The sequence below is a fragment of the Nocardia sp. NPDC051833 genome (assembly GCF_040681225.1).
Taxonomy (GTDB): Bacteria; Actinomycetota; Actinomycetes; order Mycobacteriales; family Mycobacteriaceae; genus Nocardia.
Map to the genome: position 1 here is coordinate 2,808,860 of NZ_JBFAYK010000001.1, position 57,671 is coordinate 2,866,530.

The following is a 57,671-nucleotide window of genomic DNA, read 5'->3' on the forward strand; positions in this document are numbered from 1 at the left end:
GCATCCACGACCAGCCCAACCTCGGCGGGTCCGGCGGGTACAGCCGGGTCATGTACGAGGCGCTCAAGACCGACGCCGAGTTCATCGTCTACATGGACGACGACATCGAGATCGAACCCGACTCGATCCTGCGCGCGCTGGCGTTCTCCCGGTTCGCCAAGTCGCCGCTGCTGGTCGGCGGGCAGATGCTGAACCTGCAGGAGCGTTCGCACCTGCACAGCATGGGCGAGGTCGTCGATCGCGGGATCTTCATGTGGTCCTCGGCGCCGAACGTCGAGTACGACCACGACTTCTCGAAGTACCCGCTCAAGGACCGCGACAACTCCAAGCTGCTGCACCGGCGCATCGACGTCGACTTCAACGGCTGGTGGACCTGCGTGATCCCGCGGCAGGTGGCCGAGCAGATCGGTCAGCCGCTGCCGCTGTTCCTGAAATGGGACGACGTCGAGTACGGCCTGCGCGCCCGCGTGGCCGGCTACCCGACCATCACCCTGCCGGGTGCGGCCGTGTGGCACATGGCCTGGTCCGACAAGGACGACGCGATCGACTGGCAGGCGTACTTCCACCTGCGCAACCGCCTGGTCGTCGCCTCGCTGCACCTGCCGGGTGACGGCAAGCCGATGATCGTGAACACGGTCAAGGCCACGCTCAAGCACCTGCTGTGCCTGGAGTACTCGACGGTCGCCATCCAGAACGAGGCGATCCGCGACTTCCTGGCCGGTCCGGAGGGTCTGTTCGACCTGCTGCCGAGCGCGCTGGGCAAGATCCACGCGATGCGCAAGGACTACCCGGACGCCGTGGTGCTGCCGTCCTCGACCGAACTGCCGCTGGCCAACCGGCACGGCGTCGGCGCGGTCGGCGAGCCGGGCAACCCGATCGCCAAGGTCGCGCGCCTGGCCAAGGGCGTGGTGCACAACTTCCGCAAGGCCGACCCGGCCGCGCACGACACCCCGCAGCTGAACGTGCCGACGCTGGACGCGCGCTGGTTCCTGCTGTCCCAGGTCGACGGCGTCACCGTGACGACCGCCGACGGCCGTGGCGTCGTCTACCGCAAGCGCGACCCGCGCAAGGCCGCCGAGCTCCTCAAGGAAGCGATGCGCCTGCGCAAGGAGCTCACCGCCCGCTTCCCGGAGATGCAGCAGCGCTACCGGGCCGCGCACGCCGAGCTGACCAGCACGGCGGCGTGGGAGAAGACCTTCGGCCTCAGCCAGAACGGAACCGAGAAGAAGTGAACGCGATCAACCCGGAACTGCCCGAGCTGGAGCTGGCCGAGGAAGGCTGCGGCGGTGAGTGCGCCTGCGCGTGCGGCGACGACGAGTACATCGAGGTGCCGCTCGAGGTCGGCATCATCAACACCGTGCAGACGACCATCGGCACCAACCCGGCCGTCGTCTCGGCCGCGCGCGGCATGTCGCACTTCGGTGAGCACGCGCTGGGCTGGGTCGGCATCGCCGCGGCGGGCTGGCTGGTCGACAAGCCGCGCCGTCGGCAGTGGGCCGGTGTCGCGGTCGGCGCCGTCGGCGCGCACGCCGCGTCGATCGTGATCAAGCGGATCGTCCGGCGCCCGCGCCCGGACAGTCCTGCGGTGCAGGTCAACGTGTCGACGCCGAGCAAGCTGAGCTTCCCGTCCTCGCACGCCACGTCCACCACGGCGGCTGCGGTGTTGCTCGGCCGGTTGACCGGGCTACCCTTGCCAGCGGTGCTCGTGCCTCCGATGCTCCTTTCCCGGGTCGTCCTCGGGGTGCATTACCCTTCCGACGTGCTCGCCGGTTCCGCATTGGGGGCCGCGTCGGCAGCCGCCGTGCTAGCCGCCGAAAAGAGACTCCGACAGTGACCGCAACCGAAAGAACCTTGGCTGAGATGAGCGAAGAACCGTCCGCCGCCGTCCTCGACGAGGGCGTGGTGAAGGGCCCGCCGAAGACTCTGGTCGGCGGTGTCATCAAGGCCATGCGCCCACGTCAGTGGGTGAAGAACGTGCTCGTGCTCGCCGCGCCGCTGGCCGTCGGGCCCGAGGCGATCAGCGACGCCGGCGTGCTCGTGCACGTCGCGATCGCGTTCGTGGTGTTCTGCATGGCGGCCTCGGGTATCTACCTGGTCAACGACTCGCTCGATGTCGAGGCCGACCGGGCGCATCCGACCAAGCGGTTCCGCCCGATCGCGGCGGGCGTCGTCCCGGTCAACCTGGCGTACGCGCTGGCCGTGGTGCTGCTGATCGGCTCGATCGCCGGTTCGTTCCTGGCGTCCTGGCACCTGGCCGTGGTGATGGCCATCTACATCGCCATCCAGCTGGCCTACTGCCTCGGCCTCAAGCACCAGGCCGTGCTCGACATCTGCATCGTGTCCTCGGGCTTCCTGCTGCGCGCCGTCGCCGGTGGCGCGGCCGCCGGCATCGCCCTGTCGCAGTGGTTCCTGCTGATCATGGCGTTCGGTTCGCTGTTCATGGCGGCGGGCAAGCGCTACGCGGAACTGCAGATCGCGCTGGAGACCGGCGCGAAGATCCGCAAGTCGCTGCAGTACTACACGCCGACCTACCTGCGCTTCATCTGGACGCTCGCGGCCACCGCCGTCGTGGTGTTCTACGGCCTCTGGGCGTTCCAGCAGGACTCGGCTCGGGACACCCAGTGGTACTCGATCTCCATGATCCCGTTTACCATCGCAATCCTGCGTTACGCGGTCGACGTCGACGGTGGCGAGGCCGGTGAACCCGAAGAGATCGCGCTGGGGGACCGCATCCTGCAGTTCCTCGCTATTGCCTGGATCGGAGCGGTAGGTGTCGCTGTCTATCTCACCTGACGAGATCGTGGTAGCGGAGCAGGAAACAACCGAATACGAGCGGCTACGCGACGACGAGCAGTCGGCGCGTCCGACCGCCCGTTTCGCGACCCTGTCCCGCGCCACCTTCGTCGGTGGGGTGGTACTCACCGTCGTCGTGTTCGCGGTGGGTGCCTGGCAGCGGCGCTGGATCGCCGACGACGGCCTCATCGTGCTGCGGACGGTGCGCAACCTGCTCGCGGGCAACGGCCCCGTCTTCAACATGGACGAGCGGGTCGAGGCCAACACCAGTACCGCGTGGACCTACCTGGTCTGGTTCTTCAGCTGGCTCACCCAGGCGCGGCTCGAGTACGTGGTGCTCGGCGTCGCGCTGACGGTCTCGCTGCTGGCGATCGTGTTCGCCATGCTCGGCACCGCCCGGCTGTGGGGCGGGACCAGCGGTCAGCTGCTCATCCCGGCGGGCGTGCTCGTCTACATCGCGCTGCCGCCCGCCCGTGACTACGCCACCTCCGGGCTGGAGAGCGGCCTGGTGATCTGCTGGGTCGGGCTGCTGTGGTGGCTGCTGATCCGCTGGAGCCAGGCCGCGGTGGTGCGCGTGCCGAGCTTGCTCGGACTCGTCTTCCTGGCCGGTCTAGCGCCGCTGATCCGGCCGGAGGCCACGCTGATCGGCGTGCTCGCCCTCGGCATGATCTTCCTCGCCCCGATGCCGCGGTTCCGGTACGGCCCGATCGCGCTGCGCGCGCTGATCGTGTTCGTCGCCGGGATCGTGCCGGTGGCCTACCAGATCTGGCGGATGGGCTACTACGGCCTGCCCTACCCGAACACCGCGGTCGCCAAGGACGCGGGCGGGGCCAAGTGGGGCCAGGGCATGAAGTACCTGTGGGACCTGGTCGGCCCGTACTACCTGTGGATTCCGCTGCTCGTGCTGCTGATCGCCGGTGTGGTCACCGCGGTGGCGCGCGGGGTCGCGGTGCGGCCGCGGTGGTCGGTGGCGGCGATCCGGACCTGGCTGCGGTCGCCGAGCGCGGTCGTCACCATGGTGCTGGGCAGCGGCCTGCTGCTGACGGTCTACGCGATCCGCGTCGGCGGTGACTTCATGCACGGCCGGATGCTGCTGACCCAGCTGTTCCTGCTGCTGCTGCCGGTGGCGGTCGTGCCGATCCGGTTGCCGGTCGGCGGGCTGCGGGCGTTCACCCCCCGTGACTGGTCGACCGTGGTCGTGCTGGCCGCGCTGCTGGGCACCGCGGGCTGGTCGCTGTACGCGGCGAGCACCACCGCGATCAAGACCGGCACCAAGATCAGTTCCTCCGGCATCGTCGACGAGCGCGTCTACTACGTGCTCAACACCGGCAAGGATCATCCGATCCTGGCCGAGGACTACCTCGACTACCCGCGCATGCGGGCGATGGTCAACGACATCGCGGCCAACCCCAACGGCGGCCTGCTGCTGAACTCGCCGTCGTACACGTTCTGGTACCTGGACCCGCCGCCGCAGCCGATCCCCGAGGGCGGCGCCGGGCACACGGTCTACTTCCTGAACCTGGGCATGACCAGCATGAACGTGCCGCTGAGCGTGCGCGTCATCGATCCGATGGGCCTGGCCTACCCGCTGGCCGCGCATTCGGACCGGCTCGCCGACGGCCGCATCGGGCACGACAAGAGCCTGTACCCGGACTGGGTGGTCGTCGACTCGGGCATGGTGGACATCCACCCGTGGATGCCCTGGTACATGGACGAGGAGTGGGTCACCCAGGCGCGCACGGCGATGTCGTGCCCGGAAACGCAGGCGCTGATGATCTCCACCCGCGATCCGCTCACCTTCGACCGGTTCAGGCACAACCTGCGTCATGCGCTGAGTTTCGCGAAGTACCGGATCGACCGGGTGCCCAAGTACGAGATCCAGCGCTGCGGATTGGTTGATCCATTCCCCGAGCCGCCGCGCTGAAACGGTCTACATGCGTCACACTGGGCCCACGGGTTATCCGTCGGCTCAGTGGTTACACCCCTGGCCTGGGGTTTCCCAGTGGCGTTCGCCGCTTAATCACTTTTCGGTAACGCCAGGCTATCGATGTCACGATATGGTCTTCGAGGAACGGCCCGTCGGCGCACTGGTGTGCCGGTAGTAAGTCGGCGGTCATTTGCAACCGCGGTTCCGCGCGAACCGCACGAGGAAAGGCCCAAAACAGAATGCGTGGCGGACGTCTCAGAGCCCGGGGAGCCGGCTGGCTCAAGCGGTCGATGCTTCTCTCCCTGGCTGTTGTCCTACCGCTCGGTGCGGCGGTGGCCGGCCCGACCGGCACCGCTTCGGCGGCGTTCGATCCCAGTGGCTTCGACTTCTGGGTCGACTCCGAGATGGGCCCGATCAAGAACCGGATCTTCCGCGCGGCCGACGGCAACACCGGTCGCGTCGTGTACGCGCTCGACGGCATGCGGGCCCGCGACGACCTCAGCGGCTGGGAGATCGACACCAATGTCGCCCGGGCGCTGACCGCGGCCAACATCAATGTCGTCATGCCGGTCGGCGGCCAGTCCAGCTTCTATGCCGACTGGAACGCCCCGAGCAACTTCTTCGGTCTCGACACCGGCTCGGGCGGCAGCTCGACCGGTTCGGCGGCCACCGGGTCCGCGATGACGGGCTCGTCGATCGCGCCTGCCCAGGTCGCGGGCAAGAAGAACACCTACAAGTGGGAAAGCTACCTGACCGGCAACCTGCGCAACGCGCTGTCGGCCCGGCTCGGCTTCAACCCCAACAACAACGGTGTGTTCGGTCTGTCGATGGGTGGCTCGGCCGCGCTGACGCTGGCCGCCTACCACCCGGACCAGTTCAGCTTCGCCGGTTCGTTCTCCGGCTACCTGAACATCTCGGCGCCGGGTATGCGTGAGGCGATGCGGGTGGCGATGGTCTCCGCCGGTGGCTTCAACATCGACGCCATGGCGCCGCCGTGGGGCCCGCAGTGGCTGCGGATGGACCCGTTCGTCTTCGCGCCGCGGCTGGTGGCCAACGGCACCCGCGTGTGGGTGTCGGCGGCCAGCGGTATCCCGGGCGCCGGTGACGTGTCCAACCCGATGGAGATCGTCCAGGGTGTGCCGCTGGAGCTGCTCGCGATGGTGAACAGCCGCGCCTTCCAGGTGCGCATGGCCACCCTCGGCGGCGGCAACGCGAACTTCGACTTCCCGCTCACCGGCGTGCACAACTGGCGCAACTGGGAGACCGAGGTCAACCGCATGATCCCGGATCTGTCGGCCAACATCGGCTAGCTCGATCCGCTCGAAGACGAACCGCCCGGTGCCTTACGCACCGGGCGGTTTTCTTCGTTTCCGTCACGATCCGACTGATAGCCGGTGACGAATTACGTGCGGCAGGTCACCGTGAGTTGTGCTCTGGGTCACTTTCCAGCAACATGTAAGCATTCGTCATTGATTCATACACAGTGAGCATGCGTCGAGGTTGATTCGTCCGTTTTGCCCTGGATTGATCGCTTTCGACGCCCGATGAGGGATCCGACGGTATAGCTCGGGGTTTGCGCTGTCGGTTCAGCCGAGAAAGGTCTAGTCGAATGCGAACACTGCGCTGGAAGCGTCGGCCCGTGAAGACCGCAGCCCCCGGATCGTGGGCTCGGCGCTGGGCCGCCGGCGTATCCATGGCACTGCTGGTGCCGATCGGAACGGTCATCGCGGGCGGCGCCGCCCCCGCGTCCGCCGGATTCAACCCCGCCGCCTTCGACTTCTGGGTCGACTCCGGGATGGGCCCGATCAAGACGCGCATTCTCCCGGCGCGAAACGGCAATACCAATCGCGTCGCCTACGTCCTCGACGGCATGCGCGCGCCGGAGAACCTCAACGGCTGGGAGATCGAAACGGATATCCCGAATGCGCTCGCCGCGGCGGATATCAACGTGGTGATGCCGGTCGGCGGTATGTCGAGCTTCTATGCCGACTGGAACTCGCCCAGCGAATTCTTCGGTATTGCCGGTAACGGCGCGCCGAACGCGGGCTCCGGCGCGGCCAACGCGCTCTCCGGCGGGCCCGGCAAGAGCTACCGGTACCAGTGGGAATCGTTCCTCACCAACGATCTGCCGAACGCCCTCGCCGGCCGGCTCGGCTTCAGCCGCCACCGCAACGGGGTGTTCGGGCTGTCGATGGGTGGCTCGGCCGCGCTGACGCTGGCCGCCTACCACCCGGATCAGTTCTCCTTCGCCGGCGCGTTCTCCGGCTACCTGAACATCTCGGCACCCGGCATGCGCGAGGCAATCCGCATCGCCATGCTGGACGCGGGCGGCTACAACGTCGACTCGATGGCGCCGCCGTGGGGCCCGCAGTGGCTGCGGATGGACCCGTTCGTCTTCGCCCCGAATCTGGTCGGCAACAACACCCGGCTCTGGGTCGCCGCGGCCTCGGGCCTGCCGACCGGTACCGACGGCCCGAACATGAACACCGTCAACGGCATGGCGCTGGAGGCGCTGGCGCTGGCCAACACGCGCGCCTTCGAGGTCAGGATGGCGACGCTCGGCGCCCGCAATGTCGTCTACTCGTACCCGGCGTTCGGCATCCACGCCTGGAACAACTGGAACGACGAGGCGCTGCGGATGATCCCGGATATGTCGAACAACATCGGCTGACGCCTGTCGCCCGAGACAACCAGAACGCCCGGTGCATTCGTGCACCGGGCGTTTGTTTTCCGAGTGGAATCGTGGCCGAACCGGATGTTCACGGGTGCTGACCTGCTCGGCTCGACAGACCGGCTCTCCGGTTTAATACCGGCGAGTTCCGTTGCCCTTGCAAGTAATTCGTGGGTCGAATATCCTCCAGCGAGCGAAAGTGTGACCAGATCGTTGTTTCACCTGTCTGATCGGCCGGACTGTCGGGATCCGGGCCGATGTCGGAGACGGGTCTGGCATGCCACAACAGCAGAAAGAGAGCGGAATTCACATGCGTTTCGGCAAGGCCGCCGCGCCGAAGGGTGACCAGCCGGGCACGTCCCGGGGAGTTGCACCTCGCGGTTGGCGTAATCGAATTCTAGCTGTCGGCGCCGCAGCCCTCGTGCTGCCGATCGCCGCAGGGGCGGCCCCGATGGCGTTCGCCGCCCCCGCGTCCGTGCCGGCGCTGCGCGCGCCCGCCGGTGGCTACGAAGAGCTGATGGTGCCGTCGAAGATGGGCCCGGTGAAGGTCCAGGTGCAGTGGGCGCGCAACGGTGGCAACGCCGCGCTCTACCTGCTCGACGGCCTGCGCGCCCGCGACGACCGCAACGCCTGGTCCTTCGAGACCAACGCGATGCAGCAGTTCGCAGGCGACAACGTCACCCTGGTGATGCCGGTCGGTGGCCAGTCCAGCTGGTACGCCGACTGGACCGCGGCCTCGAACACCAACGGCCAGAAGACCACCTACAAGTGGGAGACCTTCCTGACCGAGGAGCTGCCGGCCTTCCTCGAGGGCTACGGCGTCTCCCGCAAGAACAACGCGGTGCTCGGCCTGTCGATGAGTGGCCCGGCCGCCCTGCGTCTCGCCGCCCTGCACCGCGACCAGTTCAAGCACGCGTCCTCGCTCTCGGGCCCGCTGAACTGGGGTGCCCCCGGCATGCGTGAGGCCATCCGCGTGATGATGCTCGACGCCGGCCGCTTCAACGTCGACTCCATGGCCGCTCCGTGGAGCCCGGCGTGGCTGCGGATGGACCCGATGGTCTTCGCGCCCGAGCTGCGTGGCCTGCCGATGTTCATCTCCTCGGCCAACGGCCTGCCCGGCCAGCACGATCGTCCGGCCGGCCTCGGCGGCATGTACAACACCGCCAACGCCATGGGCATCGAGGCCATCTCGTTCGTCAGCACGCTGGCGTTCCAGAGCCGCCTGAAGTCGCTCGGCATCGCCGCCACCTTCGACTTCCCGGCCAACGGCACCCACTCCTGGAAGTACTGGGAGGACCAGCTGTGGAAGGCGCGTCCGCAGATCCTGGGCGCGCTGGGCGCCTGATAGTTTCCGCCCAGCAACGCTGAGAAGACCGGTTCACCCGCAGGGTGAGCCGGTCTTTTTGCTGTGCGGGGCGCTCGCGTGTCCTCCCGGGTTATCGGCCGGTACTGCGGTACAACGAACGATGAGGCAGTCCCAGGGCGGGGATGAGGAGGGTCGCGCGTGTTGAAACATCGTGTCCGAGCGCCGATGCGGCGGATCCTCGGTATGGCCGCCATGACCGCGGCCCTGCTCGCGCCGACGGTCGCGGTGCCCGCCCACGCGCAGGCGCAGACCGGCGTCGCCGGGGTGCAGCGGGTGGAATGGCTCTCTGATCGCCGGGTGGCGATGTGGGTGTACTCGCCCGCCATGAACACGCCGATCCAGGTGCAGATGCTGCTGGCGCGCGACTGGAATGTCCGTCCCGACGCGAAGTTCCCGATGATGCTGATGCTGGACGGCCTGCGCGCCCAGGACGACGAGAACGGCTGGACCAAGGACGCCGACGCCGAGGGCTTCTACGCCGACAAGAACGTCAACGTGGTGCTGCCGGTCGGCGGCCAGTCCAGCTGGTACTCCGATTGGCTCGCGCCCGACAACGGCCACACCTACAAGTGGGAGACCTTCCTGACCAAGGAGCTCCCGCCGATCCTCGAACGCGATTGGCGCACCACGGAAGTGCGTGGCGTGCAGGGCCTTTCGATGGGCGGCACGGCCGCGATGAACCTGGCGGGCCGCAATCCCGGCCTGATGAAGTACGTGGCCTCGTACTCGGGCCTGCTGACCACGACGACGCTCGGCATGCCGCAGGCGATCACCTTCGCCAACAAGGACGCCGGTGGCTTCGACGCGGTGTCGATGTGGGGCCCGCCCGGTGGGCCGGAGTGGGCGGCGCACGATCCGTATCTGCTGGCCGACAAACTCAAAGGCGTCAGCATGTACGTCTCCAGCGGCAGCGGCCTTGCGGGCAATCACGATCAGCTGGGCGAGGTGCCGCTGCTGAGCGAGAACTGGGCCGGGACCGGCCTGGAGATCCTGGCGCGGCTGTCGACCGAGAACTTCGTCGCCAAGCTGGAGAAGCTGGCGATCCCGGTGCAGGCGAACTACCGTCCCGCGGGCACGCACACGTGGCCGTACTGGGATTTCGAGATGCGGCAGTCCTGGCCGCAGGCCGCCGCCGCGCTCGGCACCGATCCCGGCGGCACCACCTGCGGCACCGGCGGCGCGATCGGCCCGGCCGCCCAGGCCGCGGCCTGGCTGGGCAACTGCCTGACGGCGGAATACCCGGTGGCGGCGGGCATGGTGCAGGACTTCCAGAACGGGAAGGTGTTCCACTCCGCGGCGACCGGCGCGCACGCGGTCGGTGGCCGGATCGGCGGCACCTACGCCGGGGTCGGCGGGCCGACATCGCCGCTGGGCCTGCCGACCGGGGACGAACAGGGCCTGCCCGACGGCCGTGGCCGCATGCAGACCTTCGAGGGCGGCTCGATCTACTGGACGCCGCAGACCGGCGCGCAGGTGATGCGCGGCGCGTTCCTGGAGGAGTGGGGCAAGCAGGGCTACGAGCGCGGTCCGGCCGGGTATCCCGTCGCGGCCGAGGCGCGCACGCCCAGCCGCGACGGCTCGGTGCAGGCCTTCGAGCACGGCCCGATGTTCTACAGCCCGGCCACCGGCGCGCACCGGGTGCAGGGCTTCATCCTGGACAAGTACGCGGCGCTGGGCTTCGAGACCAGCCCGCTGGGCTTCCCGACGGCCGAGGAGGCGCCGCTGAAGGATCTCGGCCGGTACAGCCGGTTCGAGGGCGGCAACATCTACTGGAGTCCGCTCTCGGGCGCGTGGTCGGTGCGCAACGGCGCGGTCGCCGACGCCTGGGGTGCGCAGGGGTTCGAGAACGGCAGGCTGGGGTATCCGGTCAGCGACGAATTCACCGTCCCCGGCGGGATCCAGCAGAATTTTCAGACCGGGTTCATCGTGGTGCGGGACGGCAAATCCGAAGTTCACGGGGTGTGAGCCCGGACTGAGAACTCTCTGAGCTTCGCCGCGCGGTACCCGGCCGCCCCGGATGTCCGGCTAGCCTGGTCTGCGACCGCTTCCCTGACGAACGATCGAGGAAAGACATCTTCATGCATCGGATTCCTGGCAAGCTTGCCGGATCGGTCGCGGCCCTGGCTGCCGTCGCCCTGCTGTCCGCCTGTGGTGGCAACGATTCGACCGCGTCGCAGACGCCCACTCTCTCCTCGAGCGCGAGCGCCGCCGCCTCGGCCACGTCCCAGGCACCCGCGGCCGGTGACCACGGCGACCACGCGACCACGTCGAGCGCCGCGCCGGAGACCACCACCGCGCCCGAGCAGCCCCAGGCCGCGCCGGAGACCACGCCCGCGTCCACGCCCGCCTCCGACAAGGACAAGGCGTTCCTGGCCGAGCTGAGCAAGAACGGGATCACCCCGGCCAGCCCGGATATCGCCCTGACCGCGGCGGGCTACATCTGCTCCAGCCGCGCCACCGGTGCCTCCGATGCCGATATCGCCCCGTACGTCGCGGCGATCGCCGGTACCGACACCGCGTTCGACCAGTCCAAGATGGACGTCAACAAGGCAGCCCAGATCTACATCGCCGCCGCGACCTCCACCTACTGCTAGTGAACCCCCGACCGACGCGACGCACCCGCAGGCTCTGGCCCGCGGGGTGCCTGACCGTGCTGGCGCTGTTCGTCCTGGCGATCATCGTCATCGTGCTGCTCTGGTATCTGCTCGCAGGCCGGTTGCGGGAGCCCGGGCCGACGCCGCCCGGACCGCCGCCACCGACGTCGCAGTCGGCGGACTGTCCCGATGTGATGCTGCTCTCGATCCCCGGCACCTGGGAGTCGGCGAGCAACGACGATCCGTACAACCCGCAGGCCAACCCGATCTCGCTGATGCTCAGCGTGTCGGGGCCGCTGCGGGCGCAGTTCCCGGACAACCGGCTCGAGGTCTACACGGTGCCCTACGTGGCCCAGTTCTCGAACCCGATCGCGTTCCCGCCGGACGGCCAGGCCTCCTACAACAACAGCCGCACCGAGGGCACCGCGCGGGCGACCGACATCCTGGCCCAGCGGCACAAGCAGTGCCCGCTGACCACCTACGTCATCGCCGGTTTCTCGCAGGGTGCCGTCATCGCCGGTGACGTGGCCGCGCAGATCGGCATGGGCAACGGCCCGGTCCCGGCCGACAAGGTGCTCGGCGTGACGGTGATCGCCGACGGCCGCCGCACCGCCGACACCGGCCCCGGCCAGCCCACCGAGATCGGTGACCCGCCGCCGACCGGCCAGGGCGCCGAGGTGGCGCTCAAGGGGATCAACGTGCCCGGCATCAGCATGACCGGCCCGCGGCCCGGTGGTTTCGGCTCGCTGGCCCCGAAGGTGAACTCGATCTGCGCGCCCGGCGACATGATCTGCGACGCCCCGCGCGAGGCCCTCAACCCGGCCAACGCGCTGGGCAGCCTCGGCGCGCTGATCCGCTCGGCGGGCAATCCGGTGCACGCGCTCTACGCCACCAACACCGTGGACGGACAGGGCACCACCGCCACCCAGTGGACGGTGAACTGGGCGGCCGGACTCATCGAGAACGCGCCGCACCCACCGCATTCCTGAGCGGTGACTGGCGGAGTTGTCACAGTCACAGCGGGTGTGTGATTGCCATGGATCATGCCTCGCTGTGACATCCGCACTCCCATTCGCCCTCACGCTGTAAAGTGCGCTGATGATCGCGCCGTCTTCTCTGCTACCGCGGAGTAGCCGGTGGCCCGAATACACCGCCTAGCACGCCCAGCGTGCAACAGCCAGGAGCGATGAGTTCATGACCGAAGCTGCCGCACCCGTCGGTGAGTTGACCGCGCTGGGTACGCCGCTGCGTCCGTTCCGCTTCGCGGCGGCCGGCGAGGGCAACAAGCAGGAGGGCGGCGCACGCAAGTTCGTCCAGACTGCGCAGCAGGCCGAGGAGATGGGGTACGACACCTTCGTCGTCCCCGATCACCTGGGCGACCAGATCGGTCCGATCGCCGCGCTCGGCGCGCTCACCCAGGCGACCGACAAGATCCGGCTCGGCACCTCGGTGCTGGCCAACGGCTTCCGGCACCCGGTCGTGCTGGCCAAGGATCTGGCCACCATCGACGTGCTGTCCAAGGGCAGGCTCGAGGTCGGCGTCGGCGCGGGCTGGATCAAGGAAGAGTTCGAGAACGCGGGCATCCCGTACGAGCGTCCCGGCGTCCGGCTGGAGAAGCTCGACGAGTCGCTGACCATCCTGGACACGCTGCTGCGCGGCCAGGAGTGCAACTTCGAGGGCAAGCACTACCAGGTGCGTGGCATCAAGGGCACCCCCCGACCGCGGCAGGGCCCTCGTCCCCCGCTGTGCACCGGCGGCGGTGGCCCGAAGATGCTGGCGCTGGCGGCCAAGCACGCCGACATCGTCTCGATCGTCCCGCAGACCACCAAGAACGGTAAGGGCCTGCTGTCCGGCATCACGCTGGAGAAGACGATCGAGAAGGTCAACATCGTCAAGGAGGCTGCCGGCGACCGGTTCGCCGACATCGAACTGAACTGGGCGATCACCGCGATCGTCATCACCGACGACCGGGAGAAGACCGCGGAGATGGCGCTGCGCGCGATCGAACGCGGCCTGCACCCCGATCTCGAGGTCGACGTGGAGCTCACCGCCGAGCAGATCCTCAGTTCGCCCTACATCGCCATCGGCACCTTCGAGGAGATCGCCGAACAGGTCAAGCGTGTGCGCGAACTCACGTCGATGTCGTATGTGGGCATCTTCCCCACCCAGATGGACGCTTTCGCGCCTGTCATTCCGCTGCTGCGGGAGGACTGAGCGGGGGTTCTCTGTAACATGACTCTGGTTTGAGAACATCTAGCCGATAGCGGTCACCGCGCAGACCGCTCGAAAATCCGCAGGTTGTCAGGATCCACGCACGGCGTGTTCCGGGGGCCGGTGGCGATAGCGAGTCGGGGCCTCACGGGTCTCAACGCCGTAATGCGTTGGGAAAATTCACCGGTGTCCGGGCCTCGGAGGAGAAGAAGGAATGGAAGAGACTTTCGACGACTACCTGGACGAGACCGGGAACCTTGTGATTCCCGAGGGTCGGACCCTGGTCGATCACGTCGAGAAGCACACCCGTAACGATGCGAACACGCTCGCGTACCGCTACATCGACTACTCGCGGGAACGCGACGGCGAGGTGCACGAGCTGACCTGGCAGGAGTTCGGAGTTCGGCTGCGCGCGGTGGCCGCTCGCCTGCAGCAGGTGACCAACCCGGGTGACCGGGTCGCGATCCTCGCGCCGCAGGGCCTGGACTACGTGATCTCCTTCTTCGCGGCGATCTACGCGGGCACCATCTCGGTGCCGCTGTTCGACCCGGACGAGCCGGGCCACACCGACCGGCTGCACGCCGTGCTCGGTGACTGTGAGCCCTCGGCGATCCTCACCGCGACCTCCTCGGCCGCCGGTGTCCGTCAGTTCTTCCGCTCGCTGCCCGCCGCGCAGCGCCCGCGGATCATCGCGGTCGACGCGATCCCGGACACCCTCGGTGATTCCTGGGTCCGCCCCGACACCGCGATCGACGACATCGCCTACCTGCAGTACACCTCGGGTTCGACCCGGGTGCCCGCCGGTGTGGAGATCACGCACCGCGCGGTCGGCACCAACCTGCTGCAGATGATCAACTCGCTGAACATGAACGAGAACTCGCGCGGTGTCACCTGGCTGCCGCTGTTCCACGACATGGGCCTGCTGACGGTGATCCTGCCCGCGGTCGGCGGCAAGTTCATCACCATCATGTCGCCGAGCGCGTTCGTGCGCCGCCCCTCGCGCTGGATCAACGAGCTGGCCGCCGTCTCCGACGGCGCGGGCACGTTCGCGGCCGCCCCGAACTTCGCGTTCGAGCACGCCGCGGCCCGTGGTGTGCCGAAGGCGGGCGAGTCGCTCGACCTGTCGAACGTCATCGGCCTGATCAACGGTTCCGAGCCGGTGACGGTCTCGTCGATGAAGAAGTTCAACGAGGCGTTCGCCCCGTTCGGCCTGCCCAAGACCGCCATCAAGCCCTGCTACGGCATGGCGGAGGCGACGCTGTTCGTCTCGGCGACCAAGGCCGAGGACGAGGCCAAGTACATCTACGTCGATCGCGACGAGCTCAACCGGGGCCGGATGGTCCGGGTCGACCCGTCGGCCGAGAACGCCATCGCGCAGGTCTCCTGCGGTTACGTCGGTCTGTCGCAGTGGGCCGCGATCGTCGATCCCGAGTCGGTGGAAAGCGCCGACGGCGGCCGTGAGCTGGCCGACGGGCAGGTCGGCGAGATCTGGCTGCACGGCAACAACATGGGCATCGGCTACTGGGGACGCCCGGACGAGTCGACCAAGACCTTCCGCAACCGGGTCACCGACCGGCAGCCGGGCGGGCACGCCGAGGGCACCGACGCCGACGCGAACTGGATGCGCACCGGCGACTTCGGCGTCTACTTCGAGGGTGAGCTCTACATCACCGGTCGCGTCAAGGACCTGGTGATCGTCGACGGCCGCAACCACTACCCGCAGGATCTGGAGTACTCCGCGCAGGAGGCGTCCAAGGCACTGCGCCCCGGTTTCGTCGCCGCCTTCGCGGTGCCCGCCAACCAGCTGCCCGCCGAGGTCTTCGCGGCCGACAGCCACTCCGGCCTGAAGTTCGACGCCGACGACGCGTCCGAGCAGCTGGTCATCGTGGCCGAACGCGGTCCCGGCGCGGGCAAGGCCGACCCGGCCCCGATCGCCGACGCGGTGCGCGCTGCGGTCTCGCTGCGGCACGGTGTGACCGCTCGTGACATCCTGCTCGTACCCGCGGGTTCCATCCCGCGTACCTCCAGCGGAAAGATCGCCCGGCGGGCCTGCAAGGCCGCCTACCTCGAGGGAACGCTGCGCGGTGGTTACACCCAGCAGGCTTTCCCCGATGCACCGGAAGAGTAATCGGCCGACCGGATCGGATCGACGCCCGGCGTGAGCGCACGTCGGGCGTCATTCCACGGCGCGCCCTGTACGCAGACAGGTAGCTTGAGGAATTGATGGCTGACAACGAGGGCACGCCCACCCAGAACCCCGAAGTCCCCGCGCAGAGCACCCCGGCGGGTGATCACTCGGTCGCCGAGGTGCGCGACTGGCTGCGGAAATGGGTCGCCGACGCGACCGGGCAGTCGATCGACGCGATCACCGTCGACCGGCCGATGGAGGAGTTCGGGCTGGCCTCGCGCGATGCCCTCGCCCTCGGTGGCGACATCGAGGACTACACCGGTGTCTCGCTCGCCCCGACGGTGATCTACCAGCATCCGACGATCGCGTCGCTGGCCGAGATCATCGTCAACGGCGAGCCGGAGCTGCCCGCCGACGAGGCGGACGACTACGCCGCCGCCTACCAGCCCGGCGAGACGCACGACATCGCCGTGGTCGGCCTGTCGACCCGGCTGCCCGGCGCGGGCAGCACCCCGGAGTCGACCTGGGAGTTCATCATCGGTCGCGGTGACGCGATCCGGGAGCTGCCGGAGGGCCGCTGGTCGGAGTTCCTCGGCGATGCCGGGGTGGCGCAGACCGTCGCGGAGTCCAACACCCTCGGCGGCTACCTGGACCAGGACGTGGTCAAGGGCTTCGACGCCGAGTTCTTCGCCATGTCGCCGGTCGAGGTGGAGCGCGTCGACCCGCAGCAGCGCCTGATGATGGAGCTCACCTGGGAGGCGCTCGAGCACGCGCGCATCCCGGCCAGCGAGCTCAAGGGCGAGAAGGTCGGCGTCTTCGTCGGCTCGTCGAGCAGCGACTTCCAGCTGATCGCCTCGCTCGGCCTCGGCGACCGTGACCCGAACCTGCCGATCTCGGCGGAGGCCTACGCCCTGCTCGGCGCGTCGACCGGCATCATCGCCAACCGCGTCTCCTACTTCTTCGACTTCCGTGGCCCGTCGGTCACCGTCGACACCGCCTGCTCCTCGACCATCGTCGCGGTCCACCAGGCCGTGCGCGCGCTGCGCGACGGCGAGGCCGACGTGGCGCTGGCCGGTGGCGTGAACATGATCCTGGCCCCCGTCATCACGCTCGGTTTCGAGAAGAACGGCGCGGTCGCCAAGGACGGTCACATCAAGGCGTTCTCCAACGACGCCGACGGCATGGTCCGCTCCGAGGGCGCGGGCCTGGTCGTGCTCAAGCGCCTGGTCGACGCCGAGCGCGACGGTGACAGCATCCTCGGCGTGATCAAGGGTTCCGCGGTGAACTCCGACGGCCGCTCCAACGGCCTGTTCGCGCCCAACCCGGAGGCCCAGGCCGACGTCCTGCGCGCCGCCTACCGCGACGCGGGCATCGCCCCGTCCACCGTCGACTACATCGAGGCGCACGGCACCGGCACCCCGATCGGTGACCCGATCGAGGCCGAGGCGCTGGCCCGCATCGTCGGCCGCGGCCGCGACGCCGACAAGCCCGCCCTGCTCGGCTCCGCCAAGACCAACTTCGGCCACCTCGAGTCCGGAGCGGGCGCGGCCAGCCTGGCCAAGGTGCTGATGTCGTTCCAGCACAACGTGATTCCACCGAACATCAACTACGCGGGCCCGAGCCCGTACATCCCGTTCGCGCAGGCCAACCTCAAGGTCGTCGACGAGCCGACCGAGTACCCGCGCTACAGCGGCGTCGCGACCGTCGGTATCTCCGGCTTCGGCTTCGGTGGCACCAACGCGCACGTCGTGCTCCAGGAGTACGTGCCGTCGCCGCCGGTCGTCGAGGACGTGACGGCCGAGCAGGTCGCCGCCGAGCAGGTCGAGGGCGAGGAGACCACCGATGTGGTCGCCGAGGCCACCGCGATCACATCGGCCGCCGCCGAGCCGGAGCAGCCGGTCGCCGTGGAGTGGGACGGCGAGCGCGCCGAACCGCTGCCGGTGATCCTGGCCGTGTCGGCCTACCTGCCCTCGCGCCGCAAGCGCGCCGCGGCCGAGCTGGCCGACTGGCTGGAGGGGCCGGGCAAGGACGTCCCGCTGACCGACGTCGCCCGCGCGCTGGCCAAGCGCAGCCACCAGCGTTCGCGCGGTGTGGTGCTGGCCAAGACGCACGAGGAGGCCGTCGCCGGCCTGCGCGCCATCGCCGAGGGCAAGCCCGGCGCCGGTGTCTTCACCGCCGATTCCCCGGCGGCCGCCCCGCCGGTCTGGGTGATGTGTGGCTTCGGCGCGCAGCACCGCAAGATGTCCAAGCAGCTCTACACCGAGAACTCGATCTTCCGAAAGACGGTCGACGAGGTCGACGAGCTGGTCCAGGACGAAGCGGGTTACTCGATCCGCGAGATGTTCCTCGACGACGAGCAGGACTACGACGTCGGCACCTGCCAGGTCGGCATCTTCACCACCCAGCTGGGTCTGGCCGCGGTGCTGCGCGCGCACGGCGCCGAACCCGCCGCGGTGGTCGGTCATTCGATGGGTGAGGTCGCGGGCGCGTACATCGCGGGCGGCCTGACCCTGGAAGACGCGGTGCGCGTGATCTGCGCCCGTTCGCGCCTGATGGGCGAGGGCGAGCAGATGATCACCGAGGACGACGTGCGCAATATGGCGCTGGTCGAACTCAGCGCCCACGATGTCGCCGAGCTGCTGCCGCGCTTCCCCGACGTGGAGTGCGCGGTGTACGCCGCGCCGACCAACACCGTCATCGGCGGACCGCGCGAGCAGGTCGAGCAGATCGTCGCCGAGGTGGAGGGCATGGGCAAGTTCGCCCGCATCCTGCCCACCCGCGGCGCCGGCCACACCTCGCAGATGGACCCGCTGCTGGGCGAGCTGGCCGCCGAGCTGGCCGGCATCGAGCCGACCTCGCTGAAGACCGGCCTGTACTCGACCGTGCACGAGGGCCTGTTCTTCAAGCCCGGTTCCGAGCCGATCCACGACGAGCCCTACTGGGTGAAGAACATGCGCCACGCGGTGTACTTCACCAACGCGATCAAGGCCGCCGTCGACTCCGGGCACACCACGTTCCTGGAGCTGGCGCCCAACTCCGTCGCGCTGATGCAGGTGCTCGGCACCACCTTCGCCGCCGGTGTGCACGACGCGCAGCTCATCCCGACGCTCAAGCGCAAGGAGGACGAGTCCGCCGGTGTCATCGGCGCGCTCGCCCAGCTCTACGTGCACGGTCACGCGGTGAACCTGAGTTCGCTGCTGCCCGAAGGCGATTACGCCGACGTGCCGCGGACGGCGTTCGTGCGCAAGGAGTACTGGCCCGCGGTCGCGATGTCCTCGGGTGGCGGCAACACCAGGGTGCCCGGCGCGCATGTCGCCATGCCCGACGGCCGCCACGCCTGGGAGGTGCAGGCCGCCTCGGTCACCGACCTGGCCGCGCTGGTGAAAGCCGCTGCCGCGCAGGTGCTTTCCGATGTCGCCGTGTCGGTCTCGCACCCGCACGCCGCGCTGCCGACCACCGGCACCCTGACCACCACCCTCACCCCGCACCTCGGTGGCGCGTCGGTGCAGGTGCACGCCAAGTGCGCCACCGGTTTCGCGCTGCTGTTCGACGCGGTCGTCACCTCCGGTGCCGCGCTGCCCGAACCCGTTGTCGCCGAGACCGTTCCGGCGGCCGTCGCCGCGCCGACCGCGGCCGAGGTGGCCGTGGCGACCAGCGACCGCTGGGACCCCAACGGCACCGAGACCGTCGAGCAGCGGCTGTGCGTGATCGTCGCCGAGTCCATGGGCTACGCCGTCGAGGACCTCCCGATGGAGATCCCGCTGATGGAGCTGGGCCTGGACTCGCTGATGGCGATGCGCATCAAGAACCGCGTCGAGTACGAGTTCGACATCCCGCAGCTGCAGGTCTCGGCCGTGCGCGACGCCAGCCTCAACGAGGTCTCCAAGGTGCTGCGCTACGCGATCGAGCACCGCGACGAGGTCGCGGCGATGGCGGAGAAGCAGGCCGCGGCCAAGGCCGCTGGTGAGGACGTCGAGATCGGCGTGGACGCGAACTTCGTCGAGGCCGCGCGCGCGGCGATCGCGGCGGGCGGGGATCCGCTGGCCGCGGCGAAGGCCGCCGGTGCGGAGCTGCCGTCGGAAGGTGGTGTCGCCGAAGCTGTTCCGGCCGAGGCCGCGCCGGTCGCCGAGGTGGCGCCGGTCGCCGTCGAGGTGGCGCCGGTCGCCGAGCCGATCGTGGCGGATGTCGACTACTCGTCCCCGGCCGGGGACGAGGACAACGTTCCGCCACGTGACGCTGCCGAGCGGCTCGCCTACGCGACCTGGGCCGTGGTCACCGGTACCTCGCCGGGCGGCATCTTCAACACCCTCCCGATCCTGGAGGAGGAGGTCGCCGAGAAGATGGCGGCCCGCCTCACGGAGCGGGTCGGCGCGGAGGTCACCGTCGACGACGTGCTCGACTGCGAGACCATCGAGCAGCTCTCCGAGATCGTGCGCAACCTGCAGGACAGCGGCGCCGACGTGGACGGCTTCATCCGTCCGCTGCGAGCCCGCGTCGAGGGTTCCACCGCCACCCCGGTGTTCGTGTTCCACCCCGCGGGCGGCAACACCCTGGTCTACGAGCCGCTGCTCAAGCGCCTGCCCGCCGACACCCCGATGTACGGCATCGAGCGGGTCGACGGCTCGATCGAAGAGCGCGCCCGCCAGTACCTGCCCGAGCTGCGCAAGCTCCAGGCCGACGGTCCGTACGTGCTGTACGGCTGGTCGCTGGGCGCGGTGCTGGCGATGCAGGTGGGTCAGCTGCTGCGCGAGGAAGGCGCCGACGTGCGCTACGTCGGCCTGATCGATCTCGCGATGACCGTCGAGGACGAGGACAACAGCCCCGAGGAGCGCGTGCGCCGGCTCGAGCGCTACCAGGCCTTCGCCAAGAAGACCTACAACGTCCCGGCCGAACTCGACCGTGAGCAGATCGAGGAGCTGGCGGCGGCGTCCGACGCCGAGCAGTTCTCGATGATCAGCGACCTGATCAAGCTGTCGGGCGCGAAGATCCCCGGCGGTGTGCTCGAACACCAGCGCACCTCCTGGATCGAGAACCGCGCGCTGCAGCAGGTGCGCCCCCGCAAGTACGACGGTGACGTGGTGCTCTACCTGGCCGATCGCTACCACGACGGTGCCATCGAGCTCGAGCCCCGCTTCGCCGATCGCAAGCCCAACGGTGGCTGGGACGAGTACGTCTCGAACCTGGAGATCGTCCACATCCCGGGCGACCACCTCCAGATCGTCGACGAACCGCGAATCGGCCAGATCGGCGCCGACCTCGCCGCCAAACTGGCGAAGATCGCCAAGGGAGAGAAGTGAGCACTACCGCGGAAAAGCTTGTCGATCTACAACAGCGCCTCGAGCTCGCCAAGGAGCCCGCGGGTGCGAAGGGGATCGAGAAGCGAGCGCGGAAGGGCATTCCCAGCGCCAGGGATCGCATCAACATGCTGATGGACCCGGGCACCTTCGTCGAGATCGGTGCCCTGGTCCGCAAGCCCGGTGACCCGACCGCGCTCTACGGTGACGGTGTCGTCGTCGGGCACGGTCTGGTCGAGGGCAGGCCGGTGGCGGTGTTCTCGCACGATCAGACCGTCTACGGCGGTTCGGTCGGTGAGGCGTTCGGCCGCAAGCTGTGCGGCATCATGCAGTACGCGTCCAAGGTCGGCATTCCGCTGGTCGGCATCAACGATTCCGGCGGCGCGCGCGTGCAGGAGGCGATCAGTTCGCTGGCCTGGTACGCCTGGATGGCGACCAATCTGGAGCCGCTCTCCGGCATGGTGCCGCTGGTCTCGCTGATCCTCGGCAACTGCGCCGGTGGCGCGGTGTACGAGCCGATCTGCACCGATGTGGTGGTGGCGACCGAGTCGGCGCACATGTTCGTCACCGGTCCGAAGATCATCAAAGAGGTCACCGGCGAGGACGTCAGCCTCGAGGAGCTCGGCGGCGCGCGCACGCAGGCCGAGTACGGCAACATCCACCATGTCGCCAAGGACGAGGACGCGGCGTTCGCCTGGGTCCGCGAGTACCTGGGCTACCTGCCGAGCAGCTGCCAGGAGCTGCCGCCGGTGGTGAATCCCGGTCTGGAGCCGGAGATCACCGACACCGACCGCGAGCTGAACACGCTCATGCCGGACTCGGACAACGCCGGCTACGACATGCACGACATCCTGCTGCGCATCTTCGACGACGGTGAGTTCAAGGAGATCAGCGCCGAGACCGGCCAGAACATCATCACCGGGTTCTCCCGCGTCGACGGCAACACCGTCGGGGTCGTCGCCAACCAGCCGCTGGCCTCGGCCGGCGCGCTGGACGCCCGCGCCTCCGACAAGGCCTCGCATTTCGTGCGCCTGTGCGACGCGTTCGAGATCCCGCTGATCTTCGTCGTCGACACCCCCGGCTTCCTGCCCGGTGTCGAGCAGGAGAAGGTCGGCGTGATCAAGCGCGGCGGCCGCTTCCTGTTCTCCTACGTGGAGGCCTCGGTCCCCAAGATCACCCTGGTGGTCCGCAAGTCCTACGGCGGCGGCTACGCGGTGATGGGCTCCAAGCAGCTCGGCGCCGACATCAACCTGGCCTGGCCGACCGCCCGCCTCGCGGTCATGGGCGCCGAGGGCGCCGTCAGCCTGCTCGGCGCGGCCCAGATCGCCGCCGCCCCCGAGGATCAGCGCGCCGCCATCCGCCAGAACCTGATCGACTTCTACAACGCCAATATCGCCACCCCCTGGGTAGCCGCCGAACGCGGTTTCATCGACGCGGTCATCGAACCGGCCACCACCCGCCTGGAGATCCGCCGGGCGCTGAAGTTGCTCCAGGACAAGAAGATCCAGCGCAACCCGCGTAAGCACCACGTCCTGCCGCTGTAGCAGGCACGCCGACACCCGAACGGGCCGCCCCGGAGTCTTCTCCCGGGCGGCCCGTTCGTGTGTGCGGGGTGTGTCCGGGCTCCGCCGGGGCGACAAGAACCGGCCTGCTAGAGTCCGCTCCGAAGAGTTTTCCCGACGGTGCGTCGGGAAAACTGCGATAGCGAGAGTTGGGCTTCGATGGTGAGTGGTTTTCCGGGCGTCGACGGGTTCCTCGGTACCCGGGCGTCGCTGGCGATGGACATGATGGTGCTGGTCATGGCGTTGGTCGTGGTGGTGCTGGCGTGGAGTGTGTACGCGGTCAGGAGCCGGCGGAAGTTCCGCTGGCACAAGATGGCCCAGATCCTGCTCGGGTCGGGACTGCTGGTCGCGGTGGTGCTGTTCGAGATCGACGTCCGGTTCAACGGGTGGCAGGATCGCGCGGCCGGGGTCGTCGGCGGGAGCGCGTCGGCGGCGGTGTGGACGGCGCTGATCGTGCACCTGGCGTGCGCGGTGTTCTCGGTGGCGCTGTGGCCGGTGGTGATCGTGCGGGCCGTGCGCGCCTTCGGGTCGCCGCCGGAGCCCGGCGCGCACAGCGCCTCGCATCGTCGCTGGGCGCCGATCGCCGCGATCGGGATGACGCTCACCGCCGTCACCAGCTGGGTGTTCTACGTCCTGGCTTTCGCCGTGTGATCAGCGAGTCGGCAGCGCGGACAGGTATGGCCCGACCAATTCGGTTGCCGCCGTGGCGGTCCGCTCGAGGTCCGCGCCGCTTTCGAGCAGGCGGGAGGCGGCGTGCACGATGCCGTCGATGAGGGCCGCGACGGTGGCGGGGTCGTCGGTGCCGAGGGCGCGCAGCGCGGTGATCAGCGGCGCGCGCAATCCCTCGTGCAGTTCCCGGCTGTAGGCGGCGATGTCGTCGTCGATGATCGCGGCGAGGACCCGGGCCAGGGCGTGCTCGCCACCGGCGACCAGGTCGAGGTTGGCCCGCACGTAGGCCAGGACCGCGGCGGCCGGATCGGGGGCGGCGGCCATCGCCGCCGAGACCCGGTGGGCCCACTGGGGGAAGGTGTCGGCCAGCAGCTCGGCCAGCAGCTGGTCGCGGGAAGCGAAGTATTGATACACGCTGGGGCGCGCGAGTCCGGCGCGCGCGGCCACCTCGGTGAGCGTCGGCGGCCGGGACGGATCGGCCATCAGGATGGCGCGCGCGGCGTCGAGCAGGGCACGGCGTTGCAGCTCGCGGTGCTCGGCGAGTGTGGCGGCTTGAATCCTCGGCACCGGGCCTCCTCGGAATCGGCCTGGATCGGGCCGCCGGTGCTGTTCCGGCGGCCCGACGGGCGCGATAATCAGGCGACGATGGCCTTCTCGATGACGACGTCGGCCTTCGGGACATCCTGGTGCGGGCCGGCGTTGCCGGTTTCCACGGCGGCGATCTTGTCGACGACCTCGGTGCCCTCGGCGACCTTGCCGAAGACGGCGTAGCCCCAACCCTGGCCCTGGGGGGCGGTGTGGTTGAGGAAGGCGTTGTCGGAGACGTTGATGAAGAACTGGGCGGTGGCCGAGTGCGGGTCGTTGGTGCGGGCCATCGCGACGGTGTACTTGTCGTTCTTCAGGCCGTTGGTGGCCTCGTTCTGGATCGGCGCCTGGGTGGGCTTCTGCTTCAGGCCGGGCTCGAAGCCGCCGCCCTGCACCATGAAACCGGGGATGACGCGGTGGAACACGGTGCCGTTGTAGTGGCCGGCGTTCACATAGTTCACGAAGTTGGCGACCGTGTTCGGCGCGGCCTGGTCGTCCAACTCGAGCACGATCTGTCCGTAGTTGGTTTCGAGATTCACCTTGGTCATGCCGTCGAGTCTAGGGAGCGGGGGGGTCGGGAGAAGACCGGGGTCCGCACGGGCGCGGACCGCTGCCGAAAAATCGCGGCCGGGTGCCCGTGGGCGGCACCCGGCGCGAATATTGCCTACGATGTGTGTGGAACCCGCGTGCGAGTGCGAGACGCACGCGGGTTCTTTTATCGCATACCCAGGCAATTCATCGAATTCGAGGTGACCGCGCGGTCATTCGAATTCACCCGGAATTGTCAGGGGCCGACCGTGATCGGCACCGCCGGGGTGGTGGTGTTGGTGACCTTGTAGACGCCGGTCACCGTGCCCGTTGTCGCGCTGGTCGGGCAGCCGAAACCACCGGTCACCTTGATGGGCGCCGGGGAATTCGTGGCCTGGACCGTGGACGGGGTGCCGTTGGTCCAGGTGCCGGCCAGCGAGGCCGGGGCGGTGGGCGCGACGACCACCTTGCAGGAGGCCAGACCGCTGGTCTGGATCACCATGCCGCCGGTCGGGATGTTGATGGTCCCCGAGATCGGCGAGCCGTTCTGGCCCGTGATCGACCAGCTGCCGCTCGTCGTCACCGTCGCGCTGACGCCCCACATGCTGGTCGAGCAGCCGGTGAAGCTGGGCGCGCTGATCGGCACGGTGACCGGCCCGCTCGGGTTGGTGTTGCCCGGCGCGGCGGGCACCGCGCCGGTCGCGGTGGAGGTGTTGCAGGTGATCGTGACGCCACCCGCGACGGCCTTGACCACACCCTGGTTGGTGGCCTGGACCGCGGCGCCCGCCGGGCTGACGGTCGTCGAGGCCTGCGCCGCGGCGGGGCCGATGCCCAGCGAGGCCGCGGCGATCGCACACCCGGCTGTCGCCACTGCGGTGCGTGCGAAGAAGTTGCTGTGGAACATGCGTACTCCTTGGTGAAATCGACATCTCCGGGATGTGAAGATGTCGTGTTCAAGAGTACGAAGGCCGTAATTCTGTAGCGCGTTATTCGCGCCTATCATTTCATTCGGGAACCTTCGCGTTTCGGCCTCCGGGAAATCGCTCCGGCTTTAAAATGCGGGACTGTAACCGTCTGTAACAGTTACCGCTTTTCGTACTTATATGCACTCTGCACACTGGTAGCATCGAAAAACTCCTGTGCCGCACCCGCTCGTCGGTCGATCGTCCCGCCCGGACCTGGATCGATAGCGGATTCGCATAATGCCGAAACCTCCGGCCGCGCGGCGTGATCCCGGCGCTCGATGAAGTCGGCGCACGTCGCACGCTTAATGAAACGCTTGAACTTCACACCATAGCGTGCTCCATGTCCGACGGCATGGCGTGCGACCCCTCACAACCACCCTGGTGCGGATACCATGGCGAACCGTGCCAGACGCCGCAACAGCTGTTCTCACCAAGCCACCCGCCGAACCGGTGGCGTCCGCGAAGGACTACACAATCGCGCGATGGATCGCGCTCGTCGCCGGAATCCTCGGCGCCCTCTTCGCGGTGGCGACGCCATTCCTGCCGGTCACCCAGACGACCGCGCAGCTGAATTGGCCGCAGAACGGCAAGCTCGGCAATATCCAGGCACCGCTGATGTCGCAGGTGCCGATCGACCTGAACGCCACCATCCCGTGCTCGGCGGTCGCGACGCTGCCGGCGCAGGGCGGCATGCTGCTGGCCACCGCGCCGCCGCAGGGCGACCGGGCCGCGCTCGAGGCGCTGTTCGTCCGCGTCTCCGACACCTCCGTCGACGTGGTCGACCGCAACGCGGTGGTCGCCTCGGCGGACCGCGCGGCGATGGACCAGTGCTCCGCGATCGTGATCAGCTCCGACCAGAACCGCACGACGGCGGTCTTCGAGGGCATGACCAAGGAGATCGAGCGGCCGATCCCCGGTCAGCCCGGTGCGGTCGAGACCGTCCAGGTGCCGGTGCAGGGCCAGCTCGCCGGTGACCTGCGGCCGCAGATCGTCGGCGTGTTCTCCGATCTGAAGGGCGCTGTCCCGCAGGGCCTGTCGCTGACCTCGACGATCGACTCGCGCTTCTCCTCCAGCCCGTCGGTGCTCAAGCTGATCGCGATCATCGCCGCTGTGCTGTGCACCCTGCTGGCGCTGGGCGCGCTGGCCCGGCTCGACGGCAGCGACGGGCGCGGGCACCGCCGGTTCCTGCCGAAGAACTGGCTGAAGCCGACCTGGGCCGACGGCGCGGTCATCGGCACGCTGCTGGTCTGGCATTTCGTGGGCGCCAACACCTCCGACGACGGCTACATCCTGTCGATGGTCCGGGTGGCTCCCGACGCGGGCTACATGGCCAACTACTTCCGCTGGTACGGCGTGCCCGAGGCGCCGTTCGGCTGGTACTACTACGTCATCCAGGTCTTCGCCGAGATCTCCACGGCGAGCCCGTGGGTGCGCCTGCCCGCGCTGCTGTGCGGCATCCTGTGCTGGATGGTCATCAGCCGCGAGGTGGTGCCCCGCCTCGGCAACGCGGTGAAGCGCTCGCAGGTGGCGCTGTGGACCGGCGGCCTGGTGTTCCTGGCGTTCTGGCTGCCGTTCGACAACGGCCTGCGCTCGGAGCCGATCGTCGCCCTCGGCGCGCTGCTCACCTGGGTCTCCATCGAGCGCGCCATCGCCACCGGCAGGCTGCTGCCCGCCGGGATCGCGGTGCTGATCGCGGCCTTCACCCTGGCCGCCGCCCCGACCGGCCTGATGTGTGTGGCCGCGCTGCTGGCGGGCATCCGGCCGCTGGTGCGGATCATCGTGCGCAGGCACCGCGAGTTCGGCACGCTGCCGCTGCTGGCCCCGATCGCCTCGGCGGGGGTGCTGGTGCTGGTCGTGGTCTACGGCGATCAGACCTTCGCCGGTATCCAGGAAGCCAACCGGGTGCGCCAGGCCACCGGCCCGAACCTGGCCTGGTACGAGGACTACCTGCGCTACTACTACATGTTCGTCGAGACCGTCGACGGCTCGCTGGCCCGGCGCTTCGCCTTCCTGGTGATGCTGCTGTGCCTGTTCACCACGCTGCTGGTGCTGCTGCGCCGCCGCCAGGTGCCCGGCATCGCGTCCGGTCCGACCTGGCGGCTGATGGGGATCGTCTTCGGCACGATCTTCTTCATGATGTTCAACCCGACGAAGTGGACCCACCACTTCGGCGCCTACGCGGGCATCGCGGGTTCGCTGGCGGCGGTGACGGCGGTGGCCGTCTCGCAGAGCGCGCTGCGCTCACGCAAGAACCGGGCGATCTTCCTGGCCGGGTTGCTGTTCGTGCTCGCGCTGTCGTTCTCGGGCATCAACGGCTACTGGTACGTGTCCAGCTACGGCGTGCCGTGGTTCGACAAGACCATCTCGCTGCGCGGGATCAACTCCAACACGGTGATGCTGATCCTGTTCGGCGTGGCGCTGGCGCTGGTCGGCTGGTACGCGCTGCGCGAGGACTACGTGAAACCGCAGCCCTCGGCGAAGACCGTGCGGGGCAGGCGGATCCGCAAGTTCGCCGCCATCCCGCTCACCGTCGTGGTCGGCCTGATGGTGCTGTTCGAGGTGCTCTCGCTGGTCAAGGGCGCCACCCAGCAGTACCCGGGGTACTCGCTGGCCCGCTCCAACATCGACGCGCTCGGCGGCAACGCCTGCGGCCTGGCCAACGACGTGCTCGTCGAAGCCGACCCGAACGGCGGCAGGCTCGACCCGATCGTCGATCCGGCCACGCCGCTCACCGACCCGAATGATCCGCTGGCCGGAACCGGCTCGGTCGGCTTCACCCCCAACGGCGTGCCGGGCGATCTGTCCGCCGACGCGGTCGAGGTGAAGCCGGGTACCGGCAACACCAGCAACCAGTCGGTGGGCGCGGCGTTCGCCGAGGGTGAGAGCGCGGGCACCGGCGGTGGCGAGGGCGCGCTCGGCGTCAACGGGTCGACCGTGGCCCTGCCGTTCGGGCTCGACCCGGCGACGACCCCGATCCTCGGCTCCTACCAGGAGGGCGTGCAGCAGCCCGCGCGCCTGGAGTCGTCCTGGTACGGGCTGCCCGCCCGCTCCGACGACTCGCCGCTGGTCGTGATCTCCGCGGCCGGTCGCATCGCCTCCAAGGACGACACCGGCGCCGACAAGTACGGCCAGTCGCTGCTCGTCGAGTACGGCACCCGGAACCCGGACGGCAGCGTCGCCACGCTGGGCAGCTACCTGCCGCGCGATATCGGCCCGTTCCCGTCCTGGCGCAACCTGCGCGTCCCGCTGGCCGACCTGCCCGCCGAGGCGAACGCGGTCCGCATCCTGGCCAACGACCCGATCCTGATCGGCGACCAGTGGCTGGCGTTCACCCCGCCGCGGGTGCCGAAGCTGCAGAAGCTGGACTCGTTCATCGGCCGCACCCAGCCGGTGCTGCTGGACTGGGCCGTCGGCCTGCAGTTCCCGTGCCAGCGGCCGTTCGCGCACCGCAACGGCGTCGCCGAGGTGCCGAACTACCGCATCCTGCCGGACCGCCCGCTGGCGATCTCCTCGACCGACACCTGGCAGGCCCAGGAATTCGGCGGTCCGCTCGGCTTCTCGCAGATGCTGGCGAGCCGGGTCACCATCCCGACCTACCTGAAGGACGATTGGGCGCGGGACTGGGGCTCGCTGGAGCGCTACGACCAGTACCTCAAGGCCGAGCCCGCGAAGCTGACGACGGGCACCGAGACCCGCGACGGGCTGTGGACGCCGGGCCCGCTGCGCGTGTTCTGACCGACGCCGGAAAGTAGGAAGGCGCGGACCCACCTCGGTGGGTCCGCGCCTTCTGTCGTTGGCGGGGTAGCAGGAGTCAGACGTTGAGCATGCGACGGTTGAGGTCGCGACGTAATACCTCTTGCGAAGGCAATCTATCCAGCACCCGCATCACAGCCGGTCGTAGTTCCTTTTTCTCGTCGTCGCTGAGCAGCTCGACGAGATCTCGCAGATCCATGTCATCGAAGGCTCCTGTCATACCCATCAGGGTACGTGCTCAAACCAGCAGGCGGAGGCCATTCGGCAGGCATTTACAGGCGTTTCACGTACATGAAACGCTAACGGCCGCTACGCTTTTCGCGCCGTACACGCGTATACGCCCGGTCACTGCCCTTCCGCTGGCAGAGTCACACGCGCTGGTGCGCGGGCGCGGCCCTGAGGCCCCGCCGGCCCTACTGCGCCCGGATCGCCGGCTCCTTCGCCCGCCCCGACTGGTTCACGACCGTCACCGTGATATCGGCGGGCGGCGCGGGCTGGTAGGGGGTGAAGCGCTCCAGTGCGCCCCAGTCCCGGCCGAGGTCGTGATCGAGATAGGTGGGGACAGTCTCTGCCTTCAGCAGCAATCCTGTCCACCCGAGCGGGCCGCCGCCGATGTCGTCCTGCCAGGCGTTGGACGCGTCGGAGCCGACCCGGTCGGGCAGGATCCGCCACTGCGGCGCCTCGGCGACGCCGTCGTGGTGGTCGAACGGGCGCTGGCAGGGGAAGGCCAGGCCGACGTGCCAGTCCAGCAGCACCGGGTCGGTCTCGCCGACGACCGACTGCAGCGTGGCCAGCTTCGGCAGCCGCGGCGGCGTCACGGCCAGCCACTGCTTCTGGGTGATGTCGTTGTCGGCGGCGACCAGGCGCACCGCGTTCACGCCCGCGGGCAGCTGATCCAGCGGCACGCGCAGGTTGCGCCAGGACGGCGCGGGGCCGATGTCCATCGGCGCGACCGAGCCGGTTACGTCGACGGTGCCGTCGGCGGCGTGCGTGCCGTATTCCAGGCGCAGGTCCTGGCCGTAGTGCACGACGCCGTCGGTGTCGACGTAGCGGATGCGCCCGGCCGCGGTGACGATGAGCGCCTGGTAGGCCGGGTCGTCGCGGACGGCGTCGAGATCGAGGCGGTACCACTGCGAGGTCAGCTTGGCCTGCTGCTGCACACCGTCCTGGTAGGAGCCCAGGACGGGCGTGCGCGCGGGATCGAGGCCGAACGGCAGGGCGACGGTGCTGCCGTTGATGCCGGATTCGGTGCTCGTCCCGCCGCCGGTGCCTGCGCCGGTGGTGTTGGTGGTCTTGTTCGCGGAGTCCTTGTCGACCGAGTTGGCCCCACCGACCACGGTCTCGTCGGCGTCGGCGGTGAGGTCGGCGGCGACGCCGTTGGGGGTGAAGCCGGTGGATTCGGCGCTCAGTCCGTCGGCGGGGGCGCCGGTGTAGGGGGTGAGCAGCGAATCGGCGGTGTTCGTCTCCACCAGCACGTCGTTGGCGAGCCCGCAGGTGTCACCGGTCAGCGACTCGATGTTCGACTTGGCGATCGAGAACGCGGGGTACTGGGTGATCGCGCCCTTGGCCATCGAGGCCACCTCGAACAGCACCAGCAGCGCGGCCGCGATGGTCAGCGGCATGGTGGCGAAGCGGTCGAACCGGTTCGGCGCCGACGGCGTGCGGTACGGATCGCGCAGGTGGAAGTACAGCGCGACCAGCAGCGCCAGCACGGCCAGCCCGAGGAACAGCGTCGAGATGCCCTTGCCGGCCACCAGCGGCGCCTTGTCCCAGAACGGCACGCCGTAGCTGGACACGTACCACCACCCGTTGGACCCGGTGAACGTCATCGCGAGCAGGAACAGCACCGCTGCGGTGAACAGCGCGCGGTTGCGTGGCGCGCGGATGCCGTTGGCGCCCACCGCGACCGCGGCCAGCGCGGCCAGCGACCCGGCCAGCCCGGCGTACACGCCGAAGTGGTGGGTCCACTTGGTCGGCGTCCACATCATCAGCAGCAGCGCGCCGAAGACGATGCCGAGGATGCGCACCGACGGCCCGCGCGAGGTGCCGGGGATGCGGCCCTTGCGCAGCACCTGCAGGACGCACACGAGCAGGCACAGCAGCATCACCAGCACGCCGAACCGCCGTGCCAGCGAGCCGTCGGGGGAGAGCATGAACAGCGAGTCCCAGCGGGTGCGCTCGTCGAACCAGGCGACATTGGGGCCGACCAGGGTGCGGACCCGGGTGGCCTCCATGACGGTGGCCATGGTCTGGTCGGCGAAGACCACGATGAGGACCAGGGTGCCCGCCGCCAGGCCGGGCGCGAGCAGCGCGGCGTAGCCGAAGAACTTGGTGCCCTTGGCGCGCTTGATGATGACCTGCATGACCGGCCTGGTCCCCGCGATCAGCGCGGCGATGCAGATCAATCCGGTCGGACCGGCGGCCAGCGAGAAGGCGGCGACCAGGATAGCCAGCGCCGCGGGCAGCAGCCGGGCGGTGGCGATGGCGCGCTCGATCAGGCACCAGGTGAGCAGCGCGCCCGCCGCGATCAACGGCTCGGGGCGCAGGCCGTTGTCGTAGGGCAGCCAGAACGCCAGGAACACCAGCCCGGCCGTCCACAGCGCCACCTTGTCGCGGCGCACCCGGGCGCCCAAGCGGGGCAGCACTTCCCGGCTGATCACCGCCCAGCACACGAGGCCGGCGGCGAGGGCGGGCAGCCGCATCCAGGGGCTGGCGTCGGAGATCTTGGTCATCCAGGCCAGCAGCTCGTAGGACCAGCCGAACGGTGCCTCGGGGACGCCGAACCAGCGGTAGTAGTTGGCCATGTAGCCCGACGGGCCGGAGGCGCGAGCCATGTTCAGGATGTAGCCGTCGTCGGAGGTGTTGGCGCCGATGACATGCCAGCCGAGCAGCGTCACCACCACGACGACGTCGGTCGGCGTGATCCGCCACCAGTGCCGCGGCAGGAACCGGCGCGCGCGGCGCCCGTCGGCGGTGTCGAGCAGGTGCAGCGCGATCAGCGCGAGCACGGTGAAGACCGCGGCGGCGATCATCGTCACCAGCTTCAGCGTGGTCGGCGTCGAGGTGAAGCGGGAATCGATGTCGGCGTGCAGGCGGGCGCCGGTGAGCGCGGCGGCGTCGAGATCGGTGAAGACGCCGACGATCTGGGGCCGCTTGTCGACGGTGACGGTGTTGCGGAACGGGCTGCCGTCCTGGCGCGTCACCCCGGTGAACTCGACCGTGGTGGCCGCGATGGTGGAGGTGATGGTGATCCGGTCGCAGTTCGCGATCTCGGCGACCGGTGCCGAGAGCATCGGCACATCGCGCGCCTGCACACCGAGCACGCCGTCACGCACGGCGACGGTGAGGCCCCGCGAGGTCTGGCCGGAGGCCGCCGGGATGGTGCCGACCAGCGTGGTGGTCCCGGTCTCGGGGAGATCGCGCAGCATGGCGCACGGCAGTTGCGCGTCGAGCTGCTGCGGCACATATGACACGAGCGGTGCCTCGACGCTGGTCGCGCCCGGCTGTGGCCAATCCAGGCTCGCGCGGTCCTGGCGCACCGGCAGCAGTGGCGTCAGCAGGGCAAGCACGAAACCGAGGAGCCCACAGACGAGGGCGACCATGCGGTATCGGGTGAACGCTCGTTCGGATCGCAGCACGGGGGTTGATGCTAGCCATCGAACCTGTGCGCGACTCGGCGCCGCGGCACAACGGGGGTCCTACCCCGTCCGGCGGTCGCTCCAATCGAGCTGTGTGCGGGCCCAATCGGGGATCTCACCGGCGGGGCGCGGGAAGGCGTCGAACTCGGCGCGCAGGTCGTCCTCGGAGACCTCGGGCATCCAGTCCGCGACGGTGCCGGTGGCGAAGGTGGCCTTGTATCGGGTGGGCCCGGCGATGAAGATCTCGGCGCTGATCCAGGTGCCGACGCTCGGGTCGTAGGACATCCGCTTGTGATCGATCAGGTACTCGAGCACCTCGGCGGGCGGCACCATGTTGGTGACCGATCCGTCGCGCTCCTTGACCTGCACGCCGGCCACGGCCTGCTCGCCGACCTGTAGTGACCACAGCAGCGCGAACTTCTGGCCCGGCGCGAGCATCGCGATTGCGGCGTCGACGACCGTCTGCTCGATCGCGCCGAGCGTGGCCAGCTCTTCCCGCGGCGCCGGTTCAGGTTCCTGACGGTGCGGGCGGGTGAGCAGGAGATCGATTCGCTCGGGTCTGCTGAGCGTCATAGCTATACCTCTGCATCCGTACCGATCAGCACTACCAAAACTGATTTCGGTCGGCCGAACATCCAACATTTCGCAGCGTACCCGCACCGCGACACGAACCGTGCGGTTTGTTGACACTGACCGGACATATTGTGGTCTATCGCGCTCCCGCATACCAGTAGCTACCGGGTGTCGATCAACACAACAGTTGGTTGTGTGCTCCTGACCAGGGCGTTCAGGCCGCCGCGGCGCGCAGCGCGAACCAGCCGTCGAGAGGGTCCGCGAATCCGTGATAGACGAGCGGTATGCGCTGATCGATCCCGAAGTACTGGTAGACCGCAGCCATCGTCTGGCGCACCGAATGCGCCTGGAAGTCGTCGATGCGGCGCGGGCCGATGCGGTGCTCGGGCAGCATCTCCAGCCGGACCAGCTCGGCCGGATCGTCCACGTCCAGGCCCCACGGCTCCGGTTCCTCGATCAGATGGTCGTGCAGGACGGTGCGCGCGGTCGGCGGATCGTGCCGCGGGCCCGCGAAGGCGACGCGTTCGAGATGGGCGAGCCCGCGGGTGCTCAGCGGCGTGCGGACGGCTTCGATCAGCTCGATCAGTTCGGGGTCGGGTTTCGGTTCCGGTCTTCGCCCCGCGACCGGCGCCTGTTCGAGCAGGTGCAGCACCTGCCCGCCGCGGACCAGCGGCTCGGGCACCACGAAGACGCTGATGCTCGGGCAGGAGCAGTTCAGGCCGGTGAGGCACACCCTCGTGTGCAACGGATCGGACATAAGTCCTCCTCCGGTAGCGGGTCGCCGAGACCCGTGACGTGCAGGATCGAAGATTCCAACGCCATCCGCCGTGGTGCTCGCCCACCGGCGGCGACCGTGCCGCACCCGTCAGTGTAGTGCTGTCGAGCGGCCTCGACAGGGGGATGCGGCACGGAACGGACACGATCCGCCGGGCCGGTCACGGCGGTGTGGACTCGGTGTAGCGGCGCGCCAGGGTGCGCAGGTGGGCCACCAGTTCGGGCGGGCCGTCGACGCGGAAATCCATCATCAGCATGCTCAGGTAGATCGCGATCGTCTCCATCGCGTCGGCGCCGGTGTGCAGCAGGCAGGTGTGCGCGTCGACCGGTTCCACCACCCCGACGGCCGGGTTGATCCGGGCGATGACGGTCTCGGCGGGCGCGAGCACCGTGACCCGGGCGTGCACCCGCCAGCCGGTGGTCGCGATGTGGCGCATGACGAAGGCGACCAGGTCGTCGTCGGGCAGCCTGCGCGGGGCGAACACCCGGCTGCCCGCGGTGGCGGTGGTGATCCGCGCGGCCGGAATCGCCTCCCAGGCGTGGCCGCGCATGCTGTAGGCGACCAGGTACCAGCGGCGCTGCCAGTTGATCAGCCGGTAGGGCTCCAGTTCGACGCCGTCGTCGACGGTGACCGCGGTGGTGCGCCGGACCGCGTCGGCCAGGGTGGTGAGGATGCCCGCGGCGACCGGAGCGTCGGGTTCGCGCGAGCCGGTGGTGGCCGGGCCGATCTCGGTGGCGTCGTGCAGTGCGGAGACCTTGCGCTGCAATCGTTTCGGCAGGATCTGCTCGATCTTGCGCAGCGCTCTGGTGAGCTGGTCGCCCAGGTCGGAGACGGCGAGCGCGCCGTCGGCGGCCACGGCGATGGACAGCGCGACGGCCACCGCCTCGTCGTCGTCGAGCAGCAGCGGCGGCATGGTGGCGCCGCGGCCGAGCCGGTAGCCGCCGATCGCGCCGCGATCGGCGTGCACCGGGTAGCCGAGTTCGCGCAGTCGCGAGATGTCGTTGCGGACAGTGCGTTCGGTGATCTCGAGGCGGTCGGCGAGCTCGCGTCCGGTGTAGGAGCGGTCCTGGAGCAGGGCGAGCAGCCGCAGGACGCGGGGTGTCGTCGCGGCCATGTCCCACCTCGTCGAAAGTCGTGCGGAAATTAGGAAAGAAACGAGCCTAATGGTTTTCTAGGCTGGAGTCATCACCGAGAAGGAAGGCTCCATCATGAACAGCACCGCAGCTCTCGAGACCGTCTGGCGCGACGTGGTCGCCACCTCCTACGCGGCCCTGCGCGATGTCGTCGCCGGCGTCGGCGCGGACCAGTGGGACCTGCCGACGCCGTGCTCGGAATGGACCGTCACCCAGGTCGTCCAGCACGCGGCGGGCGACCAGCTCGCCTACGCCGCCGCGCTGGGCGTAGGCCCCGGCCCGAGCGACAACCCCTTCGACCCGTCCGGGACCATCGACGGGTCCGCCGCCGCCCTGGTCGACGCCGCCGTCGAGCAGACCGCCGCCGCCTGGTCCACCGTCGCCGACGACACCGCGACCGTCCCCACCCCGCTCCCGCACGGCGATCTGCCCACCCCGGTCGCCGCCACGCTGGCCGCGCTCGACGCCGCCGTCCACGCCTGGGACATCGCCGTCGCCACCGGCCAGCCGTCCCCCCTCACCGCCGACCTGGCCACCCACCTGCTGACCGCGGCCCGCACTTTCCACCCGGCCCCCGGCAGCGGCACCGACGCCGAGATCGTCGAACCCCTGCGCCAGTGGGGCGCCTACGCCCCGGTCGTCGTCACCACATCGACCGGCCCGATCGACGACCTCCTCCACTACCTCGGCCGCACCGCTGGTTGAGCCCGGGGCGCGTCGAGTCGATCCAGGGTCGCCGAGACGCACGGCGGGTCGTGGGCCTCAGCGGCGCACGGTGGGTCGCGGGCCTCAGCGGCGGACGGTGATCAGGGTGAAGGGGCCGATGTCGGTGGTGGTGAAGGCAGGGTCGGTGAAGAGGGTCTTCGGGAAGGCGACCGTGTAGCGCTTGACGTTCGGGTCGTTGGGGTAGACGTCTTCGGCGAGGCGCAGGGTGTAGGTGTCGCCGTCGCGGCGGAAGAGGAAGGCGTCGGGGGCGCGCCAGGGGGCGGTGGCCATGGCGTCGAGGAGGGCGGGGGACGAGTCGAGTTTGCTCCAGGCGGCGATGGTGGCGGCGCGGGCCTTGAAGTCCGACAGCGGGTTCGCGTAGTGCGAGGTGAGGGCCTGGAAGCCGAAGTAGGGGTAGAAGGCGAGGAAGCTGGTGTCGGCGGTGAGGACGACGGATTCGTCCCTGGGACGGCCGGTCTGGGCCAGCAGGGCTTCGTCCACCGCGTGGTAATAGGCCACGGCCGAGGGCTTGCGCTTGTCGGCCCGCTCGCCGAAAGTGCCCTCGGCGTTGGGTGTCTCGGTGGGCACGGTATCGGTGTAGGCGGTGTCGATCTCGTGGGTGAGCACGGTCGGGATGTGCTGCGCGAAGGCCAGCGCGCCCAGCACGGCGAGTACACCGGCCGCGACCCGCACCGGCGCCTGCTCGTGCAGCCCCCGGTAGATCACCCCGGCGAGCTCGACGAACCCGAAGACGCCCGCCGCGGCGAGCACCGCGAGCAGCACCGGCTCCAGCCGGAACGACAGCAGCGTCGTCCCCGCCGCGGTCGCCGCCATCGACAGCAGCGTCCACAGGTAGATCGCCAGCACGCCGAGCCCCAGTGCCTGCGCCCGCCGCGACGAACCGGCCCGCAGCACCAGCCACAGCGTCCCGAGCAGGCACAGCGCACCCCGCAGCGAGAACTCCAGCATGGGGAAGGCCAGCTCGGCGCCCGACTGGGGCAGATAGTGGAAGGCGTTGCCGGACGGCAGTTTCGCTCCCGACAGCATCTTCAGCAGGTAGGGCGCCCACACCACCAGTGCGAGCACCCCGGCGATCGCGCCGATGGCGACCAGCTTGGTCAGCGGCGCGATCGCCGCCCGCCACGGCGCCGGGCCGCCGACCGCGCGCGGACCGCCGACCCGGGGACGCAGGTCTTCGCGCCGGGTGTACACCGCGACACCCGCCGCCACCACGGCCATCAACACCACGGTGAACGCCGCGATCGCCAGGTACAGCGTGTAGAAACAGGCGGCCACCCCGAGGAACAGCCCGGTGCCGAGTACCGCGCCCCAGCCACCCGACGACCGGTGCAGCGCACCCCAGGCCAGCACCAGCACCGGCGGAATGAACACCACCAGCACCGCCCCGTACGCCTCGGGCGAGGCGTAGGCCAGCGTCATCGCGGTCACGGCCGCCGCGGCACCCACCGCGAGATCGGCGCGCACCAACTGGGTCCACAGCACCAGGGCCACCGCCGCGGCGATCGCGAGCAGCCCGATCGCGTACGGCTTGAACACTTCCCAGCCGTCCATGCCGAGCACATTGCCCACCCGGCCGCCGAGCCAGAACCAGCCGGCCGGATAGAACGGCGGGATGTCCACATAGGTCATGTCCCGCAGCGCGGCGCTGTCGGTGAGCCTGGTGAGGTACTCGGTGCGGAACTCCTGATCCACCGAGACACCGAACAGATACAGCTTCGTCGCGGCCAGCGGCATGCCGAGCGTAACGGTGACGAAGCCCGAAATGCCGATCCAGGACGCCAGTTTCGCCACCACCGGCCACTTGCGCAGCCGGATCAGCAGCACCGCGACGACCAGCAGCGCGAGGGCGGCGAACTGGCCGACGGTGGTCAGCGCCTTGGTCACGTTCGAGGAGTTGAAGGCGGGCCACTGCACCGCCGAGAACGCGTAGAGCCCGACCACGGCGACCGCCAGCGCCACCGCGGCGGCCCCGGCGGCCTCGCCGACCCCCGCCCCGATCCTGCGCAGCGGCCGCACCTCGTCGTTGGTCGTCATCGGCGCGCTGCCCTCCGGCTCGGTGTCGGCTCTCACGGTCCGGGTCAGCCTAGTGGAGCCGGTGCCGACCGGCGGAGGCCGAAGCGTCCGGTCGCTCCGCACGGGTTCCCGCCTGCGGAAACACGAACTGCCGCACCGTCACAGGACGATGCGGCAGTACGCGACAAGCGGTCGATCAGATCGGCAGCTTGCGGAAGATCGGGCGCGGCACGTGGCGCAGCGCCGACATCAGGAAGCGGGCCTCGCCGGGCGCCCAGACGATCTCGGTGCCCTTCTCGGAGGCGGCGACGGCGAGCCGGGCCACGTCCTCGGGATCGACGGTGAGCGGGGCTTCCTTGGAGCCGGTGGCCTCCCAGTGCGCCTTCGTCGCCGAGGTGCGCACCTGCATCGGCCGCACCACGGTGACGCGCGGACCGTGCGGCCGCAGCGCCTCGCCGAGGCCGAGGTAGAAGCCGTCCAGGCCGGCCTTGGTGGAGCCGTAGACGAAGTTCGAGCGACGCACGCGCTCACCGGCCACCGAGGACATCACGATGAACCGGCCGTGGCCCTGCGCCTTGAACTTGTCGCCGACCAGCACGCCCACCGAGACACCGGCGGTGTAGTTGATGCCGACGGTCATGACCGCCTTGCGCTGGTTCTGCCACAGCTCCTCGGCGTCGCCGAGCACACCGAACGCCACGATCGCGACGTCGACGTCACCCGCGGCGAACGCCTGGTCGACGACCTTCGGGTGCGACTCGGTGTCGAGCGCGTCGAAGTCGATGACGTCGACCTGGGTCGCGCCCGCCGCCTTCAGCGTGGCGACCGCGCCCTCGAGCAGCGGATCGCCGGGCAGGTTGGCCAGCACGACCCGGGCCGGGCTCTTGCGCAGGTACTCGGCGCAGATCGCGAGACCGATCTCGGAGGTGCCGCCGAACAGCAGAATGGTCTGCGGGTTGCCAACTGCGTTGATCACTGGAGCTCCAGCCTCCTGGCCATATCGGACATGAACACGCCGGTCGGGTCGACGCTGCGGCGGACCTTGATCCACTCGTCGATCCGCGGGTACATCTTGTGGAACGACTCGGCGCTGGTCCGCGAGTCCTTGGCGGTGTAGAGCCGCCCGCCGAACTCGAGCACCCGCCGGTCCAGATCGCTGACGAACTCGTTGAGCCCGCGCGAGATCGGGAAGTCGACGCAGATGTTCCAGCCCTCCATGGGGAAGCTCAACGGCGCCTGGTTACCCGGACCGAACAGCTTGAACACATTGAGGAAGGAATAGAAGCCGGAGCCCTGGATGTCGATGATGATCCGCTTGAACTCCTCGACCGACTCCGGCGGCACCACGAACTGGTACTGCAGGAAGCCGTTGGAGCCGTAGCCGCGGTTCCACTCACCCAGCATGTCGAGCGGGTGGTAGAACTGCGTCAGATTCTGGACCTTGCCCCGGTAGGTGCCCGACTTGCGGTACCAGACCTCGCCGATCGGGCCGAAGGTGTACTTGTTGGCCAGGCCGTTGGGGAACACGTCCGGCAGCGTGAAGAAGGTCTTGCCGTTGAACCGCAGCGGGTCCTTCTGCAGCTTCTTCGGCAGCTGGTCGAGCTTGGCCAGGTTGCCGCGCGAGATGGCGGCGCGGCCCAGCTTGGGCAGCGGGCTGATGGCGTCGAACCAGGCCGAGCTGTACTCGTAGTCGCCCTCGGAGCCGTCGCTGTGGAAGGCGATGGTCTCGTCGAGGGTGGCGGTGACGTCGCCGTCGGCGATGAAGTACGCCGTCTCGGTCGGCGTCATCTCGATGGTCGCGCGCAGGATGATGCCGGTCAGGCCGCAGCCGCCGATGGTCGCCCAGAACAGCTCGGGGTCGGACTCGGCGGTGATCGTGCGGACCACGCCGTCGGCGGTCAGCAGATCCATCGAGCGCACATGGTTGCCGAAGCTGCCCGCGCTGTGATGGTTCTTGCCGTGGATATCGGAACCGATCGCGCCACCGATGGTGACCTGCCTGGTACCGGGTAGGACGGGCACCCAGAGGCCGAACGGCAGCGCCGCCTTCATCAGCTGATCGAGATCGACACCGCCGTCGACGTCGACCAGACGGGTCGCGGCGTCGATGCGGTGGATCTTGTTCAGCGCGGGCATGTCGATCACGAGGCCGCCCGCGTTCTGCGAGTTGTCCCCGTAGGAGCGGCCGAGGCCACGCGCGATCACGCCGCGTCGCAGGTGCGCCGGCTTGGAGTCGTTGTCCTCGGCGACCATGCTCACGGCCTTGACGATCAACTCGGGATCGCTGGTCGAGAGCACTTCGGCGGAGGTGGGTGCGGTGCGACCCCATCCGGTGAGCTTGCGAGTGCGCGTAGGCAGCGCAAACGCCTCGCCGGTGGCGGTCGGAATGTTCTCGGACATCGGCTAAGAGGCTACATGCATGGCGGGACACGCGGCCGGTCTCGTAGTCTTCCTCACGTGCAAGCCCAACCGCATCTGCCGCTTCCCGCCGAGATTCCGCTGGTCGACGAGCCTGGTGGAACCGACGTAGACCTGAAGACGCAGATCGTGCGGTTCACGCTGACCGGCGGCCTCTCGGCGATCGTCGACTACGGCATCTACAGCCTGCTGCTGAACCTGCTCGGCCTGCCGGTGAGCCTGGCCAAGGCGGTCAGCTTCGTCTGCGGAACCACCACCGCGTACCTGATCAACCGGCGCTGGACGTTCAAGGCCGAGCCGAGCAGGGCGCGCTTCATCGCGGTCGTCGTGCTCTACGCGGTGACCTTCGCCGTGCAGGTCGGCATCAACGCGGCGCTGTACTTCGCGCTGCCCGGCGAGTGGTGGCGGCAGCCGCTGGCGTTCGTCGTCGCGCAGGGCACCGCCACCGTCATCAACTTCGTCGTGCAGCGCGCGGTGATCTTCAAGATCAAGTAGTCAGCTGGCCTTGGCGGCGGCGGGCGCTGGCTGCTTGCCCGCCTTGACGCCGAAGTAGTCGCCGCCCTTGGCCCTGACGTTGTCGGTGCCCCACTCGCGCCGGTCCCGCGCGACGGGCACCATCTGCGGAATGTGCTTGCGGCAGTGGATGTAGGCCTCTTCCACATCGACGACGACCCACACCTGCGACGCCCTGCCCCGCTCCGGTGCGGGCAGATCGCCGACGGACTCGCGTAGCTCACTGTCGGCAACCATGCGGGCCTTGCCATTGATGTGCAGCCCGATCAGGTCGCGCACGAAGTCGATCATCAAGATCCCGACGTGCGGGTTCTCGAGGATGTTGCCGAGGCTGGCCATTACTCCGTTACCTCGATACTCGGGGTACGCAATCGTGCGTTCGTCGATCACGTGCAGGAACCCCGGTGTTCCCGCCCGGAAACTGGCGTCGCATTCGCCGTGCGCGTCGGCGGTGGAGATGAAGGCCATGTCCATCCGCGCGACGAATTCGACCATCGACGGGTTCAGGTAGTCGATCACCTGGTCGTCGTAGAAGCGTTCGGCCCTTTCGGTCGTGCCCAACGTGTCCTGAAGCTCGTGCTCTCCGTCGCTGCCGACGTGTTTCTCGGGCATCGGGGCCCCCTCTGCTAGCCGAACCGGGTGATGCGGGTTTCGCGCTGAAACCCCCGCTTGTGACCGCAATCTCACCCAGTGTAGGGGACTATCACAAGCCGTGGGGCGAGTCCATTGTTGCGAATGGTACGAAAGTCCTGTTTGCGCAAGGGTTTCCCGAGGTAGACCGATCAGACCGGTTCTACCCGCACCGGCACCCCGTTGAACACCGCGGTGCCGGAGATCACGTCGACCACCGAATCATCGGTCAGCACATTGGCGTTCACGCCCGCGTGCGCGCTGGCCACCGATTGGGTGGTGCTCGCGCCGTGTCCCCAGCCGTGCGGCAAACTCACGACGCCGGGCATGATCGTCGGCGTCTGCTCGACCTGGACGGTCAGCGTGCCCGCCGCCGAGCTGATCGCGGCCTGCTCGCCGAGGCCGAGCCTGGTCGCGTCGTCGGGGTGGATCTGCAGGGTGCAGCGGTTCGATCCGCCGACCAGGCCGGCGATGTTGTGCATCCAGCTGTTGTTGGAGCGCAGCTGCCTGCGCCCGATCAGCACCATCTCCGGCGCGCGCGCCGTCAGCCCGGCCCGCAGCCGCGGCACATCGTCGAGCAGCTGTCGCGGCGCCAGGTCGACGCGGCCGGACGCCGTGCGCAGGACACCGGGCAGGCGCGGCCGCAGCGGGCCGAGGTCGAGGCCGTGCGGGTTGTCGAGCAGGGTGCGCAGGCTCAGCTCGCCGCCGTTCCAGGCGCCGTAGGGGCCGAGCTTGAGCATCAGGTCGATGCGCTGTTCGGTGGTGTCGACGCCCTCCAGTTCGTCGCGCCGGTCGCTCATCCCCGCCTTGTGCAGCATGCCCGCGATGACGAGTTCGTCGACGACGGCGATCGGGCTCGCCGCGCCGGTGCCGTCGTGCGGCTGCCCGCTGACGGCGGCGGCCAGCCGGGCGATGACCGCCGATTCGGAGGGGCGCCCGTCGAGCGGGACCAGCGGCGGCGAGTAGCGCGCGTAGTTGCGCACCGCGAACTGCAGCAGCGCGAAGTCGTAGTGCGGCGACTGCACCGAGCGCGGCGGCGGCAGGATCACCGTCGCGTGCCGGGTCGTCTCGTTCACGTACCGGTCCACGCTGACCATGAAGTCGAGCCCGGCCAGTCCCCGGTCCAGCCGGGCGCCGCTCGGGGCGGACAGCACCGGGTTGCCCGCGACCGTGACCAGGGCCCTGATCTGTCCCCGACCCGGTGTTTCGATCTCGTCGGCGAGGGTGGCGACGGGCAGTTCGCCCATCGTCTCGGGCAGCCCGCGCACCCGGCTGGTCCAGCGGCCGGGACGGAACGGCTTGCTGCGCGCGATGCCGCCCGCGGCGGCGGTGGCGAACATGGCGCCACCGGGGGCGTCGAGGTTGCCGGTCAGCGCGTTGAGCGCGTCGACCAGCCACTGGGTGAGGGTGCCGAACTCGGCGGTGCAGGTGCCGATCCTGGCGTAGACGGCCGCCGTCGGTGCCGCGGCGAGGTCGCGGGCCAGCGCGCGGATGGCATCGGCGGGGATGCCGGTGCGCTCGACCACCGCGTCCGGGCCGAACTCCGCGGCCGCGGCGCGCAGTTCGTCGAGGCCGTCGACCTCGATCCGCAGGTCGACGAGGTTCTCGGCGAACAGCGTGTGGATCACCGCGAAGAGCAGGTACGCGTCGGCGCCGGGCCGGATGAACAGGTGTTCGTCGGCGAGGTCGGCGGTCCTGGTCGCCCTCGGGTCGACGACGACCAGCTTGCCGCCGCGCGCCCGCAGCGCCTTCAACCGCCCGGGGAAGTCCGGCGCGGTGCACAGCGAGCCGTTGGATTCGAGCGGGTTCGCGCCGAGCATCAGCAGGAAGTCGGTGCGGTCCAGGTCGGGGACCGGCACCGTCAGCGGGTCGCCGAACATGAGGCCGGCCGCGACCTGCTTGGGCATCTGATCGGCGGTGCTGGCGGTGTAGATGTGGCGGGTGCTCAGCGCGCGGATCAGCGCGGGCAGATACAGCGCCCCCGCGACGGTGTGCGCGTTGGGATTGCCCAGGTAGATCCCGGTCGCGCCGCTGCCGTGCGCGGCGTTCACCGCGGCGAACCCGGTCGCGATCAGGTCGAAGGCCTCGTCCCAGCTCGCGGGGCGGAACGTGTCGCCGTCGCGGATGAGCGGGGTGGTGACCAGGTCGGGGTCGTCGTCGAGCTTGCCGAAGCTGGCGCCCTTCGGGCAGAGGAAGCCCTTGCTGAACGGGTCGTCGCGGTCGCCGCGGACCGAGAGCACCCGGTCGGCCTCGTCGAGGGTGATGGTCAGGCCGCAGACGGCCTCACACAGCGGACAGGTGCGCAGCAGCGTTCGCGGAGCCATGACTCCATCCTTACGCCGTCCGGTGCGCCCGGGTCCGGAAACGCCGAAAACCCGCTACCGCGACGTCGGGGAGGCGTCGCGGTAGCGGGTCTGCGGTGCTGTGCTGCCTCAGCTGGCCAGGGTCAGCGCGGGCGTGGTGGTCAGCGTGGCGCGCTTGCGGGTCGCGGCGGCGCGCACGGCGGCACCGAGGGCGACGACCGGCGGGACCCAGCGGGCCTCGGACGGGGCGACACCCCAGGCGGCGGAGCCGGCGGCGAGCTGGGTCGGGGGCAGCGGGATGCTGGCACCGTCGGTGTGCACGACGACACCGGCCTCGCGCATGGCCTCGATCGCCATGGCGGCCTTGCGGATGCCGGTGACCAGGTGGATCTCGCGACGCTCCTGGCCCGGGATCTCGATCACGGGGCCGGACAGGTTGTTGGCGCGCAGGAAGCGGCGGACCTCGCCCGCCATCTCACCGGTGACCTCGATGGCCGAGATGTCATCGTCGGTGATCAAGCACAGGCCGTTGGCCGTTTCGGCAACCGTCCAGCCCCGCGCGGCGTACTCCTGCGCGGCGGCACCCTTCTCGGTGCCCGTGGTGGTGGTCGGAAACGTCGTGCGCACTGTGTTCTCCATTCCCCGAAGAGCTCTGTTCCTGCGTTCATGGGGCGTATCGGCCGCGGGTGGCAGTCTCGTTACGCTGTTGCCGAAAAATATTCGAGAGTGTCTGCTTCGTCTCAGTTGGACCACCTTCGCTATCGGCGAAGGGGGTCGGGCCGGCTTGGCGTGCGGCCCGAAAACGGGCAGGATTTCGACCATGACCGACGCACCGGGCACCACCTCGTCTCCCGGCGAGGATCCCGAGGAGTTCGAAGCCGAATCGCGGTGGCTCTCTTGGAAAGAGACCGACGTGAAGCGCGCGGGGTCGCGGCAGGCGCCGACCGCGGACGGCGGCGAATTTCCGGACGATTCGGACATGCCTCGCGACGCGGGCTTCGACGACCCGTTCCGCAGCACCGGATCCGCCAAGCAGTGGGCCGCCGAAGTCCTGCGCTCGCTGCTCGATGTCCAGTTCCGCAGGCCCGCGACCAGGACCTTGCTGCCGCTGGCCTACATCCTCGGCGTCGTCTCCTTCGGTATCGGCGTCCCGGTGGCCCTCACAGTGCTGATGTGGAAGGCCTCGGTGCTGCTGGGCATCCTCGCCGCGCTGGTCGCCGTCCCGCTGGGGCTGACGATCGCGGCCTCGGTGCGCCTGATGCTCGAGTTCGCCGACAACGCGGCCCGGCTGGCGGGGCGGGTCGAGCACATCAGCGACCTGGCCGACGGACTGTTCCAGGCGCTCTCCGACGTCGCCGAGCCGGTGAACCAGCTCTCCGAGGACGTCCGCGCCGTGCAGTTCTGGCGGTTCCGCAAGAAGAAGTAGCCCCGAAGTATGTGGTGCGCGTTGTCCGATTCATTGTGAAACAATCCGTACGCAGATCCGACGCCTATTGTCGGCTGCGTAGGGCGGTCTCCGAAAGAGATGGGGGAGACCGGATTTGGATACAGGGGGGCAGTATGGCTTCACCACAGGGCGTCACCGGTTCGACGATGCCGCGCAGGCAGCTGGGCAGGCACTTACGTGACCTGCGCAATCAGGCGCGGATGACGACCAGGACCGCGGCGGCGCAACTCGAGTGGTCGGAAGCGAAGATCTGGCGGATCGAGACGGGGCAGACGTCGTTGCGCAGCCTCGACGTCGAGGCCATGTGCAAGGTCTACGGCGCGCCGGCCGAGCTCGTCGAGCCGTTGGCCGCGCTGGCACGCGAAACCAAGGCACGGGGTTGGTGGACGAGCTACGGCGATGTGATCCCGGAGGGCTTCGAGGTCTACATCGGCCTCGAGGAAGCCGCGACCGGCCTGTCGATCTACGAGGACGGCCTGGTCCCGGCGCTGCTGCAGACCGAGGACTACACCAGGGCACTGCTCGAGCAGACCGTTCCCGGCCTGACCGAGGAGGAGCTGGAGCGCAGGCTGCGCGTCCGCGCGGCCAGGCAGGCGCTGATCACCCGCGCCCAGGCGCCGCTGCGGCTCCAGGTCGTACTCGCCGAAGCGGTGCTGACCAGGCGTATCGGTGACGATCGGGTGCTCGCGGGCCAGCGCGCGTGGTTGCGCGAGCTGGCCGAGCTGGACTCGGTCCGAATCCAGGTGGTCCCCGGCGATACGGGGTATCACGCGGGGCTGGAGTCGGGCCGGTTCGTGATCCTCGACTTCGGCATCGACGGTTCGCTGGACCGGCCGGAGCCGCCGGTGGTCTTCGTGGAGACCTTCGCCGGCTCGGCCTACCTGGACAAGCCGAACGACTACGACCGCTATCGCGGCGCGTTCACCGACATCAGCGCGGCGGCTTCCGGCGCGCTGTAACTCACCAGGAGTCGGCGAGCACCGAACGGTGCGTGGGCAGGGCACGGTCGTAGACCGCCCTGCCCTTTTCCGTGAGCCGGACGAAGATGGCGCGGCGGTCCTCGGCGCACATGGTGCGCTCGACCAGGCCGTCGCGTTCCAGCCTGGCCACTGCGCGCGAGAGCGCGCTCTGGCTCAGGTAGATGTCACCGGCCAGCTCGGTCATCCGGTACTTCTGACAGTCCGCGTCGACCAGTCGATCGAGGGTCTCGAACTCGCTGAGTCCGATGCGGTGTTCGTGCTGAAGCGCCTTCTCCAGTGCGCAACTCACGGCGGCGTGCCGTCCGAGCAGTTCGCGCCACTGGCCGACCAGCTCGGTGGGCGCTCCATTGCGCCGAGCTGATGCTGTGGCCGGGTTCGACATGGCCCCATCTTAGTGGTCCCGGCATCTTCATGCAAACGCATTTAATGTGTTGGCATTTAATGCGTGTGCATGTAATGTCCCTCGCATGACTTCGCCAGCAACGCTCTCGGCCGCAGATCAGGCGACCGATCCGACCAGATGGTCCGCCCGGCTCTGGGGCATGCTGATCACCCTGTGCATCGTCCTTTTCCTCGACGGTCTCGACGTTTCGATGATCGGCGTGGCGCTGCCGTCCATCGGCGCCGAGCTCGATCTGTCCACCTCCACCCTGCAGTGGCTCGTCAGCGGCTACGTCCTCGGTTACGGCGGCCTGCTGCTGCTCGGCGGCCGCACGGCCGACCTGCTCGGGCGCCGCAAGGTCTTCCTCATCGCCCTGGCGGTGTTCGCGGTCGCCTCCCTGGTCGGTGGCCTGGTCAGCGATCCGACGCTGCTGATCGTCACCCGCTTCATCAAGGGCCTCGCCGCCGCGTTCACCGCGCCCACCGGCCTGTCGATCATCACCACGACCTTCGCCGAAGGAAAGGCGCGCAACAAGGCGCTGTCCATCTACACCGTGTTCGGCGCGGGCGGCTACTCGATGGGCCTGCTGTTCGGCGGCCTGATGACCGGCGTCGGCTGGCGCTGGACCTTCCTGCTGCCGGTCCCGATCGCCCTGGCCGCGCTGGTCGCCGCCTTCGTGCTGGTGCCAAGGGACGGTAAGGCTGAGGAGGGCGGGCACGATCTGCTCGGCGCGCTGCTGTCCACCGCGGGCATGCTGCTGCTGGTCTACACCGTGGTCACCGCGCCGGAGGTCGGCTGGGCCTCGGTCCGCACGCTGGGCTCGTTCCTCGCCGTCATCGCCCTGTTCGTCGCGTTCGTGATCACCGAGCAGCGGGTGAAGCACCCGCTGGTGCGGCTGGGCATCCTGCGCAAGGTGTCGCTGGTGCGGGCCAGCCTGGCCATCATCGCGGTCGCCGGTTCGTACTTCAGCTGGCAGTTCATCGTCACCCTGTACCTGCAGGACTCGCTGGACTGGTCGGCGCTGAAGCTGGCGATGGCGCTGCTGCCGGTCGGCATCCTGGTCGTCGGGTCGGCGTTCTTCTCGGAGAAGCTGATCGACCGCTTCGGCACCGGGCCGGTCATCGCCGTCACCATGTCCGTGATGGCCGTTGGCTACCTGCTGTTCCTGCGGGTCGACACCGCGCCGGACTACCTGACCGTGCTGCTGCCCGCCATCCTGCTGATCGGCATCGGCTGGGTCGGCTTCCCGGCGATCAACGTGCAGGCCACCAGCGGTATCGACGACGACGAGCAGGGTCTGGCGGCCGGTGTGCTGCAGACCTCCATGCAGGTCGGCGCGGCCATCGTGCTCGCGGTGACCACCGCGATCGTCACCTCCGGCGCGCACGGCGCAGGCGCGACGCCGCAGCAGATGCTCGACACCTACCGGCCGGGCCTCGAGTTCGCCGCGGGCGTCACCATCGTCGGCGCGCTGGTCGCCCTGACGGTCTTCCTGCCGCGCCGCCGGTCGTCGGTCGTCGACGCGCCCGCCGCCGAGGAGAAGCTGCTCGAGCCGGTCGCCTGACCGCACAACGCCGAACGGCCCCACCTTTTCCCAGGTGGGGCCGTTCGACGTTTCACGTGGATCAGGAAAAAGGCGGAGCCACTTCGTCTTTGGCGGAGCGGATATAGGTGAGCGGGTTGCCGTCGCGGCCCTCGGTCGGCCAGTCGATGCCGAGGCGGGCGTCGAAGGCGTCCATGTCCCGGTCGAATTCGGGGGTGTACTCGAGCGAGCACAGGTAGGTGACCGTCGAGCGGTCCTCCAGCGAGAGGATGGCGTGGCCGAGGCCCTCGGACAGGAACACCGAGCGGCGGTGCACGTCGTCGAGCAGGACGCTGTCCCAGCGGCCGTAGGTCGGCGAGCCGGGCCGCAGGTCGACCACCACGTCCAGGAACGCGCCGCGCACGCAGGTCACGTACTTGGCCTGCCCGGGCGGGTCCTCGGTGTAGTGGATGCCGCGCAGCACGCCCGCCGCCGAGACCGAGGTGTTCACCTGGTGCAGTTCGAACGGACGGCCGGTGGCCTTCTCGAACTCCGAGGCCTTGAACGACTCACAGAACATCCCGCGGTCGTCGCCGAGCAGGCGGGGCGTCACCTCCCACGCGCCGGGGATGGCCAGTTCACGGATCTGCATGCCTGTAGTTACCAGTCTTTCCCGCGGTCGATCAGATCGAGCAGATAGCGGCCGTAGCCGGAGCGCACCATCGGTTCGGCCAGCTCGCACAGCTGGTCGTCGCCGATCAGCCCGCGCCGCCAGGCGACCTCCTCCGGCACGCCGATCTTGAGGCCCTGCCGTTCCTCGATGGTGCGCACGTAGTTGGCGGCGTCGAGCAGCGAGTCGAAGGTGCCGGTGTCGAGCCAGGCGGTGCCGCGGGCGAGCACGTCGACGCTGAGCTTGCCCGCGTCCAGGTAGGCGCGGTTGATATCGGTGATCTCGTACTCGCCGCGCGCCGACGGCCGCAGCTCGCGGGCGATCTGCACCACGTCGTTGTCGTAGAAGTAGAGGCCGGGGATCGCGTAGTTCGAGCGCGGCTTCTTCGGCTTCTCCTCGATGGAGACCGCGCGGCCCTGCTCGAACTCCACCACGCCGTAGGCGGTCGGGTCCTTGACCCAGTAGGCGAACACCGCGCCGCCGTCGATGTCGTGGAAGCGTTCCAGGCTGGCGCCGAGGCCGGGGCCGTGGAAGATGTTGTCGCCGAGCACCAGGGCCGCGGGCTCGCTGCCGATGTGGTCGGCACCCAGCACGAACGCGCGCGCGAGGCCGTCGGGTTCGGGCTGGACCACGTAGCTGATGGCGACGCCGAACTGACTGCCGTCACCGAGCAGCCGGGCGAACGCGTCGGCGTCCTCCGGCGTGGTGATCACCAGAATGTCGTCGATCCCTGCCAACATGAGGGTGGACAACGGGTAGTAGACCATGGGCTTGTCGTAGACCGGGACGAGCTGCTTGCTCACCCCGCGCGTGATGGGGTGCAGCCGCGAACCGGTGCCGCCCGCCAGGATGATTCCGCGCATGGGGGAAGTCTGCCAGCTCTCCCCGCCGCGGAGTCGGGGAGGTTCCGACACGTCGACGAATTGGTCACGAACGTTTCGTATCCGGGTGTGTCGGGCGATAACTGGGACAGGCAAGGCGCTTATCTGATTATGTGAGCGTCGATGTGTGAAACATCACTATGTTAGATGTCAGCGTGGACATCCGTACCGGGCCAGCCTGGTGGGGGGTGACGCGCCAGCTGTGAGGTAGGTGCGCGATGGGATCGTCGAAGATCGCCGGGCCGGGTGTGGTGGGCGGGATCGCCGCCGCTGTCGTGGGGAAGAAGCCGGCGCGGGGGCCCGAACAGGGCATCATCGTCAATTCCGGGCGAACGAGTACCTCGTCGCGTGTGCTGATGGGCGCGTGCGTCGGCGTCATCGGGCCGCTGCTGCGGACCGTGCCGATCAACCGGGCGACCATCCCGATCGGCGCCGTCGCCGTCGACCTGCTGTCGCGGCTGCGGCCGGAACCGCACGGCATCGAGCGCGAGCAGATCCAGCTGGACGGCTTCCGGATGGAGATGGTCCGGCCCGCGGGCGGATCGCGCGCGCTGCGCCACGGCGCGGTGCTGTACATGCACGGCGGCGGCTTCGCCGTCGGCGGCCTGGAGTCGCACCGGGCGATCGTCGCCGGGATCGCGCGGCGGACCGGGCTGGCCGTGCTCAATGTCGAATACCGGCAGCTGCCCGGTCGCGCGATCACCGAGTCGATCGACGACTGCGTGCTCGCCTACCGCTGGCTGCTGCGCCACGGCGCCGACCCGGCCAGGATCGTCTTCGCGGGCGACTCCGCCGGTGGCTTCCTCACCTTCGCCACCGCGCTGCGCTCCAGGGAGATCGGTCTGCCGCTGCCCGCGGCGCTGGTCGGGCTGAGCCCGCTGCTCGATCTCGACTACCGGGCCAAGGAGGGATACGTCAACGTCACACGTGACGCCTACATCCCGCTGTCGGGTCTGGAGGCCGTCGTCCGGCTGGGCGCGGAGGTCACCGGTCCGCTCGACCCGGCGCTGTCCCCGGTCAACGCCGAGCTCACCGGGATGCCGCCGGTGCTGCTCATCGCCGCCGAGGACGAACTGCTGCGCTACGACTGCGAGCTGATGGCCCACCGGCTGACCGCCGCGGGCGTGCCGGTCACCCTCGAGCTGTGGCGCGGCCAGGTGCACGCCTTCATGAGCATCCTGCCGAGCATGCCGGAGAGCCGTTCGGCGCTCGGCCGGGTCGCCAAGTTCGTGCGGGTGGCGCTGGAGCCCGCGCAGCGGGCTCGCACGGCCTGAGTACGGCTCGGACGGTCTTGACCACGGTCGGCCGGCCGAGCCTCCCGGGAAACGAAACAAGGGGCCCCGGTTCGGATTTCTCCGAACCGGGGCCCCTTGCTGATGGGGTGCTGGCCGAATTACTTGGCCGGCGAGGGAGCCGGGGTGGGGTACGGCTGGGTGATGGTGATGAAGTACTGGATCGCGGCACCGATCGCGACCGGGGCGGTCACGAAGATCTGACCCGCGATGACGCCCAGCGCACCGATGGTGGTGGCGCCGACGACGCAACCCGCGATGGGGCCGGCGCCGAACAGGGCCAGGAGGACACCGGTCGCGACGAGGCCGGCACCGGCACCCGCGATGCAACCGACGGCGGCGCCGCCGAGGCCACCGACCAGGGTGCCGATGGTGGCGCCCATGGAGATGGTCTGGGTCAGACGCGACCAGGCGGCCTGCTCACGCTCGTACTCGTTCTTCCAGGGAGCCTGGTTCTCGAACGGCAGGGCGACGGGCTTGTAGACGGCCTTGGAGGCGTCGTAGACCGGGCTCAGGGTGGCCTTGTTGCCCGAGATCTCGGCCGCGATGGGCAGCTCGAACTCGTCGAGACGGAAGGTCAGCGGGGTACCCGCGACGGTGGTGCCGTTGGCGGCCTTGACCTTGAAGGCGCCGTCCTCGACGACGAGCGAGCCCGCATCGGTGGTGATGACAGCCTTCGAGTCTTCGACGACCTCGGCGGAGTAGTTGATCGGAGCGGCCTCTTCGACCGGCGCGGCGTTGACGGTGCCGGCGGTGACGCCCATGGCAGCGATCAGCAGCGCCGAGGTGGCGGCGAATTTCCTCATCAGCATTTTGTGGAACCTCGATGTTGGAGCGTTCGGAGGGGACCCGCTGATCAAAATCCCTCGCAGCTAACGAGCGGTGAACCCGGTGTGACCGTCTATTCAAATTCCGTTCACCGTTGATACCCCAGTACCAGTGCGGTGCTCGAAACCTGAGCGATGACCGGGGTTTTTCTCAGGAAACCAGACCCGAAGTCGTAACCTGGCGCGGCCCACAGTGATGGACGTCACAGTGAATATATCTGGGATGTCACAGGTCGGACGCTGTACAGCATCGCATTCCGGCCCACCTCCTGTCCTGAAGAGCGCCGGCGAGCACGTATCGTTGGCCGGGTGCGAGTGCTCGTAACCGGCGGGGCCGGGTTCATCGGTGCGAATTTCGTCCAGCAGACCGTGGCCACGCGCCCGGATGTGCACGTGACCGTCCTCGACGCCCTCACCTACGCGGGTAACCGCGCGTCGCTGGATTCGGTCGCCGACCGGATCGAATTCGTGCACGGCGACATCGCCGATCTGGACCTGGTCGACAATCTGGTCAGCGGCGTCGACGCGGTCGTGCATTTCGCGGCCGAATCGCACAACGACAACTCGCTGGCCGAGCCGTGGCCGTTCGTGCAGACCAATATCGTCGGCACCTACTCGCTGCTGCAGGCCGTGCGCAGGCACGACGTGCGCTACCACCACGTCTCCACCGACGAGGTGTACGGCGATCTCACCCCGGACGACCCGGCCTTCACCGAATCCACCGCCTACAACCCGTCGAGCCCGTATTCGGCGACGAAAGCGGGCAGCGATCTGCTGGTCCGCGCCTGGACCCGCTCGTTCGGCGTCCGCGCGACCCTGTCGAACTGCTCCAACAATTACGGGCCGTATCAGCACGTCGAGAAATTCATCCCGCGCCAGATCACCAATCTGATCGACGGCGTGCGGCCCCGGCTCTACGGCGCCGGTCACCAGGTGCGCGATTGGATTCACGTCGACGACCACAATCGCGCGGTCTGGGACATTCTCGACCGCGGCCGGACCGGGCAGACCTACCTCATCGGCGCCGACGGCGAGCTCGACAATCTCAGCGTCGTCCAGCTCATCCTGCGGGCCTTCGATCGCGAACCCGCCGACTTCGACCACGTGACCGATCGCCCCGGCCACGACCAGCGCTACGCCATCGACGCGAGCCTGCTGCGCGAGGAACTGGGCTGGTCACCGCGGTACGCGGACTTCCGCGCCGGCCTCGCCGACACCATCACCTGGTACCGCGAGAACGAGGACTGGTGGCGGCCCAAGAAGGCCGCCACCGAAAGCGCCTACGCGGCGGCGGGCGAAAAGACGCTCTGAGTCCGCGCCGTCGTCCGGGGAGTTATCCCCAGACGACGGTGTAATACGTCGCGGCCGCGCCGATCAGCGCGAAAACCGACGCGCAGGAGACGGTGATCGCCGTCGCGCGCGTGGGAATCACACCCTCGGAATCGGTGAGCCGCAAGGGCACCCAGCGGGCGACGACGGCCAGCCCCATGATCGCCAGCGGCACGAAATACCGGCCCTGCACACCGTCGATGATGTAGAAATCGACCGGCGTGAAAGACATGTACAACGTCACGTAGATCATCGCGACGCTCGCCAGTACGGTCAGCGCCACGATCAGCGTGCGCCGGAAAGTGGCTGTCGCGGTGTTCATCCGGTCGGCGATACCGAAACTCACCGCGAACGCGATCAGGCACGCCAGCATGGAGACGGCGGGCACATCGACATACGCGAATCCGAGTTCCCCGAAGAACTGGTTGAACCAGCGGTGATCCCGCAACGCGATACTCTCGCCGAAGGTGTGCACGAATTGCGCCGGGTCGCTGAGGATTCCCTTCAGCTGATCGCCAGGGCGCACCTCGTACCACTGGTGCGGCGGCCGCATCAGGCCCATTCCCTCGCCGGTCGGGGCGGCGATCTTGGTCCAGGCCAGGAAAAGCGCGCCGCCCGTCGCGGCGAATGCCCACGGAATCAGCTTGAGTTTCCCGGTGAAACCGAGCCGGTCGGCCGGGACGACCACGACGAGCATCGCCAGCAGCACATAAGTCGGCTTGCTCAGCGGCAGCGCGATCGTGGCGGCCAGCAGCGCGCCGGTTTCCACCGGTCGCAGCCGGTCACCGATGAACAGCGCCTTCAGCAACAGCGCCGACACCATGATCGCGAGCGCGTTGGTGAGCGTGTCCGCGGTGACGGTCCCCGCCTGGAACAGCGCGATCGGCAGCACCGCGACGGTGAACACCAGCCACTGACTGCGCCGCTCGCGCAGCGCGTACAGCGCGAAGCCGACCACGGCCAGGTAGGCCACCAGCCCGGCCAGCCTGGTCAGCAGGTACATCCCGCCGACGTTCAGGCCGAGCGCCTCGCCGAGCCGGATGCCGACGGCGGCGGGCACGTACGGCACCGGCGAGTACGCGGCGGTGTTGGTGAACCACATCTGCTTGGTGGCCGAGCCGATCTCGGCCGCGCCGAGCCGGTCGTAGGCGCCGGGGTCGGCCACCATCGCGTCGGGCTCGTCGGGGTTGTCGTTGTAGTCGCGGAACGCGTAGCCCATCAGCGCGTCCACACTGACCGGGATCTGGCCGCCGTAGGCGACCCCGCGGTCGTCGGCGATGCGCTGTGGAAGCACCCCGCCGTGCGCCACCTGGTAGGCCCGGCCGAACTGGGTCAGCTCGTCGTGACCCCAGAACGGCGGCGTGAGCACGGCGAACAGGGCGCCGAACACGGTGGCGACCACCGCGAAGGCGACCGTGGCCGCGCCCACTTTGGCGGTCAGGGTGCGGACCGGCGCGAGGACGCGATCCTTGGCGCTCGGTGCGGGCGGTGCGGTCTTGCTGAGCTCGACGGCGGTGTCCGGCTCGGTGGAAGTCGTCACCGACGGTCTCCGGCGGCGACGTCGTCGTGCGCACCGGCGGCCGAATACCGCAGGTAGACCAGGCGCGCCGCCTCGTGGCGGGACCGGCGGATGCCGTCGAGGATCATGCCCGCGGTCCACGCGAGGCTGCCGAGCAGCATCAGGGTGAACGCGAAGAACAGCGTCGGGAACCGCGCCACCTCGTGGGTGTCGTAGAACTCGACCACGATCGGGACGGTCAGGATCAGCGACACCAGCCAGGCCAGCGTGCCGAACAGGCCGTAGAACGCCACCGGGCGCTCGTGCCGGGCCAGGCCGAGGATCAGCGCCAGGATCTTGGTGCCGTCGCGGTAGGTGCGCAGCTTGGACTCGCTGCCCGCCGGGCGATCACGGAAACCGACCTGCACCGCGGTCTGCGGCACCCGCAGGTGCAGCGAGTGCACGGTCAGCTCGGTCTCGATCTCGAACTCGCGGGAGACGGCCGGGAAGCTCTTGACGAAGCGGCGCGAGAACACCCGGAAACCGCTCAGCATGTCCTCGACGTTCTCGCCGAAGACCTTGCCGACGACGCCGTTGAGCACCTTGTTGCCGGTCTCGTGGCCGGAGCGGTAGGCGCTGGTGTCGCTGTCGTCCTGCTTGCGCACACCGAGCACGTGATCGTAGGGGCCGTCGAGCAGCGTCTTGATCATCAGCGGCGCCGCGGACGCCTCGTAGGTGTCGTCACCGTCGATCATCAGGTAGACGTCGGCCTCGATGTCGGCGAAGGCGCGGCGCACCACGTTGCCCTTGCCCTTGGTGTTCTCGTAGCGCACGATCGCCCCGGCCTCGCGGGCGCATTCGGCGGTGCGGTCGGTGCTCAGGTTGTCGTAGACGTAGACGACGATCCCCGGCACGGCGGCCTTCAGGTCGGCGACGACCTTGGCGACCGCGGCCTCTTCGTTGTGGCAGGGGACCACGGCGGCAATGCGAAGCTCGGTGGAGTCCACCCGGGTCAATCCTCGATGTAGGCAGCAGTGGGACACCGGGAGGGTACACAGCGCACGTCCGATCCGCTCACCCGGTTCAGCGAGCTTAACGCGGGACCGAACGGCCCATCGGTGTACGGTCGGCCCGTGTCCCACCCCGAGTTGTCCGAGCCGGTTCCCGCGTCGTTGATGTCGAAGGTGGTGACGGCGCTGCGGCAGGGCGCCGCGTTCCTCGTCGTCGGCGCGATCGGTTTCCTGGTCGACGCGGGCACCTACAACCTGCTGGTCTTCTGGGGTGGCGGAGTCACCTTCACCGAAGGTGTGCTGTATCACTCGCCGCTGCTCGCCAAGATCATCGCGATCGCGGTGGCGACGGTGGTTACCTACTTCGGCAACAAGTGGTGGACCTTCTCCCACAAGAAGACCGACAACCCGGGTCGCGAATACCTTTTGTACGCGGTCTTCAATGTCGTCGCGATCGGGCTGCAACTCGGCTGCCTCGGCTTTTCCCGCTATGTGCTCGAACTGTCCAGCCCGCTCTCGGACAACATTTCCGGCACCCTGATCGGGCAGATCGTCGCGGTCGTCTTCCGCTATTGGGCCTACGACAAATTCGTCTTCACCGGCTCCTCGGCAACCGAGGAGCAACACGCGCGGGGTGCGGCGACGCCTCACTGACGGCGCGACGTCGCCGGGTGATTGATATCCTCACCCCCGCCTGCCGCGCCGCCCCTTTCTTCACCTGACTGCTTGCGTCGGCGCAGTCGATACCGAGAATTTCGAGGACTTCATGGAACAGTCGGCTTCGGGAGCCGTGACCGAATCGAACGATCGGCGCGAGGCCGCGCCGGAATCGCTGCGTGGCGAACACGCGGCACCGGAGCGGCTGGTGCTGGCCAGGGGCATCTTCACCGGCCCGTCGGCGCGGGTGAGCGACGAGCTCTACGCCGTCGTCAAGGGCGGCGCCGCGGTCCGCGAGCGCCTGGCACTGCACCTGCCCAAGGGCGCCACCGCGCACACCAACACCTACTTCGGCCGTTTCGCGGCCAGCTACTGGCAGCGCTGGACCACCGTCACCGAGGTGACCGTGAACGCGACCCTCGAGGTCGGTGACAAGGCCAACGTGCGCCTGGTCGCCTCCGACATCGCGGGCCACCGCCGCATCATCGCCTCGCTGGTGGCGACCAGCAGCGGCCGGGTCAGCCTGAGCGCCCCGCTCGACCAGTACGTCGACGGTGGCGCGCTGTGGCTCGAGTTCGACGCGATCGGCGGCGCCGTCGACATCACCGATCTCGCCTGGACCGCGCAGGCGCCGGAGAAGGTCCGCCCGGTCGCGATCGCGATCTGCACCTTCAACCGCGCCGAGGACTGCGCGCACACCGTGGCCGCGCTGGCCTCCGACGCGACCGTGCTGGCCGCGATCGACGCCGTCTACGTCGTCGACCAGGGCACCGACCTGGTCGAGAACCGCCCGCTGTTCCAGCAGGTGCGCCCCGACTTCGGCGACAAGCTGCGCTACCTCCGCCAGCCCAACCTCGGCGGTGCGGGCGGCTTCACCCGTGGCCTCTACGAGGTGTCGGCGGCCAACGAGCACGCCGACGTCATCCTGATGGACGACGACATCCTCTGCGAGCCGGAGACCGTGCTGCGGCTGCAGGCCTTCGCCAACCTGACCGTCGAACCGACGCTGGTCGGCGCGCAGATGCTGTTCCTGCTCAACCCCGACTACCTCAATGTCGGCGCGGAGGAGGTGCACCTGCACGAGCTCAAGCACGGGCAGAAGGTGCCCAAGGCGCTGCGCAACACCTCCATGCTCAAGAAGAACCAGGAGCGCCGCGTCGACGCGGGCTACAACGCCTGGTGGACCTGCCTGATCCCGGCCGAGGTGGTCGCCAAGATCGGCCTGCCGGTGCCGATCTTCTTCCAGTGGGACGACGTCGAGTACGGCATCCGCGCGCGCGAGCACGGTTTCGTCACCGTCACCCTCCCCAACGCCGCAGTCTGGCACGCCGACTTCTACTGGAAGGACTACGACGACTGGGCGCGCTACTTCTCCACCCGTAACTCGCTCATCGTCGGCGCCCTGCAC

At 69.0% G+C, this 57,671-nt stretch carries 45 protein-coding genes (2 of these 45 running past the window's edge); 25 read left to right on the plus strand and 20 right to left on the minus strand.

Annotated elements, in window-relative coordinates; translation table 11 throughout:
- The 15 genes from AB0L91_RS12735 to AB0L91_RS12805 form a co-directional block, all read left to right on the plus strand.
- Positions 1-1,232, plus strand: partial view of a glycosyltransferase gene (locus AB0L91_RS12735; RefSeq protein WP_365009563.1) — the 3' portion only. Its footprint begins 703 nt before the window's first position; only the last 1,232 of its 1,935 coding nucleotides appear in the window; its start codon lies off the left edge, out of view; its stop codon occupies positions 1,230-1,232.
- A gap of 89 nt (positions 1,233-1,321) precedes the next feature.
- A complete protein-coding gene (locus tag AB0L91_RS12740; protein WP_355283672.1) occupies positions 1,322-1,834 on the plus strand; it encodes a phosphatase PAP2 family protein in 513 nt (170 codons plus the stop codon).
- Between the two features lie 26 nt (positions 1,835-1,860).
- Positions 1,861-2,793, plus strand: a complete 933-nt coding sequence (locus AB0L91_RS12745; protein ID WP_365009564.1) for a decaprenyl-phosphate phosphoribosyltransferase — start codon at positions 1,861-1,863, stop codon at positions 2,791-2,793.
- Positions 2,771-4,717, plus strand: a complete 1,947-nt coding sequence (gene zomB / locus AB0L91_RS12750) for a flagellar motor control protein ZomB (RefSeq protein WP_357345779.1) — start codon at positions 2,771-2,773, stop codon at positions 4,715-4,717. The genes AB0L91_RS12745 and zomB overlap by 23 nt, the downstream gene beginning before the upstream one ends.
- Positions 4,718-4,959: 242 nt before the next feature.
- Positions 4,960-6,030, plus strand: coding sequence for an alpha/beta hydrolase family protein (locus AB0L91_RS12755; RefSeq protein WP_218721226.1), 1,071 nt, complete (start codon positions 4,960-4,962; stop codon positions 6,028-6,030).
- 299 nt (positions 6,031-6,329) lie between these two features.
- Positions 6,330-7,391: an alpha/beta hydrolase family protein gene (locus AB0L91_RS12760; protein WP_355283639.1), complete on the plus strand. Its 1,062-nt coding sequence runs from the start codon at positions 6,330-6,332 to the stop codon at positions 7,389-7,391.
- Between the two features lie 310 nt (positions 7,392-7,701).
- Positions 7,702-8,736, plus strand: a complete 1,035-nt coding sequence (locus AB0L91_RS12765; protein ID WP_365011277.1) for an alpha/beta hydrolase family protein — start codon at positions 7,702-7,704, stop codon at positions 8,734-8,736.
- A 204-nt stretch (positions 8,737-8,940) separates the two neighbouring features.
- Positions 8,941-10,722, plus strand: a complete 1,782-nt coding sequence (locus tag AB0L91_RS12770) for an alpha/beta hydrolase-fold protein (RefSeq protein ID WP_365011278.1) — start codon at positions 8,941-8,943, stop codon at positions 10,720-10,722.
- Positions 10,723-10,835: 113 nt separating this feature from the next.
- Positions 10,836-11,351, plus strand: a complete 516-nt coding sequence (locus AB0L91_RS12775; RefSeq protein ID WP_365009568.1) for a DUF732 domain-containing protein — start codon at positions 10,836-10,838, stop codon at positions 11,349-11,351.
- Positions 11,351-12,340 (plus strand): cutinase family protein, encoded by a 990-nt coding sequence (locus tag AB0L91_RS12780; RefSeq protein WP_365009570.1) that lies wholly within the window; start codon positions 11,351-11,353, stop codon positions 12,338-12,340. The genes AB0L91_RS12775 and AB0L91_RS12780 overlap by 1 nt, the downstream gene beginning before the upstream one ends.
- A gap of 205 nt (positions 12,341-12,545) precedes the next feature.
- On the plus strand, positions 12,546-13,565 hold the full coding sequence (locus AB0L91_RS12785) for an LLM class F420-dependent oxidoreductase (protein ID WP_357345785.1): 1,020 nt from the start codon (positions 12,546-12,548) through the stop codon (positions 13,563-13,565).
- 211 nt (positions 13,566-13,776) lie between these two features.
- Positions 13,777-15,690 carry a long-chain-fatty-acid--AMP ligase FadD32 gene (fadD32, locus tag AB0L91_RS12790; RefSeq protein WP_365009572.1) on the plus strand — a complete coding sequence of 638 codons (1,914 nt, stop codon included), beginning with the start codon at positions 13,777-13,779 and terminating at the stop codon, positions 15,688-15,690.
- A 95-nt stretch (positions 15,691-15,785) separates the two neighbouring features.
- A complete protein-coding gene (gene pks13 / locus AB0L91_RS12795; RefSeq protein ID WP_365009575.1) occupies positions 15,786-20,987 on the plus strand; it encodes a polyketide synthase Pks13 in 5,202 nt (1,733 codons plus the stop codon).
- Positions 20,984-22,528 carry an acyl-CoA carboxylase subunit beta gene (locus AB0L91_RS12800; RefSeq protein ID WP_365009578.1) on the plus strand — a complete coding sequence of 515 codons (1,545 nt, stop codon included), beginning with the start codon at positions 20,984-20,986 and terminating at the stop codon, positions 22,526-22,528. The genes pks13 and AB0L91_RS12800 overlap by 4 nt, the downstream gene beginning before the upstream one ends.
- 177 nt (positions 22,529-22,705) lie before the next feature.
- Entirely contained in the window at positions 22,706-23,197 is a 492-nt protein-coding gene (locus AB0L91_RS12805) for a DUF420 domain-containing protein (protein ID WP_365009581.1), read from the plus strand.
- Here AB0L91_RS12805 and AB0L91_RS12810 read toward each other — a convergent pair whose 3' ends face one another.
- From AB0L91_RS12810 to AB0L91_RS12820, 3 genes are all read right to left on the minus strand, one after another.
- Positions 23,198-23,782 carry a helix-turn-helix domain-containing protein gene (locus AB0L91_RS12810; RefSeq protein ID WP_365009583.1) on the minus strand — a complete coding sequence of 195 codons (585 nt, stop codon included), beginning with the start codon at positions 23,780-23,782 and terminating at the stop codon, positions 23,198-23,200.
- A 68-nt stretch (positions 23,783-23,850) separates the two neighbouring features.
- On the minus strand, positions 23,851-24,348 hold the full coding sequence (locus AB0L91_RS12815) for a peptidylprolyl isomerase (RefSeq protein WP_355283659.1): 498 nt from the start codon (positions 24,346-24,348) through the stop codon (positions 23,851-23,853).
- A gap of 236 nt (positions 24,349-24,584) precedes the next feature.
- On the minus strand, positions 24,585-25,232 hold the full coding sequence (locus AB0L91_RS12820) for a hypothetical protein (RefSeq protein WP_355283661.1): 648 nt from the start codon (positions 25,230-25,232) through the stop codon (positions 24,585-24,587).
- A 511-nt stretch (positions 25,233-25,743) separates the two neighbouring features.
- Between AB0L91_RS12820 and AB0L91_RS12825 the strand changes: the two genes are divergently transcribed.
- Entirely contained in the window at positions 25,744-29,028 is a 3,285-nt protein-coding gene (locus AB0L91_RS12825) for an arabinosyltransferase domain-containing protein (RefSeq protein WP_365011280.1), read from the plus strand.
- A gap of 76 nt (positions 29,029-29,104) precedes the next feature.
- Here AB0L91_RS12825 and AB0L91_RS12830 read toward each other — a convergent pair whose 3' ends face one another.
- The 5 genes from AB0L91_RS12830 to AB0L91_RS12850 form a co-directional block, all read right to left on the minus strand.
- Positions 29,105-29,266: a hypothetical protein gene (locus AB0L91_RS12830; protein WP_218721237.1), complete on the minus strand. Its 162-nt coding sequence runs from the start codon at positions 29,264-29,266 to the stop codon at positions 29,105-29,107.
- Between the two features lie 193 nt (positions 29,267-29,459).
- Positions 29,460-32,648: an arabinosyltransferase domain-containing protein gene (locus tag AB0L91_RS12835; protein ID WP_365011282.1), complete on the minus strand. Its 3,189-nt coding sequence runs from the start codon at positions 32,646-32,648 to the stop codon at positions 29,460-29,462.
- Between the two features lie 96 nt (positions 32,649-32,744).
- Complete coding sequence (locus AB0L91_RS12840; RefSeq protein WP_365009587.1) at positions 32,745-33,257, minus strand: hypothetical protein; 513 nt, start codon at positions 33,255-33,257, stop codon at positions 32,745-32,747.
- 214 nt (positions 33,258-33,471) lie between these two features.
- On the minus strand, positions 33,472-34,014 hold the full coding sequence (locus tag AB0L91_RS12845) for a hypothetical protein (protein ID WP_365009589.1): 543 nt from the start codon (positions 34,012-34,014) through the stop codon (positions 33,472-33,474).
- A 178-nt stretch (positions 34,015-34,192) separates the two neighbouring features.
- Entirely contained in the window at positions 34,193-35,146 is a 954-nt protein-coding gene (locus AB0L91_RS12850; protein ID WP_365009591.1) for a WYL domain-containing protein, read from the minus strand.
- A 94-nt stretch (positions 35,147-35,240) separates the two neighbouring features.
- Here AB0L91_RS12850 and AB0L91_RS12855 point away from each other — a divergent pair, with 94 nt between their 5' ends.
- Entirely contained in the window at positions 35,241-35,870 is a 630-nt protein-coding gene (locus AB0L91_RS12855; protein WP_365009593.1) for a TIGR03086 family metal-binding protein, read from the plus strand.
- Between the two features lie 84 nt (positions 35,871-35,954).
- On the opposite strand, the gene AB0L91_RS12860 is transcribed toward AB0L91_RS12855, so the two are convergent.
- From AB0L91_RS12860 to AB0L91_RS12870, 3 genes are all read right to left on the minus strand, one after another.
- The gene (locus AB0L91_RS12860; protein WP_365011284.1) at positions 35,955-37,925 is read right to left on the minus strand and encodes an arabinofuranosyltransferase; all 1,971 of its coding nucleotides are present in this window, start codon (positions 37,923-37,925) and stop codon (positions 35,955-35,957) included.
- Positions 37,926-38,100: 175 nt separating this feature from the next.
- On the minus strand, positions 38,101-38,880 hold the full coding sequence (locus tag AB0L91_RS12865) for a decaprenylphospho-beta-D-erythro-pentofuranosid-2-ulose 2-reductase (protein ID WP_357345809.1): 780 nt from the start codon (positions 38,878-38,880) through the stop codon (positions 38,101-38,103).
- Positions 38,877-40,304 carry an FAD-binding oxidoreductase gene (locus tag AB0L91_RS12870; protein ID WP_355284789.1) on the minus strand — a complete coding sequence of 476 codons (1,428 nt, stop codon included), beginning with the start codon at positions 40,302-40,304 and terminating at the stop codon, positions 38,877-38,879. The genes AB0L91_RS12865 and AB0L91_RS12870 overlap by 4 nt, the downstream gene beginning before the upstream one ends.
- Positions 40,305-40,319: 15 nt before the next feature.
- Between AB0L91_RS12870 and AB0L91_RS12875 the strand changes: the two genes are divergently transcribed.
- Positions 40,320-40,817: a GtrA family protein gene (locus AB0L91_RS12875; RefSeq protein WP_357345813.1), complete on the plus strand. Its 498-nt coding sequence runs from the start codon at positions 40,320-40,322 to the stop codon at positions 40,815-40,817.
- On the opposite strand, the gene AB0L91_RS12880 is transcribed toward AB0L91_RS12875, so the two are convergent.
- The 3 genes from AB0L91_RS12880 to AB0L91_RS12890 all read right to left on the minus strand — a co-directional run bounded on the left by AB0L91_RS12880 (position 40,818) and on the right by AB0L91_RS12890 (position 44,395).
- Positions 40,818-41,447, minus strand: a complete 630-nt coding sequence (locus AB0L91_RS12880; protein ID WP_365009598.1) for a pyridoxamine 5'-phosphate oxidase family protein — start codon at positions 41,445-41,447, stop codon at positions 40,818-40,820.
- Positions 41,448-41,617: 170 nt separating this feature from the next.
- On the minus strand, positions 41,618-43,789 hold the full coding sequence (locus tag AB0L91_RS12885) for a molybdopterin oxidoreductase family protein (protein WP_365009601.1): 2,172 nt from the start codon (positions 43,787-43,789) through the stop codon (positions 41,618-41,620).
- 108 nt (positions 43,790-43,897) lie between these two features.
- Entirely contained in the window at positions 43,898-44,395 is a 498-nt protein-coding gene (locus AB0L91_RS12890; protein WP_365009603.1) for a hypothetical protein, read from the minus strand.
- A 193-nt stretch (positions 44,396-44,588) separates the two neighbouring features.
- On the opposite strand from AB0L91_RS12890, the gene AB0L91_RS12895 reads away from it, so the two are divergent.
- Both AB0L91_RS12895 and AB0L91_RS12900 read left to right on the plus strand, forming a co-directional pair.
- On the plus strand, positions 44,589-45,194 hold the full coding sequence (locus AB0L91_RS12895; protein ID WP_365009605.1) for a DUF4282 domain-containing protein: 606 nt from the start codon (positions 44,589-44,591) through the stop codon (positions 45,192-45,194).
- A gap of 134 nt (positions 45,195-45,328) precedes the next feature.
- Complete coding sequence (locus tag AB0L91_RS12900) at positions 45,329-46,174, plus strand: helix-turn-helix transcriptional regulator (protein ID WP_357345821.1); 846 nt, start codon at positions 45,329-45,331, stop codon at positions 46,172-46,174.
- Position 46,175: 1 nt separating this feature from the next.
- Here the strand turns inward: AB0L91_RS12900 and AB0L91_RS12905 are convergent, their stop codons facing one another.
- The gene (locus tag AB0L91_RS12905; protein WP_355284772.1) at positions 46,176-46,577 is read right to left on the minus strand and encodes a MarR family transcriptional regulator; all 402 of its coding nucleotides are present in this window, start codon (positions 46,575-46,577) and stop codon (positions 46,176-46,178) included.
- Between the two features lie 85 nt (positions 46,578-46,662).
- Here AB0L91_RS12905 and AB0L91_RS12910 point away from each other — a divergent pair, with 85 nt between their 5' ends.
- On the plus strand, positions 46,663-48,141 hold the full coding sequence (locus tag AB0L91_RS12910) for an MFS transporter (protein WP_365009609.1): 1,479 nt from the start codon (positions 46,663-46,665) through the stop codon (positions 48,139-48,141).
- Positions 48,142-48,202: 61 nt separating this feature from the next.
- On the opposite strand, the gene rfbC is transcribed toward AB0L91_RS12910, so the two are convergent.
- The gene (gene rfbC, locus AB0L91_RS12915) at positions 48,203-48,751 is read right to left on the minus strand and encodes a dTDP-4-dehydrorhamnose 3,5-epimerase (RefSeq protein WP_365009611.1); all 549 of its coding nucleotides are present in this window, start codon (positions 48,749-48,751) and stop codon (positions 48,203-48,205) included.
- An 8-nt stretch (positions 48,752-48,759) separates the two neighbouring features.
- Positions 48,760-49,632 (minus strand): glucose-1-phosphate thymidylyltransferase RfbA, encoded by an 873-nt coding sequence (rfbA, locus tag AB0L91_RS12920; RefSeq protein ID WP_365009614.1) that lies wholly within the window; start codon positions 49,630-49,632, stop codon positions 48,760-48,762.
- Between the two features lie 236 nt (positions 49,633-49,868).
- Here rfbA and AB0L91_RS12925 point away from each other — a divergent pair, with 236 nt between their 5' ends.
- Positions 49,869-50,924 (plus strand): alpha/beta hydrolase, encoded by a 1,056-nt coding sequence (locus tag AB0L91_RS12925; RefSeq protein WP_365009616.1) that lies wholly within the window; start codon positions 49,869-49,871, stop codon positions 50,922-50,924.
- A gap of 119 nt (positions 50,925-51,043) precedes the next feature.
- Here AB0L91_RS12925 and AB0L91_RS12930 read toward each other — a convergent pair whose 3' ends face one another.
- A complete protein-coding gene (locus AB0L91_RS12930; RefSeq protein ID WP_365009618.1) occupies positions 51,044-51,754 on the minus strand; it encodes a hypothetical protein in 711 nt (236 codons plus the stop codon).
- Positions 51,755-52,078: 324 nt separating this feature from the next.
- Between AB0L91_RS12930 and rfbB the strand changes: the two genes are divergently transcribed.
- Entirely contained in the window at positions 52,079-53,080 is a 1,002-nt protein-coding gene (gene rfbB / locus AB0L91_RS12935) for a dTDP-glucose 4,6-dehydratase (RefSeq protein ID WP_365009620.1), read from the plus strand.
- Positions 53,081-53,102: 22 nt separating this feature from the next.
- Here the strand turns inward: rfbB and AB0L91_RS12940 are convergent, their stop codons facing one another.
- Both AB0L91_RS12940 and AB0L91_RS12945 read right to left on the minus strand, forming a co-directional pair.
- Positions 53,103-54,638 (minus strand): DUF2142 domain-containing protein, encoded by a 1,536-nt coding sequence (locus AB0L91_RS12940; protein WP_365009622.1) that lies wholly within the window; start codon positions 54,636-54,638, stop codon positions 53,103-53,105.
- A complete protein-coding gene (locus AB0L91_RS12945) occupies positions 54,635-55,603 on the minus strand; it encodes a glycosyltransferase (RefSeq protein WP_355284084.1) in 969 nt (322 codons plus the stop codon). The genes AB0L91_RS12940 and AB0L91_RS12945 overlap by 4 nt, the downstream gene beginning before the upstream one ends.
- 126 nt (positions 55,604-55,729) lie before the next feature.
- On the opposite strand from AB0L91_RS12945, the gene AB0L91_RS12950 reads away from it, so the two are divergent.
- Entirely contained in the window at positions 55,730-56,260 is a 531-nt protein-coding gene (locus tag AB0L91_RS12950; protein ID WP_365009624.1) for a GtrA family protein, read from the plus strand.
- Positions 56,261-56,372: 112 nt separating this feature from the next.
- Positions 56,373-57,671, plus strand: the 5' portion of a protein-coding gene (locus tag AB0L91_RS12955) for a glycosyltransferase (RefSeq protein WP_365009626.1). It continues 600 nt past the right edge of the window; the window shows 1,299 of its 1,899 coding nt (coding positions 1-1,299); the start codon lies at positions 56,373-56,375; the stop codon falls past the right edge of the window.

Bases quoted from the DNA above. Each gene is read 5' to 3' on its own strand.
- AB0L91_RS12745 (WP_365009564.1), top strand. From the start codon at position 1,861: ATGAGCGAAGAACCGTCCGCCGCCGTCCTCGACGAGGGCGTGGTGAAG.
- AB0L91_RS12755 (WP_218721226.1), top strand. From the start codon at position 4,960: ATGCGTGGCGGACGTCTCAGAGCCCGGGGAGCCGGCTGGCTCAAGCGG.
- AB0L91_RS12760 (WP_355283639.1), top strand. From the start codon at position 6,330: ATGCGAACACTGCGCTGGAAGCGTCGGCCCGTGAAGACCGCAGCCCCC.
- AB0L91_RS12765 (WP_365011277.1), top strand. From the start codon at position 7,702: ATGCGTTTCGGCAAGGCCGCCGCGCCGAAGGGTGACCAGCCGGGCACG.
- AB0L91_RS12770 (WP_365011278.1), top strand. From the start codon at position 8,941: ATGGCCGCCATGACCGCGGCCCTGCTCGCGCCGACGGTCGCGGTGCCC.
- AB0L91_RS12775 (WP_365009568.1), top strand. From the start codon at position 10,836: ATGCATCGGATTCCTGGCAAGCTTGCCGGATCGGTCGCGGCCCTGGCT.
- AB0L91_RS12785 (WP_357345785.1), top strand. From the start codon at position 12,546: ATGACCGAAGCTGCCGCACCCGTCGGTGAGTTGACCGCGCTGGGTACG.
- fadD32 (WP_365009572.1), top strand. From the start codon at position 13,777: ATGGAAGAGACTTTCGACGACTACCTGGACGAGACCGGGAACCTTGTG.
- pks13 (WP_365009575.1), top strand. From the start codon at position 15,786: ATGGCTGACAACGAGGGCACGCCCACCCAGAACCCCGAAGTCCCCGCG.
- AB0L91_RS12805 (WP_365009581.1), top strand. From the start codon at position 22,706: ATGGTGAGTGGTTTTCCGGGCGTCGACGGGTTCCTCGGTACCCGGGCG.
- AB0L91_RS12815 (WP_355283659.1), bottom strand. From the start codon at position 24,348: ATGACCAAGGTGAATCTCGAAACCAACTACGGACAGATCGTGCTCGAG.
- AB0L91_RS12820 (WP_355283661.1), bottom strand. From the start codon at position 25,232: ATGTTCCACAGCAACTTCTTCGCACGCACCGCAGTGGCGACAGCCGGG.
- AB0L91_RS12830 (WP_218721237.1), bottom strand. From the start codon at position 29,266: ATGACAGGAGCCTTCGATGACATGGATCTGCGAGATCTCGTCGAGCTG.
- AB0L91_RS12835 (WP_365011282.1), bottom strand. From the start codon at position 32,648: ATGGTCGCCCTCGTCTGTGGGCTCCTCGGTTTCGTGCTTGCCCTGCTG.
- AB0L91_RS12840 (WP_365009587.1), bottom strand. From the start codon at position 33,257: ATGACGCTCAGCAGACCCGAGCGAATCGATCTCCTGCTCACCCGCCCG.
- AB0L91_RS12845 (WP_365009589.1), bottom strand. From the start codon at position 34,014: ATGTCCGATCCGTTGCACACGAGGGTGTGCCTCACCGGCCTGAACTGC.
- AB0L91_RS12850 (WP_365009591.1), bottom strand. From the start codon at position 35,146: ATGGCCGCGACGACACCCCGCGTCCTGCGGCTGCTCGCCCTGCTCCAG.
- AB0L91_RS12855 (WP_365009593.1), top strand. From the start codon at position 35,241: ATGAACAGCACCGCAGCTCTCGAGACCGTCTGGCGCGACGTGGTCGCC.
- AB0L91_RS12860 (WP_365011284.1), bottom strand. From the start codon at position 37,925: ATGACGACCAACGACGAGGTGCGGCCGCTGCGCAGGATCGGGGCGGGG.
- AB0L91_RS12870 (WP_355284789.1), bottom strand. From the start codon at position 40,304: ATGTCCGAGAACATTCCGACCGCCACCGGCGAGGCGTTTGCGCTGCCT.
- AB0L91_RS12875 (WP_357345813.1), top strand. From the start codon at position 40,320: ATGCATGGCGGGACACGCGGCCGGTCTCGTAGTCTTCCTCACGTGCAA.
- AB0L91_RS12880 (WP_365009598.1), bottom strand. From the start codon at position 41,447: ATGCCCGAGAAACACGTCGGCAGCGACGGAGAGCACGAGCTTCAGGAC.
- AB0L91_RS12885 (WP_365009601.1), bottom strand. From the start codon at position 43,789: ATGGCTCCGCGAACGCTGCTGCGCACCTGTCCGCTGTGTGAGGCCGTC.
- AB0L91_RS12895 (WP_365009605.1), top strand. From the start codon at position 44,589: ATGACCGACGCACCGGGCACCACCTCGTCTCCCGGCGAGGATCCCGAG.
- AB0L91_RS12900 (WP_357345821.1), top strand. From the start codon at position 45,329: ATGGCTTCACCACAGGGCGTCACCGGTTCGACGATGCCGCGCAGGCAG.
- AB0L91_RS12905 (WP_355284772.1), bottom strand. From the start codon at position 46,577: ATGTCGAACCCGGCCACAGCATCAGCTCGGCGCAATGGAGCGCCCACC.
- AB0L91_RS12910 (WP_365009609.1), top strand. From the start codon at position 46,663: ATGACTTCGCCAGCAACGCTCTCGGCCGCAGATCAGGCGACCGATCCG.
- rfbC (WP_365009611.1), bottom strand. From the start codon at position 48,751: ATGCAGATCCGTGAACTGGCCATCCCCGGCGCGTGGGAGGTGACGCCC.
- rfbA (WP_365009614.1), bottom strand. From the start codon at position 49,632: ATGCGCGGAATCATCCTGGCGGGCGGCACCGGTTCGCGGCTGCACCCC.
- AB0L91_RS12925 (WP_365009616.1), top strand. From the start codon at position 49,869: ATGGGATCGTCGAAGATCGCCGGGCCGGGTGTGGTGGGCGGGATCGCC.
- AB0L91_RS12930 (WP_365009618.1), bottom strand. From the start codon at position 51,754: ATGCTGATGAGGAAATTCGCCGCCACCTCGGCGCTGCTGATCGCTGCC.